This is a genomic window from Rhodanobacter terrae, from assembly GCF_042657005.1.
Classification (GTDB): Bacteria; Pseudomonadota; Gammaproteobacteria; order Xanthomonadales; family Rhodanobacteraceae; genus Rhodanobacter; species Rhodanobacter terrae.
On record NZ_JBHSNG010000008.1, the window covers coordinates 1 to 57,671 of the forward strand.

Below are 57,671 nucleotides of genomic sequence, written 5' to 3' on the forward strand. Positions count from 1 at the left end.
TAAATACCTTGGCCAGCGCCTGCTCACGAAACGCCAACGAATACGTTTGTTTGATCTTCAACTTACACCTCTGAGCTTCTTGATTAAGAAATTTCAGAGGCGACAACTAGTCTGACGCCGCGGGCTCCCATGACAAGCAGGTCGGCCCCCATGGCCTTCGCCTGTTCGTGGATCGCCCTTCCATCCCCTTGAGCCGCGTCGATCGATTGCCATTGCACCGGCAGATGCTGGCGTTCCAGCCATTCCCGCAATGGCAGGGAGGGACGATGCCTGCCGGCATCCGATATGTCCTCTCCATCCAGAACCGTAACTTTCTCCGCTTGGCGCAGCAGCGGCAGTGCCGTCTTGACCGCTCGTGCGGCCTCCACCGAGCCGTTCCATGCGATCGCCACCTTCTGCACGCCGGGATGGCTTGCCCAGGCCTCGGGCACCAGCAGCATGGGAATGCCTCCTTCGAACAGGGACCGGCTCAGTGGATTGAGGCCCCATAGTGGGAGGGTGTCGTTGGCGGAGAGACGACCGATCATCAGGTCGGACAAGCTGGCCTGTCGTGCGATGACACTTTGCCAATGGCCGCGAACGACTTCCCAGCTTCCATCAACACCGTGTCCTCGGCAGAGTTCGCGCCACCAGTCGCGCCGTCCGTTGGCATCGTGTTCCTCTTCATCGAGGGCGATCAAGGCATCGGGAAGCACCAGCGACGTCGTATCCAGCGCGACGATCTGAAGACCGGTGAGATGGGCGTCATGTTGGCGGGCCAAACCAAAGGCGAATCGAATCAGCGTTGAATCGATCTCGCGAGTGTCGATATTGACGGTGAATTCGAGCATATCCGAGCGCCTCAAGTTCGTACCGTACGCCAATGATCATTAGCCCTCCGCGACCTGCTGGCCGACTTGACCTGAATCAATCGGAACGTCTTTTGACGCCAAGGTGTCTTGCTGGCCGATGCAACCATGCGTATGAGTGACGCGCTGCATGGCCATCTCAAAGCATTCGTCGCAATGTATTGTCGCGAAGAAGAAAGTGATGCCATAGCGAGGCCGCAATATGCGCGCCGATCACCCAGTAGAAGATTTCCCCGAGCGTCTCGTGAATCTCGCCTATGGATTCGCCTGCGGCATGATCGGGACCGACCAGAGCAGGAAGGCTCCAACCTGCCCATGGCAGGCTGACAAGGTCGCCCGCGTAGTTGACCTGAAGTATGCCGAGTATGGGTTGTGCTACCAGGAAAGCATACAAAGCCAGATGCAGCACGCGAGCGGCGATGATGACGATGGTCTTCGGCGCAGGAACGATGGGAGGCGCCGTGGTGGCGAGTCGGGAAAGAATACGGGGTATCAGCAGTGCCAACACCGCGAGCCCCGCCAGATAGTGCCCTTGCATCATCAGTGACGGTGGCGCTCCCTTGGGGCCTTCATCGTCGCCGAGATCGACGGATAAATATGCTGCCACGATGGCCAGAACAGTCAGCCAGTGCATCCAGCGAATGGTTGCGCTGTAGCGGGTCGCGTTCTGATTCATGCGCATTCACCTCAAGGTTCTATGGCTTGGGTCGCGGAGTCGTTGTCACACTCGGCGGCAGAATCGGTAGCGTGACAATGGGCTGGTCGCCGGTCAGCGCGCCCAGGAAGACTTCGATTTTTCGGGCCTCGTCGTCGGTCAGCTTGGCGCCAAGCTGGCTGCTGCCCATGATCGCAATCGCCTGCCGCAGATCCCAGACTTTGCCGGTATGGAAATAAGGGGCGGTAAGGGTAATGTTGCGCAAGGATGGCACCCGAAATACATACTCGTCGCTGACAGTCTTCGTTACGGCGAAACGCCCCTTGTCGCCTGGTGGAAGAATATCGGCACCAGGACGCTCGACGACCCCGAACGGGGCGTACATGCCGCCGCCGATGTTGACGCCTTTGTGGCAGGCGACGCAGCCCTTGTTGATGAACAACGCCAAGCCCTCCTTCTGAGTGGCATCGAGCGCCTTGTCGTTACCGGTGAGGTAGCGATCGAACGGAGCATGAGGCGTGATCAATGTCGCCTCGAATACCGCAATGGCCTTGCGAACATTGTCGAGCGTGATCGGGTCGGATTCACCGGGATAGGCTTTGGCAAATGCACCTGCATAACCTGGAATGCCTTTGAGCTGCTCAACGACATGCGTTTCGGTGGTGCCCATTTCGACCGGGTTGACCAGCGGCCCTCCGGCCTGTTGTTCGAGATCCTTCGCCCTGCCATCCCAGAACTGGGCGACATCGAACACGGCGTTGTAGACGGTTGGTGCATTGCGCCCGCCGTGCTGCCAACGATGACCCAGTGAAGTCTCCTGCAGATCGACGCCACCCATGCCGATCATGTGGCAGGAGTTGCAGCTGATGGAATGGCTTTCGGAGAGCCGCGGCTCGAAGTAGAGCATCTTGCCAAGCGCCACCTTGGCCGGTGTGGCAGGATTGCCCGGCAGCGGTGGTGCACTGATGGGTATCGGCTTGAACAACCCCTGGGTCACTTGGACCACCATGGCGTGAAAGCGAAAATCCATTCGCAGGAATCGTCCGGCATCGACATCGGCAGCCTCATCTTGTCCCACGCCAAAAAGACCGGAGCCGATCTGATCGTCGCCGGCGGCTATGGTCACTCCAGGCTTCTTGAATGGATTTTGGGTGGCGTCACCCGGGAGTTGCTAGCCACAACCTCGATACCGCTGCTTTTGTCGAACTAGGCCTAGCCTCAAGTAGACAATTTTAGCCAGCTTGCGGCAGCGGCCCGGGCAAGGTCAGATCGCCTTTTTGCACAATTCCCGCTTGAAAACCTGAGGGGCCGCGATTTTCCGGTGGGTGAGGCGATGCCGCCTCTTGCCTCGAACTTGTCCGATGCCGGCCGTGTCAGCGAGGGCCACCGTAGTGCCCGCACAGCGCAAAGCCCGGATCGGACAGCGACGGCGGCGGCGTGAGGGTACCCCAGCGCGAAGGCGCCGAACCCATCACCAGTTTCAACGTGCCGCCATCGGCGATCTGGCCGTGACGGAACCAGGCGGTGTCCAGCGGCTTGCCGTTGAGCGTGGCCGACTGCACGTAGCGGTTGAGACGGTCGGGGCGGAAATTCTCGGCGACGATGCTGAAGGTCTTGCCATTGCCCAGCTGCATGTCGACCTGCGGGAACGAGGGCGTTCCGATCAGATATACATCCTGACCCGCATTCGGATAGAAGCCCATCGACTGGAAGGCGTACCAGCTCGACATGGCGCCCGAATCGTCGTTGCCGGGGATGCCGGCGCGCGTGTCGAGAAAGAACTTCTCCAGATGATCGATGATGCGATCGGCGGTGCGATCGGGGCGGCCGGCCCACAGGTAGAGATCGGGAATGAGGAAGCCCGGCTCGTTGGTGATGTCGAAGTGAGAACGGTCGAAGAACACGTCCAGGCGCTTCACGAACGCCTCGTTGCCGCCGGCCATGTCGATCAGCCGACGCACGTCCTGTGGCGCGTACAGCGAATACGTCCACAGATCGCCTTCGTAGAAGAAATCCGGCCAGGTGCCGCGCTTGACCAGATACGGCGCGCCCCAGCTGCCGTCGGCGTTGCGCGGACGCAGAAAACCCTTGACGCCTTCCTGCTCCAGCGAGGCATCCCAGAGGTTGGCCCAGTTGCCGGCCTGGCCGATGTAGCGCTTCGCTTCCTGCGCATGACCTAGCCCGCACGCCAGTTCGGCGATGGTGAAGTCGTCATACGCATACTCGACGGTGCGCGAGCCGGCGCGTTCGGTAGGCTGGGCGATGTAGCCCAGCGTGTTGTAGGTATCCAGGCCGCCGCGGCCATGCTTGCGCGGATCGGCCGGCGGCACCTGGGCGTCCTTGAGCATCGCCTGCAGGCCGGTGGCGTAGTCGATGCCGGTCAGGCCTTTGACGTAGGCATCGGCCACCAGCACGTCGGCATTGCTGCCGCCCTGGGTGCGGCCATTGTCGTTGCCCACGCGGGCGTCGGGCATGTAATCCGCGTGGCGATACGTGTCGATCAGCGAACGCACCATGTCGCGCTGGCGGTCGGGCGCGATCAGGGCGAGCAGCGGACCGTTGCTGCGGAAGATGTCCCAGATCGCCTGGAAGTCGTCGTAATACGGCTGGTCCGACGACCACTTCGGATTCTCGCCGGTGTGGTCGGACGGCGTCAGCATGGTGTGGTACAGCGCGGTATAGAACTTGCGCCGCTCGACCTCGTTGGCGCCATGGATCTCGATCTTCGACAGCGCCCGGTTCCACTGCGCCACCGCCGCCTGATGCGCGGCCGCGAAATTCCAGCCGGGAATTTCCTGCTCGGCATTCCGGCGCGCCCGCGCCACGCTGATGAAGGAGATGCCGACCTTGACCTGGATCGCCTGGCCGGCCTCGACCCGGTAGTCCAGCGAGGCGCCGAGGTCCTGGTCGGCATCGATGCGAGCATGGGGGGTTTTGCCGAGCCGACGACCCTGCCAGGTCTGCGCGCCGGCAGCGGGCGTGTCGGTCGCCAGATAGAAATACACGCGGTATTCGCCGCCTTCGTTCCAGCCACCGATGTAGCGGCCCACGCCTTCGATCTCGTGGCTGGACACCACCTTGACGTCGCCGCCGAGGAAGCGCTGATCTTCCGGGCCGGTACCTGTGTTGATGGCGTGCTGGATGTCTACCGTGACATGTGCGTCGCCCGCATCGGTGAAGGTGTAGCGCTGCATGCCGGCGCGCCGGCTGGCGGTCAGCTCGGCCCGGGTGCGATAGCGGCTCAGGTAGGTCGAGTAATAGCCGACACTGGCCTCCTCGTCGCTGCGCGGCGAGTGAATGTCGGCGGGCTGCAGCGCGCCCGTGACCGGGGCCACCAGGATGTTGCCGTACTTGCCCGCCCCGCCACTCAGATGCAGATGGCTGAAACCCACCACCTCGCCCGTGCTGTGGTAGCCGGACTTGATCAGCTTGCCGTCGAAGGTGCGCACATCCGGGCCGAGCTTGACCATGCCGAACGGCACCGTGGCGCCCAGGAAGACTTCGCCGTCCCAGTCCACTCCGATGAAGGGATCCACATCCTTCGCATGATCGGCCGCGCTCACCGAAGTGGCGATGGCAAGCAGACCGGCGCAGCCGAGCCGCATGCCCCAGTGGCAAATCCCGCGAGACGGAGGGTTGGCGAACCACGTCATCTCGAATGATCCTTGTCGGCGTGCAGTTGAAAACAATCAATGATTGCCGCCGCCGCGGTCCGTTACGGCGCCGCCTCGCCGGCGTGCGGATCGGCGGGCTCGACCACCGCAATGCCGCCCCCCGATGCGGCAGCCGTCAAGGATGGGTATCTTTTATCGGCTGCCACATCGCGGATTCCAAAGTGCTTTTCAAGCGGCCTTTTTCGCCGCCGTCTTTTTGCCGACTCGCTTGGCGGCCTTCTTGACGGCCTTCTTGACGGCTTTCTTCGCGGGGCTCGCACTCTTGGCCGGTGCCGCGGGCCTGGCGGAACCGTCGATCAGCAGGCTTTCCGCGGTGACGCCGCGACGCCGGAGAGCCTTCGCAAACCAGGCCGGCTGGCGTCCGCGCCCGGACCAGGTCTGGGATGGATCGGAAGGGTCGCGGTACTTCGGAGCCACCGAACCCGTCTTGGCTTTCTTGCCCGCTGCCTTCTTGCCGCGCGACGGGTAGATGTCATCCAGGCCGAGGCTGCTGCTGGCCAGCAAGGCCTCGATTTTCTGTTTGACGGACTGGACATGAGCGGCGCGTGCTTCGTGCATCTGCGCGTTCGCGTTCTCGATGAGTGCTTGAAGTTCTTTTGGGGAAAGGGTCTTGAGATCGATGGCCATCAGGGGTACCTAGGGTTGGGTTTTACGGGCCCATTCTAAAGCATTGAGCCTATGAGACTACCCACCCCGCAAAAGCGTAGCCGGGCGACTTGAATCTACCTGGTGCGGCAATCCCTATTTGGAGACGGCTTATGCATCCAATAAAGATCATGACCCTCACGATAATGGCGTCGACGGTGGTCGCCCATGCAGCCGCCCAGACGAGCATCAGATCCCGTGCGTCCGCGCACATTTTCAGCCCCGGCGTGATTTCCGGCCCCGACGGAGACATGGCACCAGGTTTCGCATCGGGAAGGAGCCGTTTGTACTTCACCCGGAGCTATCCGGATACCTCGGCCATCATGATCTCCGACAAAAAGGACGCATCCTGGTCGACACCTGTGGTGGCTCCGTTCTCCGGCCATTGGCGCGATCTCGAACTCGCCATCGCACCGAATGGCGCTTACGCCGTTTTCGCCTCCAATCGCCCGTATCCCGGGCAAACGGATTCATTGCAGGCCACCTATTTCGGTCGGCCTCAAAGTGGCGGCAATCTCTGGAAAAATGGATTTGGAGTCCGGGAACTCCGCACCCCGCCCGCTTCCACCGTCAGTCAATGATGGAAATTCGGTTTGGACGCCTTCGATATCCCGGAACAATAATTTGTATTTCATGAAGACCGATCCCGTCGGCGGACGCTTTCGCTTGCACGTCGCCAGTTATGACGGAGTGAAATACCGGCATGTCGACGGGCTTCCCTTCAGCACGGGTGCTTTCAACGACGTCGACCCCTCGATCGACACGAATGAAAAGTTTCTGGTCTTCAGCTCGGATCGTGGAGCATCGGTGAACGGATCCAAACCGGGTCCCGAGCGACTTTTTATCGCCTTCAATCCCAGGAGTCCGGATGCGCTTGTCTGCGCCCTGGAGATTCCAGGCTGGACGAACAAGTCGGAGTCTCAGATTGAGTCGCGGCTCAGTCCCGACGAACGCACGCTCTATTTCTCGAGCCGCCATCTCGACGATTCTGCGCGGTCCACCAAGGCCGCATGGAACCATGGAAGTATCAACATCTGGATGATCCCGCTGCGCCCGAATCTATGGCGCGCAGCAAAGAGCGCAAGCGCCGCATGCAGGTCACACGCCTAGGGATGGTCTGAATAAGTCCACTGCGGTCTGGAGAAGAGTGCCCCTTGTGGGGGCGACTCCAGTCGCGATCACGTAGCAGCACGCTGCGCCGCCTGACTGTGCATCGAGCCGCTGCAACGCCGGGATGCTGCAGGCCGCTGCCGCGGCCATCGCGACTGAAGTCGCTCCCACGATGCAGGCCACGGCCGGTGTGTACCTTTCTCCGGAACGCAGGGACGTCGTTCCTTGGGGTTGGGGTGGTCTGAACAAGTCCGAATTTTCCAGCGCTTGTCACCGCAAATCATCAAGGTAAAAGGCTTCTGATTTTCGCGTCTGGACTAGTTCAGAGCATCCCTAGAAGCCCAGAACGAATGCCAACGCCGTAGCCGACGAGATCGACCAATATCTCGTTGATGCCGCCTCGGCGCGGGCCGAGGCGGCATCTCCTTTGGAGTAGAGGCTGACGCTTAGAAGCTGACGTTCAACGTCATCCTTGCGCCCTGATCGCTGGTGCCGCTGGCGAACTGGCCGAGGTAGCTGGCATCCACGCTGACGTTCTTGGCCAGCTTGAAGTCGATACCAAGGTCCGTCGCCACCGCATGCCGCGCTACCGGCATGCCGCTGACCGCGAAGCTGTTGCCGCCGGCCACGAAGCGCATCGTGGCGACCGGCGCCAGGTCGCCCCACGCCTGTTGGAAACCGAGGCTGGCGTGGGCGTGGATGCCGCTGGCGGCATCCAGCGTCAGCGTCTCGCGCAGGCCCAGCGTGGCGGTATTGACCGAGGCGCTGTTGCCGGCGACCGCCAGGGCGGCGTTACCGCCGCCTTCCTGCAAGGCATCGCTGTGCACGCGCACCCGCGCCACGTTCACGAATGGCTCCAGCTGCTGGCCCGGCGTCACATTGAACTGATAGCCGCCCTCGGCATAGACCTGCGCGGTCTGCGCATGGTGTTCGCTGCTCAGCCGATCGCTGTAGCTGCCGAAACCGACTGTCCGGTTGCTGTGCACGTCCTGCCACGAGTACGCCGCACCGCCGCGCAGCACGAACGCCCCGAGCGCGGTGCTGCCGTACAGGCCGACATGATCCCCGAGGACGTGGGCCGAGGAGCCCACGCTGTTCGACTGGATCGAGCTCTGGCCATGGCCGAGCACCGCACCGAGCCGGGCGTTGCCGCCCAGCGACAGGTCGGCGCCCACCAGCAGACCGCTGCCGTTGGCCTGCAGCAGCGCGGCATCGCCGTTATCGTCATGGCGCCCACCGTGGCCCCAGGCACTGGTCCACACACTGACGCCCTGGTCCGTCGTCCCTTCCGCACCGTCGTTCTGGCCGAGCAGGTGACGATTGATCGCATCGCGCACGTAGCGGCTGTCGTCGACCAGCGCGGTGCCGGTATTGGCATGGATCACGCCGGAGAGCTGGTCGAACGCGTGTTGTGCGGTGGAGGCATCGAGCAGGGTCAACGCGGAGTACATCGGGCTGACGAAACCGAAGCCGTTGGTCACGCTGGCCACGGCATGCTGGTTCGATGTCTGCGCCACGCTGGCGAAGTTGATGTCGTTGCGTTCCAGCGACAGATTCGCTGCATGGGCGGTATAGCTCAGCACCGGATCGAGGAACAGCAGGCTGGAACTGGCCGACGCAAACTGTCCGCTGACGCCCTGGGCGCCGGTGAGGATGGTGTAGTCGGTGCGCGGGGCCCAGTTGCCGGCCTGGCCCAGCACCACCGCGCTGCCGCCGAGGATGGTCACCTTGCCTCCCACCGCCAGCAGGCTGGCCCGGCCGGTGGGCGTGGCGTCGATGTTCAGCACGCTGTTCGCCGCCTGCGTGTAGTTGCCGTTGATCGTGAGCGTGCCGATCGAACCGCCCGGCCACACGGTGCCGCCGTTGACCACGTTACCGCCGATGGTGCCGTGGCCACGCAGCGTGCCGCTGGCAGCCACCTGCACGTTGCCGCCGAGGAAGGCCGAGGGCGTATTCGCGTCGCCCACTTCCAGCGTGCCGGCGCCGACCGTGGTGCTGCCGGTGAACGCGCTGTGTCCGTTCATCACCAGCAAGCCGTTGCCGCTCTTGGTCAGCGTACCGCTGCCGGCGATCGCGCCGGCAAACGTGCCCGCACTGTTCTGGTTGAACACCAGCGTGGCGTTGTCGGTGATGTTGCCCTGCAGACTGGTGGTGTCGCCTTGCAGCGTGCCGGCGTTGATCGTGGTGCCGCCGCTGTAAGTGTTGGCACCGGCGAGCGTGAGGGTGCCGCCGCTGTTCTGCACCAGCGCGCCGGCACCGGCGATCACGCCAGCGAAATTCACCGCGTCGCTGCGGTCGAACACCAGCGTGCCGTTGTCGGTGACGTTACCGACGATCGAGCCAGCAGTGCCGCCGTTGCCGATCTGCAAGGTACCGGCGCTGATCGCGGTACCACCGGTGTAGCTGTTGGTGCCAGTGAGAGTCAGCGTGCCGCTACCGTTCTGCACCAGCGCGCCGCTACCGGAGACCACGCCACCGAAGGTGGCCGCATCGCTGCGGTCGAACGCCAGCGTGCCGTTGTCGATCACATTGCCCACGATCGCACCGATGCTGCCGCCATTGCCGAGCTGCAGCGTGCCGGCGTGGATGGTGGTGTCTCCGGCATACGTGTTTGCGCCGGTGAGCGTGAGTGTGCCATTGCCGTTCTGCGCCAGCGCGCCGCTGCCGGAGACCACGCCAGCGAAGGTGACCGCATCGGCGCGATCGAACGCCAGCATGCCGTTATCGGCCACGTTGCCCACGATCGAACCCGCGGTGCCGCTGCTACCGATCTGCAACGTACCGGTATTGATGGTGGTCCCGCCGGTGCAGCTGTTGGCGCCAGTGAGGATCAAGGTGCCGCTGCCGTCCTTGCTCAGCGAGCCCGTGCCTGATACCGCCCCGGCAAACGTACCCACGCTGTTCTGGTTGAACACCAGCGTGGCGTTGTCGGTGATGTGGCCTTGCAGACTGGTGGTGTCGCCTTGCAGCGCGCCGGCGTTGATCGTGGTGCCGCCGCTGTAAGCGTTGGCGCCTGTAAGCGTGAGTGTGCCGCTGCCGTCCTTGCTCAGCGAACCCGCGCCGGATACCGCACCAGCGAACGTACCATCGCTGCCCTGGTTGAAATCCAGCGTGGCGTTGTCGGTGATGTTGCCCTGCAGACTGGTGGTGTCGCCTTGCAGCGTGCCGCCATTGATCGTGGTGCCGCCGCGGTAATTATTGGAGCCGGTGAGGATCAAGGTGCCGCTGCCGTCCTTGCTCAGCGAACCCGTACCGGATACCACGCCGGCGAACGTACCGTTGCTGCCCTGGTTGAAATCCAGCGTGGCGTTGTCGGTGATGTTGCCCTGCAGGCTGGAAGTATTCCCGCGCAAGGTGCCCGCGTTGGTGGTGGTGCCGCCGGTATAGCTGTTGGCACCAGTCAGTGTAAGTACGCCGCTGCCGTTCTGGCTCAGCGAGCCGGTGCCGGAGATGATGCCGGCCAGCATGCCGGCGCTGCTGAGGTCGGATACCAGGGCGCTGTTGTCGGTGATGTCGCCGGCGAGGCTGCCGGTGCTGCCGCCGTTGCCGATCTGCAAGGTGCCCGCGCTGATCACGGTATTCGCCGGCGCCAGATCGCTGTCCATGGTCCAGCTGCCAGTGCCCTGCTTGGTCAAGGTACCGGCGAAACTGGTGGTGCCGGTCACCGCAGCGGAATAGAGCTGGGTACCGGTGCCGTCGAGCGTCAGCGTCGAGCCGGTGTTGCTGCCGATGTCCAACGCGCCGGCGAGGGTGCTGCCGCCGATCAGCGTCACCGCATTGGCATCGCCCGAGTTGAGATACACGGAACCACTCAGCGTGCCGGCATTGGTCAGGTCGACCGCGCCGCTGCCGAACACCGATACGCTGGCGTCGGGGCCGCTGATGCTGGCGCCGGCGGCGTTCATGACCGTGCTGTTTCCAGCCAGGGCGATGCCGGTGCCGGTGCCCGTGATGCTGGCGCCGCCCTGATTGATGACCGTGCCGCCCTGATGCAGGACCACGCCGACACCGGTGCCGCTGCTGTTGGTCGTGCCGTTGATGCTGGCACCGCCCTGGTTGATCACCGTGCCGATCTGCGACATGCGCACGGCGACGTTGCCGCTGATGTTGGCGCCGCTGTCGTTGGTCAGCGTGCCGCCCTGGAGCATCAGCACGGCGTCGTTCAAGCTGCTGTGGATGCTGGCGCCGTTCTCGTTGGTCACCTGGCTCGGGCTGCCATCGGTGACCAGGGCGTAGTTGATGCCGCTGATGCTGCTGGTGCTGCCGGTATTGGTGACGGTGCCGCCGGTATGCAGCCACAGGCCGATGACGTCGCCCGCAATGCTGCCGCCATCGTGGTTGAGGACCGTCGCCATGCCGCCGGTGGCGTTCACGCCGATATCGCCCGGATTGGTGTGCGAGATGGTGCCGGCGTTGTCCAGCGTGGCGCCGTTGTTGACCGCGATCGGATTGGCCAGCGTGATACCGCTGTCCACTTTCAAGGCGGCGCCCTGGTTGGCGGTGTTGTCTACCGTCACGCTGTCGGTGCCCAGCGCCGAGTTGTTGGCCGCCTCCAGGGTGCCGCCATTGATCGTGGTACCGCCGCTGTACGTGTTGGCGCCGGAAAGTACCAGCGTGCCCAGGTCGGCTTTGATCAAGCCGTCGGTACCGGCGATGGCGTTCTCGATCGTGGCGGAATAGCCTGCGCCCGCCGTGCTGCCGTCACCCACGCGGACGACCGGTGCCGTGCCGTTGCCGCCGACCAGGGTCAGCGTGTCGCCGGTCAGCGTGTAGCCGTCGCTGGCGAACTGCACGCCGGTGGCGCTGACCGCGCCGGTGCTGCCGTCCACTGTCACCGTGCCCGGCGCACCGCCAAAGATGGCGAAGCCCGGCTGCGGCTGCATCACTGCCGAAACACTGCCGGCGGCGTCGGTCCAGCTCGGCGAGGTCGTCGTCCAGCTGCCGTTGCCGCCGCCCATCTGGGTGCTGCTGGCGAGACCGTTGCCGTTCCACAGGTTCAGCGTCATGCCCGTCGTGTTGAGCAGGTTGATCTGCTTGGCCGTGGTGAGGGTCTGGATCTGGTACTGGCCTGCAGGCGTGCTGCCCAGACTGATCCCGCCGTTGGTTTCGGTCAGCGTGCCGCCGTAGCTGAAGAGGTTGTACAGGCCCGGGCCGAAGCCGCCGGCATCGGCGACATTGAGTACGGCGCCGTCCAGTTCGAGGTTGCCGCCCACGGTGACACTGTCGCCGGTGCCAAAGGTCTGGAAGTCCGCACCCGGTGCGCCGAACTCGTAGTCGAGCACGCTGCCCTGGGCAAAGGTCGCGTTGCCGCCGATGGTCAGCGTGCCGATGCTGCCGCCCGGCGACAGATGCGCGCCGTTGGCGACATCCACATTGCCCCCGATGGTGCCATGGCCGCCCAGCGTGGCGCCGCTGTCGACGCCGACATCGCCGGCGATCGACGCGCCGAGATGCGTGCTGTCGCCGACCAGCAGCGTGCCGTCGGCCACCGTGGTGCCGCCTGTGTAGCTGTTGGTGCCATTCAACACCAGCAGGCCGCTGCCGGTCTGCGCTAGCGAGCCGCTGCCGCTGATGACGCCGGCGAAGCTCACCGCATCGCTGCGGTTGAAGGTCAGCGCGCCGTTGTCGATGACGTCGCCAGTGATGGAACCGCTGGTGCCGCCGTTGCCGACTTGCAACGTGCCGGCATTGATCGTGGTGCCACCGGTGTAGGTGTTGGCACCGGTGAGGGTCGTAGTGCCCGTGCCGATCTGGTTGAGCGAACCGGTGCCGCTGACCACTCCTGCGAAACTCACTGAATCGCTGCGGTCAAAAGTCAGCGCGCCGCCATCGACGACATCGCCGGCAATCGAACCGGCGGCACCGCCGTTACCGATCTGCAGCGTGCCCGCATCGATCGTCCATAACGCGCCGGTCGCCACCGTACCGGTGAGCGTCCAGGTGCTGGTGCCGGTTTTCTCGTACGTGTTGAAACCCTGATACCCGGCACCGCTGCCGAGCGCATCGACCGACCCGTTCAAGGTCGCGTCGGCGTTGCCACCGAGAACGAACGTATCGCCGCCGTTGGTCGTACCGCTGCTGCTGACCACGTTGCCGCGGAATGCATAACCGGCGTCGATCTCCAGCGTGTTGCCGCCACCGCTGAAATCGACCGCATCGGCCTGCACGCCATTGCCCATGCCGCCGGCGATACTGCCGGCGTTGATCACCGTGGAGCCGCCGGTCGATATCACGCCCGCGCCACCGGCGCCATTCGTGCTGCCGTTGCCACCGTTGCCACCGGCAATGCTGCCGGTATTGGTCAGCTGTAGCGCCGAACCCGTGACGCCTGCGCCACCGGCCCCGCCCGCGCCGGCCACACCGTTGCTGCCAAAGCTGCCTCTCTGGCTGTAGCCGCCGAGGTAGCTATATCCGCCAATACCACCCGTGCCGCCCATGCCACCGGCACCGCCGGCGCCACCGTGGATGCTGCCGCTGTTGCTCAGCGTCAACGCAGTGCCCGTAACGCCCGCGCCGCCAGTGCCACCATCGCCGCCGTTGCCGCCGTCGCTGCCGGCACCGCCATGCGCATAATAGGAACTGCCGCCGTTGCCACCGTTGCCGCCATTGCCACCCTGAGCACCGGCGCCACCGATAACGGAGCCTGTGTTGGTCAGCGTGAAGGCCGAGCCACTGACGCCTGCCGCACCGCTACCGCCCAGCCCGCCGCTGGCGGCAGCGAAGGTGTCGCCGCCATTGCCAAGGTAATCGTAGCCACCCGATCCGCTGTTGCCGCCATTGCCGCCAGCCCCACCCGCACCACCCGCGATGCCGCCGTTATTGGTGAGCGTGAAGCCCGATCCGTACACACCAGCGCCGCCACCGGCACCCGAACCGGCGGCACCCGCCGCACCACCGTGCGGGTTGTTGCAGCAGCTCGACCCACCATCACCGCCATTGCCGCCACTGCCGCCGGCGCCGCCCAACCCACCGCCGACCTGGCTGTTGTTGATGACCGTGAAACCACTGCCGCTGGCGACTATGCCGCCGCCGGTGCCATTGCTCCCAGCCGTGCCATCGCCGCCCCCGGTGTTGTAACCGCCGTAGTTGCCGTTATTGCCGTTGCCGCCACTGCCACCGCCGGTGCCCGCGGCATTGACGTTCGCACCGGTACCGCCCACGGCCAGCGTCGTGCCCGTCGCCAGCGCGAAGCCGCCGCTGAAGGTGTTCGCGTCGCCCAGCAGATCGAGTTCGCCGCCATCGATCGACCACAGCCCACTGGCGCTGGTATTGGCGCCGGTCAGGCTCAGCAAGCCATCGCCCGATTTGCTCAGACTGCCGCTGCCTGCAACGGTCCCGCTCAACGCCAGGGTCGTACCGGCATCGGTGGCGATGCCGCCGCCGGAAGCGCCCAGCGTCAGGTTGCGTGAGGAAGTGAAGCTTGCCGAGGTCTCCAGCGTGCCGCCGTTCAAGGTGAGGCCGCCGCTGCTGTCGCCCAGATTATTGTCCGCGCTGACTGACAGCAAGCCCCCGCTGATCGTGGTGCCACCGGTGTAGGTGTTGGCGCCGGTGAGAGTCGTAGAGCCCGAACCGATCTGACTGAGCGAACCGGTGCCGCTGACCACGCCGCCGAAACTCACCGCGTCGCTGCGATCAAATGCCAACGCACCATTGTCGATGACATCACCTGTGATCGAGCCGGTGGTACCGCCATTGCCAAGCTGCAACGTGCCCACGTTGATCGTGGTGCCGCCGGTGTAGGTGTTGGCGCCGGTGAGGGTGAGCGTGCCGGTACCGTCGCCATCGAGCTCCAGCGTGCCCGGCGAGCCGCCGTCGGCGATCGTGCCGCTGAGGGTTTCCGTCTGGCCGCCGCTCAAGGTGACGATGGGATCGCCGTTGAGGGTGAAGCTGTTGCCGATGTCGAGGCCGCCGGCCACGAAGGCGAGGGTGGTGCCGGCCGCCATGTCGACGTTGCCGTAGCCCAGGGCGTTGCTGCTGCCCACGGCCAGCGTGCCGCCACCGATGACGGTGCCGCCCGTATAGAAATTGTCCGCGGTGAAGATGGTCGTACCCGCCAGCGCATCGACCGCGCCGTTGCCGGTGATCGTCGGCGCGAACGTGTAGCCGGTACTGGTGTGGTTGAACACCAGCGTGCCGGTGCCCGAACCAAATCGCACTTGGCCATTGCCACTGGTCAGCGTGCCAGGTGCGGCGGCCGCATCGCCGGCGGCCGCACCGATATTCAGCGTACCGGTCGAGCCGTCATTGCCGATCACGATGTCCGGCGCCGACACGGTTGCGCCATTGGCGACAGTCAACGTGCCGGTGGCGTTGTGCGTGCCGACGGTCAGCTGCGCGCCGGTCTCGACAATGGACGAACCCGCACCGGTTACCGTGACGACACCCGTGGACCCGGCACCATCGCCGATCGAAAGATATTGGCTGACGTTGACCATGCCGCCGGCAGACACGTTCAACGTGCCCATGCCTGACTGGCCCACATTCAAGAATCTCAGGGCATTTACCGTGGCGCCGCTCGTGACATCGAGCGTACCCGTATCCCCTGCATTGTTGCCGAGGTTCAACTCGGCGGCGCTAGTGACCGTTGCACCGTTGCTTACGTTCAGCGTGCCGGTACCGTTGTTGCCTACCAGGAATGGCGCGGCGCTCGTCGCGGTGATGCTCGAACCGCTGCCGTCGACGTTGAGCGTGCCGTTGTCGACGACCATGGCGGTATTCGCCACGCTGCCGCCGTTGGTGATCGCCAGCGTGCCGCCGTCGATGACGGTGCTGCCGCTGTAGGTGTTGGCGCCGGTGAGGGTCGTGGTGCCCGCGCCGATCTGGGCGAGCGAGCCGGTGCCGCTGATCGCGCCGCCGAAGCTCACCGCGTCGCTGCGGTCAAACGCGAGTGCGCCATTATCGATGACGTCACCCGTGATCGAACCGGCGGTGCCGTCGTTGCCGAGCTGCAGCGTGCCCGCGCCGATCGTCCACGACGTGCCGGTCGTCACCGCGCTGGTCAACGTCCAGGTACTGGTGCCGGTCTTCTCGTACGCGTTGAAGCCCTGATACTGCGCACCGCTGCCGAGCACGCCGACCGATCCGCTGAAGGTCGCGTCGACGCTGCCGCCGAGGGCGAACGTATCGCCGCCGTTGATCGTGCCGCTGCTGCTGATCACGTTGCCAGTGATCGCCGAACCGGCCTCAAGCGTCATCGTGTTGCCGCCGCCACCGAAATCCACGGCATCGGCCTGTGCGCCGCTGCCGCCGTTGGCAAGGCCACCGGCAATGGTGCCGGCATTGATCACCATGGCGTTGCCGGTCGCAACGATGCCCGCGCTGCCGGCACCTGCACTGCCGGCGATACCGCCGACGCCATTGGCGCCGTTGGTGGTCTGCGCGCCGACTCCCAACCCACCATTACCTCCGCTGGCAGCCGCACCGGCCACACCACCCGTGCCTCCGATAATGTTGGCCGTATTAGTCAGCGTGAAGCCGCTGCCGCTGATGCCCGCGCCGCCATTGCCGCCATTGCCGCCGTTGCCGCCGTCGCCGCCTTTGCCACCGGAGCTTTTCCACCCGAGTGCCTGGCCACCATTCCCGCCACTGGCGGCCGTGCCGCCGGCGCCGCCCGCGCCACCGGTGATGCTGGCGGTGTTGATCAGCGTGAAGCCGCTGCCGCCGACGCCCACGGCACCATTGCCGCCGCTACCGCCATTGCCTCCATTGCCGCCCACGCCGCCTTGGGTGTATCGGCTGCCGGGCGTGGTGGCATGGCCATTGCCACCATCGCCGCCACTGCCGCCATTGCTGCCGGCACCGCCGACAAGGCTGCCGCCGTTGGTCAATGCAAAGCCGACACCGCTGACACCCGCGCCGCCGACACCACCGGCACCGCCAGCTGCGCCATTGCCACCGTCGCCGCCTCGGTTGTAGTAGCCCGAACCCGGGCTGCCACCCGCGCCGCCAGCGCCGCCGATGCCACCCAGACCACCCGTGGCGCCGGCGAGACTGCCGGTATTAGTCAGTGCAAAGCCGCTGCCGCTGACGCCTGCGCCGCCGGCGCCACCGGTGCCGCCGGCAGCGCCGGTGCCGCCGGCGCCGCCGTTGGAGATGTAGAAGCCCGAAGGAGGATCGCCACCACCGGCACCCCCGGCACCTCCGGCACCTCCGATACCGCCCACACCACCGGAAACGTTGCCGTTGTCGGTCATCGTGAAGCCTGTGCCGGTGACGGCTGAGGAACCATCGTTGCCGGCGATGCCGGAGGAACCGTTGCCTCCAGTGCTGAAAAGTCCGTCGTACCCGCCACCAGCCCCGGTGCCGCCGTTGCCACCGTTGCCGCCACCGGCGCCCGTGGCATTGACGCTTGCGCCCGTGCCGCCCACAACCAGCGTCGTGCCCGTCGCCAGAGTGAAGCCGCCGCTGAAGGTGCTCGCGTTGCCCAGCAAGTCCAGCTCGCCGCCATTGACCGACCACAACCCGCCGGTGCTGGCATTGGCGCCCGTCAGGGTCAGCGTGCCGCCACCCGACTTGCTCAGGCCGCCGCTACCGGCAACCGTTCCGCTCCACGTCAGGTTCGTGCCGGTATCGGTGGCGATGCCGCCGCCGGAAACGCCCAATGTCAGACTGCGCGAGGAGGTGAAGCTCGCTGTGGTTTCCAGCGCACCACCGTCCAGAGTCAAGGTTCCGGAATTGGCGCCAAGGCTGACGTCAGCCGAAATTGCTATGGTTCCCGCGCCGATGGTCCAGGGCGTGGCTGCTGCGGTCGTGCCAGTCAGCGTCCAGGTGCTGGGGCCGGTCTTGAGATAGCTATCGAAGCCGCCGCCGACGGCAACGCTGGCGACATCGAAGCTGGCGTCCGTGCTGCCCGCCAGGGCCAGGACGTTGCCGTTGCCGCTGGTGGAATGCAGACTGCCAGCGAAGCTGTAGCCGCTCTCAAGCTCAAGCGTGTTGTTGCTGCCGGTGATGTCCACGGCGTAGTTGCGGTTGTTGCCGGCACCATCCAGGCCGCCGCTGATGTTGCCGCCCACGATCAGGGTGTTGTTGTTGCCCGAGATGCCGACGCCCACGCCACCGGCCCCAACCATCGAACCCGTGCCTCCGTTGCCGCCGGCGATGCTGCCCGTGGTGTTCACAGAATTGCTGTCGCCAGTGACACTGATTCCCGCACCGCCGCTGCCGCCATTGCCGCGTACACCACCAAACCCACTGATGCTAGCGCTGCCGCCGCTGCCGCCAACAACGTTGCCGCTATTGGTGGCCTGATTGCCGGAGCCACTGAGACCAAGACCCATGCCGCCGCCACCGCCACCGCCGGTATTGGCACTGTATGCCCCGTCGCCGCCATTGCCACCGGCGGTGGTTCCCGCGTTGACGAACGAGGCATTGTTGATTCCAAAGCTCACGCCACCCGCGCCGCCGCCGCCGCCGCCGCCCGCGACGTATGCGCTGCCGCTGCCAGCGCCGCCGCCATAGGCGACACCATTGCCACCCGCTCCGCCAACGACAGCGACGCCGCTGCCGATGTCGAGGGTGCCTGTGGCCACCAGTCCGGGATCTCCGCCGCCACCGCCACTAGATGTGGTGCCGGCGCTACCACCGCCGCCGTAGACACCACCACCACCGCCGCCGCCGCCCACGTATGAGGTCCAGCTGCCGCCAGAGCCCCCTGCGCCGCCGTTCCCTCCGAATGCACCTCCGACACCTGGAGTGACTGCGCTGCCGCCCGTTCCGCTATCCGCCGTAACCGGACCGCCGCCCGCGCCGTTGTTTCCGGTTCCTCCATTCGAACTGGTCGAACCAGTGCACGAAGCGCTGATCGTCCCCGATGTCGTGGCGCAGCTTTGCGCCCAGGTCGGCAACGCGACGGTCCCCAACGCCAGACCCAGCGCGGCAACCAGCGCGCGCACGCGCAGGCTTGCGGCCGGTGATGCGGCTACGCCACCGACAACCACGCCACCCGGCGCGCTCGTCAGTTCCGAAACCACTTGCGGCACACCCAACGTGCGGTTGAAAACGATGCGGTAGATACGGTTCATTGGTGTGGCCCCTGAGTGGTAGCGTGGCGATGCAAGCCCGCCTGAAAATGGCGTAAGTGGTCGCCGGACCAGGTCGAGCCGGGTCCGGTAAGAAGTGACTGGAAAGAGGGATACGGCGACGCGTCGCCGAACGGATGCGGTTAGATGACCCGCACCCCGCGCAGGTTGAGTGCGGAGTCGCGCCAGAAGGCGTCGTTCTCGAAACGGCGAAACACATCCGGCGGCAATACGCTGCGGCGTTCGCGCACCTCGATCTTCCTGCGCACGGTGTGCAGCCCCGGCGTGCCTGCGCGCAGGTCGAACTCGTCGGCGTTGTAGCTGACGTTGTCGAAGTCGTGCGCAAACGCCGGCTCGCCGATGAAGTCGTAGACCGCCTTCAGCGCACCGGCGGGATCGCTCACCAGCGTCTCGTACTGCAGCAGCATCAGGTTCGCGGTGTCTTCGCCGTAATACGCTTCCTTCAGTGCGTTGTAGGCGAAGCCGACCATGCCGTCGCCGTTGGCGAGCCCCTCGCTGCGCGAGTAGACCGTGCCGCCGGGCTGGTAGTTGAAGATGGACGACGGCTGGAAGGTGTTGCGGCGGACCAGCTGCTCGATGCTGTCGATGATCCACGGCATATGGCGCACGCAGGCGATCACCTTGGCCTCGGGAAAAAGCTCCTTCAGGATGCGCAGCTTGCTGCACCAGAGGCGGTTGGTATCGAACAGCACCCCGGCCGTGAATTCCGGTCCGTAGTAGTCGTCGAAAAGGCCTCCCAGAATCCGGCGACGCTGCGCGTCGGAGATGAACACCGAATACTCGTTGCGACCGCTCATCTCGCCCTGCAGCGTGTTGAACAAGCCGCCGACGGGGCCGCTCATGCCCGCGTGGAAACGGGTGTTCTGGCGCAGGAGCCCTGCCAGCAAGGTAGAACCGGATCTCGGCAAACCCGAGATGAAGTGAATATTGCGCAAGCCGTTCCTCCAACCGTATTTCGATGGAAAGCAAACAAAGCAAAGGGCGCGTCGGACCTGCGTGCGGAGAGCGATTTGCAACGCACTCGTCCACGCACAAAGCCCGACGTTTTCCATGACCGAGACAGCCCGACCGTCACTCGCTAGCAAATGCGAGGTTTATTGTCAGCGACATACATCACAGTTATCGAATGCTAAGCGGAGGGCGCGGGAAGCGACATGTCTGTGCGTCGCATTCTCGGTACGCAGATGCCGGAATCACGCCGTCCGGACGAACGCGGCCTCAGTCGAGTTCGGTCAGGCTATGGGCCCAGCGTCGTGTCATGAAGTCGATCGACGGGTCCTGCGCGCCTCGGATGCTGGCCGCGCGGTAAGCACCCGGCGCTGTGCCGAAGGCCTGCTTGAACAGGCGGCCGGCGTGGCTCTCGCCGGAGAAGCCCGACAAGGGCGCCAGGTCGGCCAGCGATTGGCTGTCGCATGCCCGGTCGTCCAGCCGTTCGCGCAGCTGCTGCAGCCGGCGCAGCTGGATGAAGCGGTTCACGCCGCCCTGGGCCTCGAACAGGCGATACAGGCTGGCGCGCGAGATGCCGATTGCCGTAACGATGTCCTGCACCGACAAGTCGCGGGCACCGAGACGCGCCTCGATCGCGCGCTGGGCCGCTTCGCGGCGCACATATTCCAGCCGGTAAAAGTCGGACCGCGCGCCTGTGCCGCCCGGGTTGATCGCTATCGAGAGCAGGTCCACCAGCGTGCGCGTGACGGCGGGCTGGGCGCCAGGCGGCAGACGAGACGCCTGTTCGACCAGCGCACGCAGCAACGCGCCCAGCAGCGCTCCGTCCCGCGCCCGGATCCGAACACCATGCAGACCATCGAGGCTGCCGGCAGCCGCCCGCACAGCGTCTCGCGCCAGGCTGACCGTAATGAGGCGCACGGAACGAGCGCCGCTTTCCATGGCTTCGCAGGTATCGAGCAGCAAGGTCTCCCCCGGAGCGACCGGCACCGCCGCGCCATGGGGACCGCCAACCAGTTCACCACTGACCACCTGATGCAGCACGAAATGATCGAACCCGTCCCCCGCCACCCGCTCCCGGCGACGATGGCGGACGCCGCCGTACTCCCTGTCGAACAGCAGCATCCGGTCCATCCGCCAGCTGCGGACGCGGGCAAAAAACGGGTCCGCCGTGCGCTCCACGTCCGTACCCATGGCGTAGAGATCGCAGTACCGCGCGAAGGCATCGTCCGGATCGTATGCTGCGCTGTCGAACGCGAACATCTCGCTCACCCGGCAGCCTCCACCACCGCGTCGCGCCAGCCCGCGCGCGCCAGCAACGCCGACACGATGCCGAAGGCCGCCGCGCCCGCACACACCATGTACAACGCAGTGGACAGGCCACGGCCGCCCATGCCGATGCCGTCGCTGACCAGTCCCGCGAAGAATGGCCCCAGCCCCACGCCCAGCACGGTAATGAAGGCGAGAAACAGGCGCAGTCCGGCATCGCGCAAAGGCACGGGCAGTATCGATGGCAGCCCTGCCAGCGCGGCCACGGCCGCGACGTCGCCGACTAGGTAGGTGAGTGTCAGGAAACCGCAGGCCGTCGTTGCCGACGACGCCCGCAATACCGCCCAGAGCAAGGGAACGGCAAGCAACAGCGCGCCCGCCACGACGGCCATCGGCGTCACTCTTTTCCCGCGCCTATCGACCAGGATACCGGCGATCAGATGGCCCAGTGGCGCGGTGACCAGCAGCGCGGCGCCGAATGCGAGCGCCGCGGTGGCGGGCACCAGCCCTTCCTCGCGATGCAGCACCGAAGGCGCCCATGCGCCGATGGTCTGCACGATCAACACACTGGCTCCAGCGCCGCAAAAGTACGCGCACACCAGCCCGGGGCGCCGCCGAAACGCGGCCACTATCTGCCCGGGGACCGCCACGGGAGGCGGCGCCGCCGGCGACCACTCGGCGCGGCGCAGCAGCATGGCCATGAGAATGAGGTTCGGCGCGGCCATGAGCAGGAACAGCAGACGCCAGTGCGCATGGCCCAAAGCAGGCACCCACCGCGCGAGCAGAGCCAGCGCCGCACCGCCTCCAAGGAGAGCCACGCTGCGCCCGACCACCGCTGCCGCCGTGAACACGGCCATCGAACGGGCTCGCCACCGCGGCGCCGAGCCTTCCACGATCAAGCCCAGCGCCAGCGGCACGAAGGCCGCCTGTCCCAGCCCCACCAGCGCGCGGGCGGCGACCAGCACGCCGAATGATTGTCCCAGTGCGAAAGCCGCCATGCCGAGCACCCATAGGGCGACACAGCCCGCCAGCAGGCGAAAACGATGCCGCGAGCTCGCCAATGGCCAGCTCGCAAGCATGCCGACGACATAGAGCAGAACGAAGGCCGGACCATCCAGCAGCCCCAGCTGGGCGTCCGAGAGGCCTAGATCGGCTTTCAGCAAGGGCGCCGCCACGGCAGGCAGATTGCGGTCAGCGAAAGCCGCACAATGACCAAGGGCGAGCAGGCAGATGAGCGAAACGGAGATATTCCCCGAGGTTGAACGAACGTTGGGCAACGGCATTTTTCTCGGACCGAAGATGAGAGAACGGATCGAGTTCGCGATGATTCCTGCCCCAGGTACTCCGCCTGTGCGGCGACAAGCTAAGCAATGGCCGTGCCATGCGGGTGTTCAATTGTGACTGGTGTCACACTTTGGCTCGCCGACGGGGGTGGCGGAAGGCGCCGAATTGTGATGCCGTGCGAGGTCACCTTGTGACCTCGCGACTGACGTGATGCGTGCCCGTGTCGACGTGACCGCACATGTATATCCGTCTCCCATGGACACTTTGAATAACCACGATTTGTAGGAGCGCACCTTGTGCGCGAAACTCCTCGTCACCGCAGCGCACCGTGCTTTCGCGCACAGGGTGCGCTCCTACCAAGTGCCAGAAGCGGGTTATTCGAGATTCCCCCATGCACCTCGATGTGCCGATGGCTTGTAGTCACCTCTCAGCATTGTGGGTACGCCTACGTCGGCTTCGCTCAAAAAACGAAAATCCGGCTGGCGGATTTGTGTATTTCCAAGCCATGCACTGCGTGCGAGGCTCGATGCTCTCGGGGTGATCGAGGGACAGAAAGTGAAGCGTCTCCTGCTTGGCCTGATCGGCGGGCTGGTCTTTTCCCTAGCTCAGGCCTCCGTGACCGTCAAGGAAGTCAGCTACCGCGGCGACGACAGCGGCCCGGTGCCTTCGCGGACGCAGTACCGCAACCCGGTGCTGGCCGGCTTTTATCCCGACCCTTCGGCGATCCGGGTCGGCGACGACTTCTACCTGGTCAATTCCTCGTTCGGCTATTTTCCCGGACTGCCGATCTTCCACAGCCGCGACCTGGTGAGCTGGACGCAGATCGGCAACGCGATCGACCGTCCCGGCCAGATCGACTATGGCCACCACGAGTTGACACGCGGCCTGTTCGACGCCTCGATCAGCCATCACGGCGATACGTTCTACATCACCAATACCTGCTTCTATTGCGATGGCGGGAATTACGTCATCACGGCGAAGCATCCGGCCGGCCCGTGGTCCAACCCGGTCTGGCTGGGCATCGAAGGCATCGACGCCCTCGCTGTTCTTCGATGACGACGGCACGGCCTGGCTGGTCAACAACGGTTTGCCGCAGGGCAAGCTGCGCTACGAGGGGCACCGTGCGATCTGGATCCAGCAGTTCGACGTGTCCACGATGAAGCTGGTCGGCCCGCGCAAGGTGATCGTCGACGGCGGCGCGAATCCCGCGGCCAGGCCGGAGTACATCGAAGGCCCGCATCTGTTCCGGCGCGACGGTCATTACTACCTGACCGCAGCCGAGGGCGGTACCGGCGAGCAACATGCGGAGATGGTCTTTCGCAGCCGCACCGTCACCGGCCCTTACGTGCCGTGGGCCGGCAACCCGACACTCACCCTGCGCGACCTTCCCGCCGACCACGCCCATCCGGTGACGTCGACGGGCACGCGCAGTTGGTCGAGCTGAAAGACGGTTCCTGGTGGGCGGTGTTCCTGGCGACCAGTCCTTATCGCGGGAATCAGTACAACCTGGGCCGCGAAACCTTCCTGCTGCCGGTGACATGGCGCGACGGCTGGCCGGTGATCCTCGCGCGCGGCGAACGCGTGCCGCTGGTGGAACAGCGCCCTGCCTTGCCGCGCGATCCGCAGGCAACACCGATGAGCGGCGCTTTCCGCTGGAGCGAACGCTTCCGCGCGCCGAGGTTGCCGATGCCGTGGATGACGATCGACGTTCCGCGCCGGTCCTGGTATGCCACCGGCAGCGGCGGGCTTCGCATCGAGCCGTCGGCGACGCCGCTGGGCAGTTACGAGTCGGGCCAGCCCGCCTACATCGCCCACCGGCTGCAGCACCACAAGGCCATGATCAGCATGCGGCTGGACGGACACCAGCTGGCTCCCGGCGAACAAGCGGGACTCGCCTTGCTGCAGAACGAAACGCACTTCTATGCCGCCGGCCTGACACGCGACCCAGCGGGCAGTTCGCTGGTGCTCTACCGGCGCAACGGAAAGGACGATCCGCCCGCCGGCGTTGCGCTGCGCCGTGTCGCGCTCGGCTTCCGTCTCCATCCGTTTCCGGTTGGGCGGCCCGCGCCTCGACGTCTTCTACGCTGTCGGCGCGAACGAATGGCGCCCTCTGCTGCGGGGGCTGGATGCCGGTCTGCTGAGCACCGCCAGCGCGGGCGGCTTCACCGGAGTGACGTTCGGTCCTTATGCTTATCGGCCGAATCCGGCCGACTGACACCTCGATCGCCTGGCCTCAGAGCTTGGCGGGATCGATCACCACGTGCTTGATACGCAGCCGCTTCCATGTGTAGACGATATGAACCCGTCCATCGCGGCTCTGGATGACCGCCGGATAGGAGAACTCGGCGGCGGGCGTGTCTTCCAGGGTCAGCACTTTCGTCCAGTGTTCGCCATCGCGGGAGACGGCGACGGCGAGCGTGCCGCGCCCGTCCCACCAGTCCTTGCCGGACCGCGTGGGGTTGTAGACCAGCAGCGCGCGATGGTCGGCCAGCATCACCGCGTCGATGCCGGAATTCGGATTCGGCAGCGAGAGCAGCTTCAGCGCCGACCACGTGCGTCCGCCATCGCCGGAGCGCGTCGTGAAGAGGCGGTTCTGCCGGGTGCGGCCGATCGCCTGCAGGCTGCCATCGCTCCACGCGAGCAGGCTGGGCTGGATCGCCTCGATCGCATCGGGGTTCGCGATCGGCGCACTCCATGTCCAGGTGCGGCCGTCATCGGTGGAGCGCTCGAAGTGAATGCGCCAGCGACCCAGCTCGGTGCTGGAGGGGCTGACGATGCTGCCGTCGGCCAGTTGCACCGGCTTGTCCTTGATCGGACCGAGCACGCCGCGGGGGAGCCGCTGCGCCGCCGACCAGTGCATGCCATCGTCGTGCGACGTCTTCAGCATGCCCCACCAGTGCGCCGGATCGGGACCGACCTTGTAGAACAGCATCAGCAGGCCGCCACGTGGATGGAACAGCACGGGATTCCAGCAGGGCTGGTGCGACCCGTCCGGCTGTACTCCGTCGGCGACTTCGGCCGGCGCGGCCCAATGCCCGCCCCGCTGTCGCGCCAGCCAGATGCCCACGCCAGGATCGCGCTCCTGCCTGCCGCCGAACCAGGCGACCACGAGTCCCGACGGCGTATCGACAACCGTCGATGCGTGGCTTTGCATGGTCGGCGGCGAAGCGCTGACGAACTCGCTGAGGACGATGGCCTTCGCGTTCGCCGTCGCTGCCATGCAGGAATGCGCGGGCAGCAGAAAACCGAGGCAACCGACGATCCGCACTGCCTTTCGAATATCGATTTTTACGGTTGACATGCGCGCTAATTGCAACCTCTAATGGCCAAATCCATATGGACGTTTTTACGTCCATACAAAGAAACCACGACACGGAGAACATGATGCCGATCACTCGCCGCTTTCTGCGCCAGGCTGCCGTCGCCTGCGCCGCACTGTGGATCGGCACGGCGTCGGCACAGAACTTCGCCGATGTGAAGCCGTCGCCGCAGCAAACGCACTGGCAGGACCTCGAGTTCGGCGTCATCGTGCATTTCGGCACCAATACCTTCCTCGATCGCGAATGGGGCGACGGCACCGCCAGTCCCAGGGTGTTCAATCCCGACCATGTCGACCCCGACCAGTGGGCACGCGCGGCCAAGTCCGCCGGCGCCCGCTACCTGGTGCTGGTGGCCAAGCATCACGACGGTTTCGCGCTGTGGCCGACCGATGAGAGCGACTATTCGGTGAAGGCCAGTCCGTGGATGCACGGCAAGGGCGATCTGGTGCGGATGACGGAGCAGGCGGTGCGCAGGCAAGGCATGGAATTCGGCATCTACCTGTCGCCGTGGGATCGCCACGAACCGAAGTACGCCGACGCCAAGGCCTACGACAAGTTCTACATCGCGCAGTTGAACGAACTGGTCCAGCACTACGGGCCGCTGGTCGAATGGTGGCTCGACGGCGCCGGCAGCGCCGGCCATCTCTACGACTTCAGGAAATACGTCGAGGAGCTGCGCACCTACCAGCCCAACACGCTGATCTTTGCCGACGTGTCGCTGTTCGGCTACGGCGACATCCGCTGGGTCGGTCAGGAGGATGGCCACATCCGCGGCGAGAACTGGAACACGATCGATCGCCACGGCGAACTGCGCTGGCGCCCGGTGGAGGTGGACACGCCGCTGCACAAGTTGCAGTGGTTCTGGCATCCGGACAGCGACAAGACGCTGAAGAGCATCGATGAGCTGGTCGACATCTGGGAGAACAGCGTCGGCCTCGGCGGCCAGCTGATGCTGGGCATCGCGCCGAACCGCCACGGCCTGCTGCCCGACGCCGACGTCGCCCGGCTGAAAGCCTTCGGCGCGGCGCTGCAGGCGCGCTACGGCGTGGACAAGGACCTGGCCCGCCAGCACACCTCCACCGGCGCCAACGTCGCCGCCGCGCTGGACGGCGACCGCGACACCTTCTGGTCGGCGCCGGGCGACTCGCATCAGGCGACGCTCGAAGTCGATTTCGCGCAGCCGGTGACGATAGACCACGCGCTCACCATGGAGTGGTTGAACGCAGGCCAGCAGGTGCAGAAATACGCGATCGAGGCATGGACGAACAGCGGCTGGACCACCGTGGCCGGGGCCGAAGCGATCGGCCACATGAAGATCGACCGCTTCGCGCCGGTGACCACGAGCAAGGTGCGCCTGCGCATTCTTTCCAGCGTCGGCCCCGCGCGCATCCGCGAATTCCAGCTGTTCCACGTCGGCCGCTGATCCGGCGAAATCCCCTGCAAGAGCGACTGTAAGAGCGACTTCAGCCGCGATGGCCGCGCCTGCGGCCCGCGCCATGGCGATGCGGATGTCCGATGAACGACGTGCATGGCGGCGCACTGCGTGCGCATCGCGACTGAAGTCGCTCCCACATGATTCATGGCACATGATTCATGGGCGATCCCCGTCAGCCGCGCAGCAGCTCGGGATGACGGTGATGCAGGTCGATGATGAGTTCGCCGAACAGCGTGTTGGCCCAGGCGAACCAGGGGCGCGTGAAGTGCGAAGGGTCGTCCTGGTCGAACGCTTCGTGCATGAAGCCGGTGCCGGCATCGGTGTCGCGCAGCCATGCCAGGCACTGGCGGATCTCGGCGGGGTCGTCGCTGGTCAGCGCACGCATCATGATGGCCATCGGCCAGATCATGCGCAGGCCTTCGTGCGGGCCGCCGATGCCTTCGGCCGCGGTGCCCTTGAAGAAGTATGGATTGCGCTTGCTCCATGCCAGCGCGCGGGTACGTCGGTATAGCGGATCCGCGCGTTCGCAGCAGCCCAGGTAGGCCAGGCTCAGCAGTCCCGGCGCATTGGCGTCGTCCATGAAAAGCTGGTTGCCGAAGCCGTCGATTTCGTAGGCCCACACCTCGCCGCCGTCGGCATCGCGCATGCGGCCATCGCGCTGCACCGCCTGCTCCACTTCGCTCGCCAGCGCTTCGCACTCGGCGGCGAAATTCCCGTCGCGATGAAGGGCGCGGCTCATCTGCGCCAGCTGGCGCAGCACGACCACGGCGAACAGGTTGGCCGGCACGAACAGCGGATACAGACAGGCGTCGTCGGAGGGACGGAACATCGAGTGGATCATGCCGTTCGGCCGGGTCGGATTGCCGTAGCCGCCGAGGAACTGGCTCTCGGTGGGAACCGGCGAAGGACGCTGAAAATGGTATGGCCCCGGCCCGTGCTTGCGCTGCTGCTCGCGGAAGGTTTCGAGCACGCGCAGCATGGCCGCGCGCCAGTCGTCGTCGAACGGCTCGGTGTCGCCGGTGGCCTGCCAGTAACCGTGGGCCAGGCGGATCGGATAGCACAGCGAATCGATCTCCCATTTGCGTTCGCCCACGCCAGGCTTCATGTCGGTCTGGTCGTGCCGCGCCCAGCGCAGCGGCGGGGCATGCGGATCGGGCATGAAGGCGTTGGCATAGGGATCGAGCCGGATGCAGCTGGCCTGACGGCGGATCAGGCCGCGGAACAGCCGCCGCAGCGCGGGATCGTTCCTGGCCAGCGGCAGGTAGGGATGCACCTGCGCCGACGAGTCGCGCAGCCACATGGCATCGATGTCGCCGGTGATGATGAAAGTGTCCGGCTTGCCGTCGCGGGTGCCCAGCTCGACCGTGGTGTCCAGCGTGTTCGGGTAGCAGTTCTCGAACATCCACGCCAGCTTCGGATCGCCGATCGCCGCCTTCACCGCCGCCAGCTGGCGCTCCACGGCCTCGCTGACGAACTTGCGCCGGCCCGGCAACGGCCGCTTGCCGGGGAACTGCGAACGCGCGCCCGCGATGGCGCTGCCAGGCAGGACGCCGGCGAAGGCACCTGAGACGGCAGCGGTGCCGATCAATTTCAGAATGTCGCGACGGGTGGGCATGGTGTCGGTCTCCTGCAGCGTTCGTCTTCAGCGCGGCAGCGCGGCGCGGCCGACGACGGTGAATGTGGCGGTGACTCCCTCGGTGGTGCCGGGCTGGCCGCCGCCGATGAACAGACGATACCGCCCTGCTTCGACCGCACGAAGGCCGGCGGCATCGACCAGGCTGAGCTGGCGCGGCGACAACTCGAAACGGACCCGGCGGCTTTCGCCGGCAGCGAGGTGCACGCGGCGGAAACCGACCAGGGCATGCCGCGGTGCCAGCGGTGCCGCCGGCGGATCCAGATACACCTGCACCACTTCGTCGCCGGCGCGCTGGCCGGTATTGCGCACATCGACACTGACCGTCAGCGGCTGGCCCGCCTGCAGGGAATGTCGATCAGCCGGTGTTGTCGTGGGAGCGGCTGCGGCCGCGACGGAGATGCGACGGCATGATTCCTCCTCGCGAGAGGCCTTGTCGCGACTGAAGTCGCTCCCACACTCCCGCGGGCGTTGCGCCGAAGTCGGTTTTTCCCGCGATGCCGGCATGGACAGTTCCAGTCCGCCATACGCGAAGCGCGTATAGCTCAGCCCGTAGCCGAACGGATACAGCGGTGTGCCGGAGAAATAGCGATAGGTGCGCTCCTTCATCGCATAGCTGACGTAGGGCGGCAGGTCCTTGGTCGAACGGTAGAACGTCACCGGCAGGCGACCGCCCGGGTTGTAGTCGCCCGCCAACGTCTGCGCGATGGCGCGGCCACCTTGTTCGCCCGGATACCAGGCGGCGAGGATCGCATCGGCGTGCTGCTGCGCCCAGTTCAATGCCACCGCGCTGCCCGACATCAGCACCACCACCAGCGGCTTGCCGCTGGCGGCGACGTCTTCGAGCAAGGCGCGTTGCGGCGCCGGCAACGCGATGTCGGTGCGGTCGCCGCCGTCGAAGCCCGGCACGTCGATCTGCAACTCCTCGCCCTCGACATCCGGCGACAAGCCGACGAAGGCGATCACCGCATCGGCGCGCCGCACCGCCGCCTCTGCCCGGGCCAGCTGTGCCGCGGGCGGTGCCAGCCATTGCAGGCGCACGCCCTGATCCTGTCCGCTGTGCACCAGTTCCAGCCGGATCGCACGTGGACGCGTGTCGGCGAAGTGCAAGGTCGCCTCGACATGCGTGCCGTCGCCATCGTCGACGGCCACCGGCTTGCCGTCCACGTACAGGCGCACCGGATCGTGCCCGGCACAATCGAAGCAGCGGTCGACATGCACCACCAAGGTGTAGTCGCCGGCGCCGGGAGGAACCAGCTCGCCGTTCCAACGCACCGCGTAACGGTCTGCGCGCAACCCCTGAACCGGCGCGACATGGTCCCAGTCGAAATCGATCGTGCGATCGGTGCGGGTGATGCGCGGCTTTCCGCTGAAATCGAGCGTGTCGTAATAATCGCCCTTCAGTCCGATATCGGCGCCGGTGCGCAACGCGCTCTCGGGAACCGCCACCGGCACGCCGTCGGCGATCGGCGTGCCTTGCGCATAGCTCACATGGTCGGCGCCGAAACGCTGGCGCAGTCCCTGCAGCGGGGTGACCGGCGCTCGGGCGGTGCCGTGATAGTTCGCTTCAAGCGTTTCCACGGTGTCGGCGTTCGGACCGATCACCGCCAGCCGCAACCCGGCGCGCAGCGGCAGGGTCGCGTGCGCATTCTTCAGCAGCACCATCGACTGCAGCGCAGCCTGCAGCGCCAGCTGACGATGCGCCTCGCTGTCGACCCGGTCCGGACCGATGTCCGCATACCGGCCGCCCCTCTTCGCGCCCAGCTCGCCCAGACGGTAACGGGCGGCGAACAGCCGCACGAGCGCGGTGTCCAGCACCGGCTCTTTCACGTAGCCCTTGCGCACGGCCTCGAGCAGGTCGGCATAGGCGTAACCGCAATCCAGGTCGGTGCCCGCGCGGAGCGCGGCGGCGGACGACTGCGCGTTGTCCGGCTTGAAGTAATGAAACCTGGTCATGTCGTCGACGGCATCGCAGTCGGACACGACATAGCCGGCGAAATCCCAGTCGCCGCGCAACCGCGTGGCGAGCAGCCAGCGGTCGGCGCACACCGGCGTGCCGTGCAATGCGTTGTAGGCGCACATCACCGAGCCGGCCTGGCCCTCGGTGATCGCGGCGCGGAACGCGGGCAGATACGTGGCTTCCAGATCATGCGGCGAGACATCCACGTCGAACCCGTGGCGGCCCGGCTCCGGCCCGCTGTGCACGGCCAGATGCTTGGGCGTGGCAATGGCTAGCGGATGCAGCGGATCGTCGCCTTGGACACCGCGGATGAAGCCGACCGCGAGCCGGCCGGTCAGGTACGGATCCTCGCCGTACGTTTCCTGTCCTCTGCCCCAGCGCGGATCGCGGAAGATGTTGATGTTCGGCGACCAGATCGTGAGCCCTTGATACCTCGCGTGATCGCGGCCGGCGCCGACGGCGTTGAATTTCGCGCGGGCCTCGATGGAAACCGTGCGGCCGACCTGCTGCAGCAAGTCGGGATTCCAGCTGGCCGCCAGCCCGATCGCCTGCGGGAACACGGTGGCGTAACCATTGCGGGCGATGCCGTGCAGGCCTTCGCTCCACCACTCATACGCCGGTATGCCGAGCCGGGGGATCGCCGGTGCGGCGCTCTGCAGCTGCGCGACTTTTTCCGGCAGCGTCATCTTCGCCACCAGCGCTGCGGCGCGCGCGTGATCGTCAGACGGTGCAGCCGCATGGACGCCGATAGCGGCCACGCTGGCCATGCCAAGCACGAATTTGCGGAAAAACCCGCCGCGCCATGTCGCGCCCACGGCGGGCACCGACCTCATCGCGCCGCACCCGCCATGACATCGGCCAGGTTCTGCACGGCCAGCGCCCGTCGCAGCGCATCGAGCCCGGCCTTGCTGTGCACGACCAGGGCGACGCTCTGGCCGGGCAGGATATCGAACGCGTTGTCCGAGACGTCCGCATCGAGGTCGCCGAAAGACACCCACACGTCGCGCGCCAACGCGGCGGCCGTCAAGGTCAGCCGATAGCCGCCGGTGGTAGTTTCCCACTGCGTGCGGATCTGCGGCGACGGCAGCTGCAGGTTCTTCGCTTCATCGAAGAACACCAGGTTGCGCGATACGGTGTTGCTGCCATCGAGCAGTTCGAACACGGCGAAGCTCGCACGCGGATCGGCTCCCGCAAGCAGCTGGGCATCGGTGTAGCTCGCCACCTTGGTGCTGGCCAGCGGCGCCACGCTGATCTCCGCGGACCGCTCGCGCAGCACCTTGCCGGCGAAGTCCATCACCCGCAGGCGCCAATGCGCGGCCAGCGGCGTGGTGCGATCGGACACCAGCGAGACGTCGGTGCTGCCGTGATGCCGCAGCGCGGCGATCAGCAGCGGCGCATAGAAACGGCGCGCATGGAACTGCAGCGCTTTCCAGCGGCCGTAATAGTCGATGCTGGACCAGGAGGCGCCGGGCCACACGTCGTTCAACTGCCAGTACAGCGAGCCCATCGCCTGCGGCCGCGCGGCGCGCAGGTGCTCGGCGGCCAGCTGGATGCCCTCGGCCTGCACTACCTGGCTGAGGTAGACGAACGAGGGGAAATCCTTCGGCTCGCCGAACTCGCGGCGGATGTACAGCAGCAGGCGCTTGTTGCCGTTGCCGCTGTCGTATTTCTGGTGCGCGCGCATCACCGGCGATTCCGGCTGCAGATCGCCCGCGTCGGCGAACGCGCGGATGGTGCGCATCTCCGGGAACGACTGCAGGCCGTACTCGGACTGGAAGCGCGGCGTGATGTCGAGGTATTCGGTGATCGGCTTGGCCTCGCCCGACCACACGTTCCAGTAGTGGTAGTCGCCGTCGTCCAGCACGTTGGCCGCGCCGTCGTAATCGGTGCTGGGCGAACTGGCCCAGTACGGCACGTCGCTGTCGTAACGCGTGACCACGTTGCGCAGCACATTGCTAAACAGGTTGACCATGCCGGTCACCACACGCTCCTGCTCGTCCGGGCCGATCGCCTTCTTGAACGCCTGGCGATCGGGCCACGACTCCCAGCCGGTCTGCACTTCGTTGTTGCCTGCCCACAGCACGATGCTGGGATGATCGCGCAAGCGCTTGACCTGCTCGATCGCCTCCTGCCGCACGTTTTCACGGTAGGCCACGTCGTACGGCGGGATCGCGCCGCCGAACATGAAGTCCTGCCAGATCATCAGGCCGAGCCGGTCGGCCATTTCGTAGAACTTGTCCGACTCGTAATAGCCGCCACCCCACATGCGCAGCATGTTCATGTTGGCGTCGCGGGCGGATTCGAGCACCTGGTGCATCTGCGCATCGCTCACCCGCGTGGGGAAGCTGTCGAACGGAATCAGGTTGGCGCCCTTGGCGAAAACCGGGATGCCATTGACGACGAACTCGAAACTCTTGCCCCACGCATCCTTCTGCCGCCGCAGCTCGACGGTGCGCAGGCCGGTGGCGTGTTCGGCGCGGTATTGCTCGCCCCCACCATCGGTCCGGGTGTCGCGGATGCTGGCCTTGAAGGTGTACATGTCCGGCGCGCCGTAGCCGGTCGGATACCACAACTTCGGATCGACGATGCGCAGCGGCAAGCCGATCGTATTGCTGCCCGGATCGACCGTGACCTCGCGCTCGACGCGGGCGACCGGCTTGCCGTCCGGTCCGATCACCTCGACGCCGACATGCAGCGGCCGGCTGACGTCGGCCTCGATCTCGAACTGCGCCTCGACCTGCGCGGCCTGCCGGCTGACATGGGTCTGCGCGACGTGGAAGTCGGCCACACGCAGCGCATCCCAGCTGTCCAGGTGCACGCTCTGCCAGATGCCTTCGGTGACGATGCGCGGACCCCAGTCCCAGCCGTACTGGTAGTTGGCCTTGCGCACATAGCCGGCGGTCTGCTTGCCCTTGGGCTCGTCGCCGAAGGCCGAATCGAATTCGCCCGGCAACGCGTACGGCTGCTTCAGCAGCCACGGCTGCAATCGCTTGATCGGCGAATACAACCGCACCTCCAGCGTGTTGCGGCCAGCGTGCAGCTGCGATTTCACCGGCACCCGCCAGCGCCGGAACATGTTGTCGGCCGCGAGCAGCTTGCGGCCGTTGAGGTAGACGTCGGCGAAGGTATCCAGGCCGTCCAGCACCAGATCGACATGCCCGCGCGCCAAGGTGGCGCGATCCACCTCGAAGGTCGTGCGGTACTCCCAGTCGGACAGGCCGACCCACTGGATCGCCGCCTCGTTGTCGCGCCGGAACGGATCGGCGACCAGCTTCGCCGCCAGCAAGTCGGTCTGCACCGTGCCGGGCACCGAGGCAGGCAGCCAGCCGGCCGCTTGCGGATGGGCCTTGGCCTGGCTGTCGCCGGGCGCGAGCCGGAACTGCCAGCCACCGTCCAGCCGCTGCACCGTCAATGGCGCCGCCAACGCCAGCGCCGGCATCGACAAGGCGAACAAGACAGCGACAGCCCGACACGCCGTCCGTAGAAATGGTCGTGGGAGCGACTTCAGTCGCGATGGCCGCGACAGCGGCCTGCCCCGAGCTACCGCGGCTCGATCGATACCGGCACCGCAGCGCACTGCGTGCGCTTCGCGACTGAAGTCGCTCCCACAGATATCACTCATTTCCCATCCTCCTTGGATACCGGCCTGACTGTAGGAGCGACCTCGGTCGCGATGGCCGCGCCAGCGGCCCGCACGGCGACAAGGCCACCGATCGATGCCGAACACCGCAGCGCACTGCGTGCGCTTCGCGACTGAAGTCGCTCCCACATCCGCTCCTGCCGATATCACTCATTTCCCATCCTCCTTGGATACCGGCCGGTGCCTGGCGGCCATGGCATGGTCCAGCAGTTGCACGGCTCCTATCGCGTACAGCGGCCCGCGGATCGGTGCGGTGAAACGCAGGCACAAGTCATGGTTGCCGGCATGCGGCGGCAGTGTGCCTTGCAGGTCGAAGCGCACACCGGGCGCGCCGCCCGCCGGCAGCGGCAGCCGCGCCAGCACGGTACCGTCGCACGTGTCCAGCCGCACTTCCAGTTCGCCTTGCGCTGAGTTTGCGGGATAGGCGACCACCTTGGCCTGGTCGTGGGCCAGTCCGTAGTTGCGGGCCAGCCGCGCCGCATCGACATGGATCGCCGCGACGCCATCGAGACGCGCCTGGGGATAGATCCAGCAGCTGTGGAACAGGTCGACGTTGTAGACCGGTGTGCCCGCACGATCGAGATCCGGCAGCAGCGGCACGCGCAAGCCGAGATCGCCGCCGGGGCAGGCATGCAGATCGCTGCTGCTGCGGGTCGACAGTGCAACGCGATCCAGCGTGCGCGTGCGCGCCGCGGCCAGCGGCGTGCCGTCGGCAGCGAACGCCAGCGCGCGTATCGTGGCCGGCAGCGTCACCTCGAACGGCGCGGCATACGCGGCAGACGCCATCGTCGGCGCGCTGCCGTCGACGGTGTAGCGGATGTCGCCGTAATGCGCCTGGTTGCCAAGGCTGACGCGAGCTTTGTTGGCGGCAAGTGCCGCGGCGGGCCCGCCCTCCAGCGTCGTCTCGACAGCGAATGCGCTGTCGGCGAAGGCGATGCCTTGCATGCGATAGCGCCGCAGCTGCGCGGGCAGGCGCGCGAGGAAATCCTGCCAGTCGTGCGACGCCTGAGGTGGCGACCACGCCCGCTCCGCGAGTGCATCGATGCGGGGGAAGATCGCGTGCTGCACATGCCAGCCCGAGGGCATGTATTCCGTCCACAACGCAGCTTCCAGGCCCAGCACGTGCCTGGCCTGCTCCGCATCGAGCGAAGCATCCACCGGCTCGAATGCATAGACCTTCGACAACGGCAGGATCGCCAGCCGTCCGCTGGGCTCGTCGGCGCTCGCGCTCTGCAGGTTGTCGAAGTACAGCGAGCCCGCAGGCGCGAGCACCACGTCGTGCCCGGCCTTGGCTGCGTCGATGGCGCCCTGGGTGCCGCGCCATGACATCACCGACGCGCTGGCAGGCAGGCCGCCTTCGAGAATCTCGTCCCAGCCGATCAGGCGCCGACCGTGCGCGGCGAGATAGCGGCCGATGCGATCGATGAACCAGCTCTGCAAGCCGTCCTCGTTCTTGATGCCGAGGGTGCGCATCTTCGCCTGCACCGCGGGCGAGGCCTTCCACTGATCCTTGATCGCCTCGTCGCCGCCGACATGGATGTAAGTGGAGGGGAACAGCGCCATGACTTCGTCGAGGACGTGCTCGATGAAAGCGAAGCTGGCGTCGTCCACGCCGTACAGGTATGGATTGACGCCCCAGTCTACGGAAACCGCGGGCCGCTCGTCGGTGACGCCGATCAGCCGGGGATACGCGGCCACGGCGGCCTGCGCGTGGCCGGGCATGTCCAGCTCCGGCACCACGGTGATGTGGCGGGCGGCGGCGTAGGCCACGATGTCGCGGATCTGCGCCTGGGTGTAGAAGCCGCCGTAGCGCTCGGGTTCGCCGCCACTGCCGGCGCCGGGCGGCGTACGCCAGGCACCGATCCGGGTCAGCTCCGGGTAGCGCCTGATCTCGATGCGCCAGCCCTGGTCGTCGGTGAGATGCCAGTGGAATACGTTGAGCTTGTGCTCGGCCATCGCATCGAGCAGCCGCTTGATGGTGGCGGGACTCTGGTAATGCCGCGCCACATCCAGCATCAGCCCGCGCCAGGCGAAGCGCGGCCAGTCGCGGATGGCCAGCGCCGGAACCCGGACCGCTCCGCGGGCGTTGTCCGGGGTCAGCAGCTGCCACAGCGTCATCGCGCCGTAGAACAGGCCGGCGTCGCTGCGCGCGCTGATGCGGATGCCCTGCGCGTCGACGTCCAGCGCATAACCCTCGGCCTGCTCGACCGCCGCGTGCGGATCCCGTTGCAGGCGGATGGCGTGGGCCGGCGCCGTGCCCTGCACGCGCACGGCCAGCGTGAGATGGCGCGTGCGATTCAACAGGTTGGCCAGCTCGTGCGCGGCGCGTGCCGCCGCGGCGTCGCCGGGCGATACCGAGATGACGGTGGCGGCGCTTACCTCGAAATGACCCGGCGCACGCTGGACTTGCGCCGGCATGGGAAGCAGCGGCAAAGCCGCGGCGGCGGCATCGCCGGCATGCGCCATCGAGCTGCAGATGCCGCCGGCCAGTGCGACGAACAGCAACACGCCCTGACGCAGGGCAACGCCGGCGGTCCTCGTGCGAAGCCCCATGCCCGACCTCATGGTCAGCGTTGCGCTGCGGGGAGCTCGTCCCAGACCTTCGGATCCTCGGCGCCCAGTACCCAGGAGCAGAAGCCTTCCAGGCCGTACTGCTTGGTCAGCGCGTAGCGGTCGCGGAAGCTGCGCGCGTCCGGCATGAACACCCACTCGCGCATGTCGTCGCGGTAGAAGTAATACCAGGACTCGTGCTCGACCGGATCCCACTGGACGCTTGCGCCCTGCTCCTTGGCCAGCGGAATGGATTCGTCGGCATCGATGTAGTCGGCGCTGATGTTGGAGGCCTCGGTGCCATCCGGTTTCACCGGATCGCCGGTGAACCAGTGATAGCCGTACAGCGCGATGCCCAGCGACAACTTTTCCTTCGGCACGACTTTCAGAGCGTACTGCAGATGCATGAGCGTCCACGGCATGCCGTCGACCGGTCCCGGCGTGGTCCAGCGCGTGTGCTGGTCATACGTCATCAGGCAGAGCAGGTCGGCGACCTTGCCCAGTGCCGCCAGGTCGTAGGCGCCGCGCCAGTACTGCCACATCCACTTGGAGAACTTGCCCTCGCCGGCGTGCCCCGGCGCGTTGGGAACTACTGCGATCGACAGTTTCAGGCCCTGCCTGTGCAGCGCTTCGGCAGTCTGTTTCGCCAGCAACGTGAAGGCGTCGCGATCGGTCCAGGAGACGTTCTCGAAATCGAACTGGAAGCCGCTGTAGCCATGCTCTTTCGCCTGCTGCAGCATCGAATCGATCATCTGGCGCTTGGCCGTCTCGTCGTGCAGCAGCGCGTGGAAGCCCTTGCGGCCGGCGGACATCGAGATGATCGGCATTACCGGCAGGCGATGCTGCTTCGCGATGTCGAGCACGTAGCGGTTCGGGCCGCCGTTGACCAGGCCCTGGTCGTCGACGCCGTACCAGGTCGGCACCAGCAAGCCGATCTTGTCGACATGGGCGACGAAGGAATTGACCGACTTCTGCGTGCTTATCAGGTAGAACAGAGCCGTCGGCTGCCTGGCGAAAACGGGGCCGCTGATCAGCATGGCGGCCAGCAACAGCCAGATGAATCGTTTCATGGGTATCCCCTGTAGGAGCCTGTTCATGGAGCGGGAGCGGACAGCTCGATGCGAAAGACATAAGCGTATTCACCCGCGGGCTGCGCCGGCAGGTCCAGGTGCAGGCCGTCGGCCTGCTGCCGCCAGCTGACCTGCCGCCCGTCGGCCAGCAGCTTGACCGCGCGCACGCGGTCGCCGGGCTTGATCGAATGGATCACCGCCTTGCCGTCCTGCGGCCAGCCCATCTCGATCGCATAGAGCACGCCAGGCTGGGTGGTGAAACGGAAGTCCTGCGCGGTATACGGCTTGGTCTTGGTGTCCTGGAAAGTGCCGCCGACCACCTGGGTCGGCCCCTCGCCGAAGACCCGCCACGGCCGGCTGCCGTAGATCGCCTCGCCGTTGGCTTTCAGCCAGCGTCCGATCGCCAGCAAGGTGTCGCGCTCGCTGTCGGGAATGCTGCCGTCGGCACGCGGCCCGATGTTGAGCATCAGGTTGCCGTTCTTGCTGACCACATCGGCCAGCAGATGGATGAGGGTTTGCGGCGACTTGTACGTGTCGTGCTCGATATATCCCCACGACGCGTTGCTGATCGAGGTGTCGGTCTGCCAATGGGTGGAATGGATCCCGGTGAGCTGGCCGCGTTCGATGTCCAGCGTGCCGGCCCCTTCGGGGAAGTCGCCGAGCTTGTAGTTGACCACCACGCCGCCACGCCGGGCGCCTTCGTTGTAGTAGTAGGCCAGCAGCTTCGGCAAGGTATTGCGGAACGTCGGGTGGCCGATCCACCAGTCGAAATAGATCAGGTCGGGATGGTAGTCGTCGACCAGCTCGGCGGTGCGCGCCAGCCAGTCGTCCAGCCAGGCCTGCGAGACGTAGGTCCAGTCCCCCGCCAGGTCCTGGTCGTCCTTGCCGGGAATGCGCTGCTCGGCCGGGCCATACAACCCCGCGTACTTCGGATCGTTGACGTCCGAATCGAAGCGGCGGCCGCCGTCGAAGAACCAGTCGTGTTCGGCGCGGTGCGAGGAGACGCCGAAGTGCATGCCCTGCGCGCGGATGGCCTTGGCGAGCAGGCCGATGATGTCCTTGTGCGGGCCCATCTTCGCGGCCGTCCACTCCGACAGGCGCGAGTCGTACATCGCGAAGCCGTCATGGTGTTCGGCCACCGGCACCACATAGCGCGCACCCGCCTGCCGAAACAGCGTGGCCCAGGCCTGCGCGTCGAAGTGCTCGGCCTTGAACATCGGGATGAAGTCCTTGTAGCCGAACTTCGACTGCGGTCCATAAGTGGCGATGTGATGCTTGTAGTCGGCGCTGCCCTGCTGGTACATGTTGCGCGAATACCATTCGCTGCCGGACGCGGGTACCGAGTACACGCCCCAATGGATGAAGATGCCGAACTTCGCATCGTCGTACCAGGCCGGCGAACGGTATTGCCGCAGCGACGCCCAGTCGGCGCGAAACGGTCCCTTGTCCATGTCCCGGGCCACCTTGGCCAGGATCGCCTGCCGAGCGGGCGCGAATTTCGCGGTGGCCTTTTGCCAGAGCAGATCCGCGTCGCGGGGCGACAGCGTGCCCGCGGTAGGCGCCGTGGGCGACGTCGAGGCGGCATGTCCCATCGGGATCGCGGCGAGCAGAGCGCACAACATCAGCGAGCATTTCATGGGTGGGGCTTCTCCGGACCGGTGCTGGCAGGTGACGGCGCGGCGCCCGGGACGGCTGCCCGCGACGAAGGAAGGTGGACACGTTGCGTTGCAATCATTGCGCATCCACTTGACAGGCGGTGCGGCCGTGCCGGCAGCGGCATGGCGGGCATTCTGCACCGGCGAATCCGGAAAAAACCACCGACCGCGGAGGGGGAGGGAGGGCTTCCCGCCCGCGGCCGGTGTCCCACACGCGTCAAAGCTTGAAGTTCAGCCCCACCGAAAAGGTCCGCCCGTTCTTGTACATGCCGATCGGCGCGTACTTCACGTCGTTGTACCAGTAGTAGGTGGAATCGAGCAGGTTGGTCGCGCTCAGCGTCACGCCCATCCAGTCGTTGACCTGGTAGCTGGCGCTGATGTCGAGCTCCTTGTACTGGTCGGAGAACACCTGGGAGTCGAGCCGCCCGACCTGGGTGAAATACGGCGAGCGCCAGCTGTAATTGACGCGCACCATGTACGGGCCGTGCTCGTAGTACGGGATGATGTTGAGCGTGTTCTTGGACAGGAACGGCATGTTCAGCCCGGTGCTGGCGTCGGCATGGGCGTAGGTGTAGTTGGTCTGCAGGCCGAAGCCGTAGCCGAGATCCTGCTGGTACATCAGCGAGATGCCGCGCACCTTGGCGTTGGAGACATTCACCGGCGAGGTGATCGTGTACAGGTTGGTCTGGCCTGTGGTCGGATCGAAGAACGTGCGCTCGTCGGTGGTGTTGACGATGTAGTTGCCGATCTTGCGGTAGAACAGCTCGGTGGCCAGCAGGCTGGACGGCGCGAAATACCACTCGCCGGCCAGGTCGAAGTTGGTCGACGAATACGGCTTCAGGTCGGGGTTGCCCGCGCCGCCGGTGAAGTTGCCGCCCGTGCTGCTGAGCGACACGGACCCGGCCAGATCCGAATAGCGCGGCCGCGCGATCACCTTGGCCATGCCGAAGCGGACGACCTTGTCGTCGTCGATGTTGTAGGCGATGTTGAAGCTTGGCAGGGGCTTGTAATAACGGCTCTTGCTTTGCGCGAGGTAGTAGGCGCTTCCGCTGGTGGACTGGTAGTAGGTCGACTTGTCGGTCGTGTCCACATAGCGGACGCCGAAATTGCCGTGCAAGCCGAAGTCGGAGGCGTAGTTGAACTGCACGAAGAGGTCGCGCGTCAGCTCCTTCACCTTGAAGATCGACGGGTAGTTGACGTTGTACGGACCCTGCGGCTGGGCGTTGAGGTAGCTCTGCACCGCGCCGAGGTTGGCGGTCGGCCAGTTGACCAGGTCGCCGCTGGCATTGAGGCCGTCGTACAAGCCGCCGGGCGTGGTGCCGGGGTCGAAGCCGGTGAGCGAAATCGCGCCGGTGGTGTTGATGCGGTTGCCGCGCGAGAACTGGCTGTTGTCGTGATCGATGTACTTGCCGCCCATCTGCACCTGGTTGATCGGACCCCACTCCAGATCGCGGCTGGCGTCGAACTGCGCGTATTTCTCGTTGTCCTTGGTCGTCTCGTAGTAGATGCCGCCGGCCTGGTACTGGCCACCGATGCTCGAGTCGCCGGGCACCGAACCGGCCGGTGCGGCGGGCAGGCCCCAGTTGCCGGCCGAACCATTGTCGTAGTTGACCCCGGTGTTCTTGCCGTCGTACGAGAAGTTGTAGCCGCCGGACTGCAGCAGATACTTCATAAGGTACTCGGGATCCTTGCCGCCCCGCGCTGAGGTGTAGCCGACCTGGCTGGTGAGCACCCATTTGTCGCCGTTGTAGTCGTGGCGCAGGTTGAGGCTCTTGGTGGTGACCTTGGACATGCGGTAGTTGGCGTCCAGCTCCGCATAAGGTTGACCATTGCCGGTAGCGGACGACACCGTGGCCTGGGTGATGTAGCCGTTGTTCTGGGTCAGGTCGGTGATCTTGCCCAGATCGCCGCAGCCCGGGCACACGTAGCGCGACTCGCTGTAGTTGTTGTACTTGCCCTTGACGTAGATGCCGGTGAGGTTGAACTCGTTCTTGTCGTCAGGCCGCCATTCGAGGGCGGACTGGATGCCGTCGCGCTGCCGCGTCTGCTGGAAGTAGGAGCTGTTGATTCCTACCGGCACCTTGTCGGTGGCGATATTGCCGCTGCCGGTCACGTTGGCGGTGGCAGGAACCGAATTGCCCGTGTTGATAGAACCGTCGCTGTTGTAATTGACGCCATGGGTGTAGCCGAAGAACTCGATACCCGCGCGCGACAGGTTTTCCTTGTCGTGGGTCAGCGCGGTGAGGAAGCCGAAGCTGCTGTCGCTGTTCTTCCAGCTCCACAGCACCGAGCCGCGCGGGTTGCCGTCCTTGGAGCGGTCGTTGTAGTTGTAGCCCAGCGAGCCGCGCAGCGTGTTCGCCGGCAGGTCCAGCGGCTTGCGGGTATGGATGATCACCGTGCCGCCGATGCTGCCCTCGTCGATGCGCGCTTCGGGCGACTTGTAGACTTCCATGTTGCCGATGATTTCCGGCGACAGCAGCGTGTAGTTGAAGGTGCGGCCGCTGGTGTCGGTGGGATTGCCGCCCCAGTCCCCCGAGGCGATGGTCTGGCCGTTGATCAGCACGCGGTTGAGCGCCGGATCGGTGCCGTTGATGCTGACCTTCTCGCCCTCGCCGAACTGGCGGTCCACCGAGATGCCGGGCAGGTGCGCCAGCGACTCGGCCGCGTTGGTGTCCGGAAACTTGCCGATGTCCTCGGCGCTGATGGCGTCGACGATGGCGTTGGCGTTGCGCTTGATGTCCATCGCCTTCTGCAGGCTTTCGCGATAGCCGGTCACCGTCACCGTCTGCAGGTTCTGCGCCTGTTTTTCCTGAGCACGCTGCTGCGGCGTCTTGGTCTTGGCGGTAGCGTCGGCGGCCGGCGCAGCGGCCGTCGACGCGGAAGTGGTGTCCTGAGCGTATGCGGCCGCAGCCAGCCCCCACAGGATGCTCGCGCACAGAAATGTCTTGCTGATCTTCATTGGATTTTCCCCGACCCCGATTCGTTGGTCATCGCGAGCCATCCCTTTTGGAGGGCTCGCATGCGGCACTCTCACTTGCTTGCTGGTGGAACTGCAGCGCCGGCAAGGGCGCAGGCCCTGCGCTCGGCGCACCCTCGGCGCGGACATTCAGATACCAGCTGGCGGCACCGATCACGCCGAGCTGGCCGTGGTCCACCACCCGAATGGGGACCTTGTTGAGGAACGGGCGCATCACGCCCTTGTCGAGGAAGCGCTCGACCAGCGGGCTGCGCCGCATGAAATCGACGATCTGCGACAGGAAGCCGCCAGCCAGATAGACGCCGCCCTTGGCGCCGTAGAGCATGGCCAGGTCGCCCGCGAACGATCCCAGCCAGCCGCAGAACATCGCGAGTGCCTCGCTCGCCATGTCGTTGCTGCCGGCGAGCGCGGCGGCGGTGATGGCAGGCGGTTCGTCGAGGACCGGATAGCGATCGCGTACCGCACACAGCGCCGTATAGAGCCGGTGCAGACCTGGGCCGGACAGCACCACCTCATATGAGGTGTGGCTGTCGGGCAACGCCATCTGCTCGAGCACTTGCTGCTCCAGGCCCACGCGCGCCGCCAACTGGATCTGGCCGGCCTCGGTCGGCAGCACCCGGGGCGGATCGCCGGGAAGCCAGACGGCGGCGCCCAGGCCCGTGCCCGGACCGATGATCGCGACGGGGCCGGTCTCCGGGTCCGTCGTCAGCGGAACCGCCTTGAGCGTTGCCGTGTTGCTGGCATCGAGGTGCGCCGTGGCGTACGCCAGCGCTTCGAAGTCGTTGAGAAAGCGGATGCCGTCGAATCCCAGGATCTCGGCCATCGCCGCAGGCATGACCGGCCACGCCAGATTCTTGTTGACCACCACGCCCGCATGCACGTAGCCGGCGCAGGCCAGCACCAGTTCGCGCGGCTGCACATCGAGCTCGGCGCAGAAGCAGCGAACGATGTCGGTCAGATGAGGATGGTCCGCGCAGCGGTAGGTGCGATAGGCGAGCAGCTCCGGTGCGCCACGTTCGCGGCGCGGCGAGACCAGCCCCAGCCGCGCATGCGAGCCACCGACGTCGGCAGCGACGAAAGGCTGCGGTCGGGCGCCGCCGCGCGCGAACGTCCCGGTGTCCGCCATCGCTGCGGCCACAGACCGCCGCGAGGCTCGCGCCACCCTTGCCGAAGTGGCGGTCATGCGCCGCGGCCCCAGCGTGAAACGCGCTGGGACGGGTCCCTGATACCGCTGTTCTGTCGCATCGGGAGTTGCATGTTCGCACCACGAATGCTTGTTGCCGGGTTGCTGCAGGTTCGCCCATCTGTTCACTGGCGAAATGAAGATTTATATATATCTTTAGATCGTGACAAGCTGCACTGCAACATAATTGTCGTATGACCGCCAACAAACTCACATATAAACCTGAGTTTTATCTATACACAAAGACGCAAATACGCGATCATGAACACGCCGCGCTGAGCCGGTGAGGCCCACGCTCCGCTGACGCAGTACTCGAAGGCATCAGGAGTGCTCAATGACCGCATCCGCTAGAACAGAAGATCCGGGCAAGGCCGCAACCGGCCTGCGCGGACGCCCGCTTTCGCGGCTGTCCTTCGGCGGTGCGCCGATCGGCAATCTCTACGAGTCGGTCGATGACACCATGGCCGCCGCCGCGGTCATGCACGCGTGGCAGCAAGGCATCCGGCATTTCGACACCGCGCCCTACTACGGCTACGGGCTCAGCGAGAGCCGGCTGGGCGCCACGCTGCAGGGGCTTGACCGCGACAGTTACACCTTGTCGACCAAGGTCGGCCGACGCATCGAAGCGGACGCGGGACGCTCGGATCATGCCGACGGCTTTGTCGTCGACGGCCGGCGCGCCTGCTTCGACTACAGCCGCGATGGCGTCATGCGTTCGCTGGAAGCCAGCCTCAAGCGTCTGCGCACCGACCATGTCGAGCTGCTGCTGCTGCACGACATCGGCGCCCTGACCCACGGCGCGCATCATCCACAAGTGTTTCGCCAGGCGCTGGACGAAGCGCTGCCGACCATGGCCGAGTTGCGCGCCCAAGGGGTGTGCGGCGCGATCGGCATCGGCGTCAACGAGGAGGCGATCTGCCTGGAGCTGATGCCGCGCTTTCCGCTGGACGCGATCATGCTGGCCGGCCGCTATACGCTGTTCGAGCAGCAGCACAGCCAGGGAGTGATGGCGATGGCGATGGTGCAAGACGTGGCGATTCTGGCCGCGGGACCTTACAACTCCGGCCTGCTCGGCGGCGCGACCACACCCGGGCATTTCTACAATTACGCGCCCGCCGACGATGCGGTGCTCGAAAGGGCCCGCCGCTTCTACGAGGTCTGTGCGCAGGCCGGCAGCGAGGTCGGCGCGGCCGCCTTGCAGTTCCCGCTGGCGCATCCGGCGGTGGCGAGCGTGGTTTGCGGCCTGCGCTCGGCAGCCGAGGTCGACAGCGCGGTGACGCGGCTGCAAGCCGGCGTCCCGGCCGCGACCTGGAGCGCGTTGCGCGCGGCCGGCCTGTTGCTCGACGGCGCGCCCACGCCGTGATCGTCGTCGACGCCCACCAGCATTACTGGCAGCCGGCGCGCGGCGACTACGGCTGGCTGGCGCAGGCCCCGGCGGCGCTGCAACGATCATTCCTGCCGGCCGACCTGCGCCTGCAGCGCGAGGCCGCCGGCGTGCAGTTCAGCGTGTTGGTGCAGGCCGCGCCCAGCGAAGCGGAGACACGTTACCTGTTCGGGCTGGCGCGGCAGGATCCGGCCGTGGTCGGCGTGGTGGGCTGGGTCGACCTGGAAGCCGCGGATGCCTGCGCACGAATCGAGTCGCTGAAGCGCGATGGCGATGGCCTGCTTTGCGGGCTGCGGCCGATGGTGCAGGACGTCGTCGATCCGGACTGGCTTTCGCGTGCAGCGCTCGATCGCGCGTTCGACTGCATGCAGGACCTGGAGCTGGCGTTCGACGCCCTGGTCACGCCATTGCAGTTGCCGGCGCTGTGCCGGCGGCTGGCCCGGCATCCGCAACTTCACAGCGTGCTCGACCACGCAGGCAAGCCGCCGATCGCCCACGGAGACGACGGCCAGTGGCTGGAGTGGATCGACGAACTGGCGCAGCAGCCGCAGCTTCACTGCAAGCTGTCCGGACTGCTCACGCTGCTCGATCCGGGCATGCACGAGGACGCCATCGGCCCCTGCGTCAAACATCTTTTCGACCGCTTCGGTGCATCGCGGCTGCTGTGGGGCAGCGACTGGCCGGTGCTCACCACGCACGCTGACTATAGCCACTGGCTGCGCCTGGCCCAGACGCTGACCCAGCGTTACGCACCGGGCCGCCAGGCCGATGTCTTCGGCGCCAACGCCATGCGTTTCTACGCGCTGGACGCCTCCATTCTTTCGTGACTACCGCAGGACCTGTCCATGACTTCTCATCGCATCACTCACTTCCTCGCGCATTTCTCCGCCGTGCCGGCCGGAGCTCTCGCATGAGCGGCCGGCTGTCCGGCAAGCACGCGCTGCTCACGGCCGCGGGCGCCGGCATCGGCCGCGCTACCGCCCTGGCCTTCGCCCAGGCCGGCGCGAGCGTGCTGGCCACCGACATCGATGGAGACGCGCTCGCCAGCCTGGCGGCGGAGCATCCGTCGATCACCACCCAGGTACTGGACGTGACCGACCCCGCCGCCATCGCCGCGCTGGTCGGCACCGCGGGGTCGATCGACGTGCTGTTCAACTGCGCCGGCTACGTGCATGCGGGCACCATCCTGGAGACCGACGAAGCCAGCTGGAAGCGATCGTTCTCGATCAACGTCGACAGCATGTTCCACCTCTGCAAGGCGGTACTGCCAGGCATGCTCGAGCGCGGCGGCGGCAGCATCGTCAACATGTCTTCGGTGGCGTCCAGCATCAAAGGCGTGCCCAACCGCTTCGCCTACAGCGCGACCAAGGCCGCGGTCATCGGCCTGACCCGGTCGATCGCCGCCGACTTCGTGGCTCGCGGCGTGCGTTGCAACGCGATCTGTCCGGGCACCGTGAAAACCCCTTCGCTGGAGCAGCGCGTGCGCGCGCTCGGCGGCGATCAGGAGGCCGCGTGGCGCAGCTTCACCGACCGCCAGCCGATGGGCCGGCTGGGCCGGCCGGAAGAAATCGCCGCGCTGGCGTTGTACCTCGCTTCGGACGAGGCCTCGTTCACCACCGGCACCATCCACGTCGTGGATGGCGGCTGGTCCAACTGACCGGAACACACTCATGAAACTCGCCCGCTACGGCAACCCCGGCCAGGAAAAGCCCGGCATCCTCGACGCCGACGGCCAGCTGCGTGACCTTTCCGCGATCGTTGCCGACATCACCGCCGACGTCCTCACCCGCGACGGGCTGTGCCGGCTGGCCGCGATCGACCCCGCCACGCTGCCGCTGGTCCCCGGCACGCCGCGTTACGGTGCGCCGGTCGCGCGGGTCGGCAAGATGCTCTGCGTGGGTTTGAACTACGCCGAGCATGCCGCCGAAACGAATACGCCCCTGCCGGAACAGCCGGTACTCTTCATGAAGGCCACCAGCGCGATCGTGGGCGCCAACGACGACTTGATGATTCCCCGCGGCTCGGTGAAGACCGACTGGGAGGTCGAGCTCGGCATCGTCATCGGCGACGTCGCACGCGATGTTTCCATCGACGAGGCGCTGGCCCATGTGGCCGGTTATGCGGTGATCAACGATGTCTCCGAACGCGAGTTCCAGCTCGAACACGGCGGCCAGTGGGTGAAGGGCAAGAGCTGCGACAGCTTCGGCCCGATCGGTCCGTGGCTGGTCACCGCCGACGAGATCCCCGACCCGCAGAAGCTGTCGCTGTGGCTCGAGGTCAACGGCCACCGCTACCAGAACGGCAACACCCGGACGATGGCGTTCGGGGTGGCCCACCTGGTGAGCTACATCAGCCGCTACATGACCTTGCTGCCGGGCGACGTGATCAGCTCGGGCACGCCTGCCGGGGTCGGCCTCGGCCAGCATCCGCCCACGTATCTGCGCGCCGGCGATGTCGTCGAGCTCGGTATCGAGGGCCTGGGGCGTCAACGCCAGCAGGTGGTCGCCCATCCCGCCGACGCAGTCCGCTCCTGAACGCGTATCTCCTTTCTTTCGCCACCAATCCTTCCGGCATTCTGGAGGCCGGACACCCATGGTAAAAATTACCGCGCTGGAAACGCACGATGTCCGCTTTCCGACCTCGCGTGCGCTGGATGGATCGGACGCGATGAATCCGGATCCGGACTATTCGGCCGCCTACGTGGTGCTGCGCACCGACAGCCCGGATGGGCTGTGCGGCCATGGCCTGGTGTTCACCATCGGCCGCGGCAACGACGTCCAGACTGCAGCATTGGCCGCGCTGGCTCCGATGGTGGTCGGGCAATCGGTCGAGGCGATGATCGCCGATCTGGGCAGCTTTGCCCGGCGGCTCACCGGCGACTCGCAGCTGCGCTGGCTGGGACCGGAAAAAGGCGTGATGCACATGGCCATCGGCGCGGTCATCAACGCTGCCTGGGACATGGCGGCACGCCATGCGGGCAAGCCGCTGTGGCGATTCATCGCCGACATGACGCCGCAGCAAATCGTTTCCCAGATCGATTTCCGCTATCTCACCGACGCGCTCACCCCGGACCAGGCGCTGCAGATCCTGCGCGCCGCCGAGCCGGGCAAGGCCGAGCGCATCGAGCGCCTGCTCGCCGAAGGCTATCCGGCCTATACGACGTCGCCCGGATGGCTGGGCTATTCGGACGACAAGCTGCAGCGGCTCGCCCGCGAAGCCGTCGAGGAAGGCTTTCGCACGATCAAGCTCAAGGTCGGCCTCAGCCTCGATGACGACATCCGGCGTTGCCGCCTGGTTCGCGCCGCGGTCGGCCCGGATATCGCCGTCGCGATCGATGCGAACCAGCGCTGGGACGTGCAGCAGGCGATCGATTGGCTGTGGCCGTTGAAGGAGTTCGGCCTCGCCTGGATCGAGGAGCCGACCAGCCCCGACGACGTGCTGGGCCACGCGGCGATCCGTCGCGGCGTGGCACCGACTCCGGTCTCCACCGGCGAGCACACGCACAACCGGGTGATGTTCAAGCAGCTGTTCCAGGCGCAGGCGGTGGATCTGGTGCAGATCGACGCCGCCCGCGTGGGCGGCGTCAACGAGAATCTGGCGATTCTGCTGCTGGCGGCGAAGTTCGGCGTGAAAGTGTTCCCTCACGCCGGCGGAGTCGGCCTGTGCGAGCTGGTGCAGCATCTGGCGATGGCGGACTTCATCGCCATCACCGGCAAGAAGGAGGACCGCGCCATCGAATTCGTCGATCACCTGCACGAGCATTTCATCGATCCGGTAACGATCCGTGCGGGCCGCTACCTGGCGCCGACCCGGCCGGGTTTCTCGGCGGAAATGCATGCGCGCTCGATCGCCGAATACACCTTTCCCGGCGGTATCGTATGGCGCGATCTTCCCGCGGCCGAAAGCGCCTGACGACATGAGCGAACCCGTCACCAACATCATGGACCTGCGCGCGCTGGCACGGCGGCGTGTGCCGCGGGCGTTCTTCGAATATGCCGACCGCGGTTCGTACGACGAGTCCACGCTGCACGAGAACCGGGCCGCGCTGGCGCGGCTCCGGCTGCGCCAGCGCGTGATGATCGATGTCGACAACCGTTCGCTGGCGACCGAGATCGTGGGCCAGCCGGTCAGCATGCCGCTGGCGATCGCACCCACCGGATTGACCGGGCTGCAGCACGGCAGCGGCGAAATCCATGGCGCGCGCGCCGCTGCGCGTGCCGGCATTCCGTTCTGCCTGAGCACCATGTCGATCTGCTCGATCGAGCAGGTTCGCGCTGCCACCGACACGCCGTTCTGGTTCCAGGTCTACGTGATGCGCGACCGCGGCTTTACGCGCGAGCTGATCAGTCGCGCGCGCGAGGCAGGCTGCTCGGCGCTGATGCTCACCGCCGACCTGACCGTGCAGGGACAGCGTCATCGCGAAATCAAGAACGGCCTGGCGGTGCCGCCGAAGATCACCTTGCGCAATCTCTTCGACATCGCCAGCAAGCCGCGCTGGGCATGGAACGTGCTGCGCGCGCCGAGCCGCTCGTTCGGCAATCTGGAGGGCCGCATCGGCGGCGCCGACAGTCTGACCACGCTGGCGCAGTGGATCGCCAACCAGTTCGACCCGACGCTGAGCTGGCAGGATCTGGCATGGATCCGCGAGCTATGGCCCGGCAAGCTGATCGTCAAAGGCATCATGGATGCCGAGGACGCGCGCCTGGCCGCCGAGCACGGCGTGGATGCCATCGTGGTTTCCAACCACGGCGGCCGCCAGCTCGACGGCGCGCCCGCCACGATCGACGTATTGCCGCAGATCGTCGACGCGGTCGGCGGCCGGATCGAGGTGCTGTTCGACAGCGGCATCACCAGCGGGCAGGACTTGCTCAAGGCGCTTGCCCTGGGCGCGCGCGCCGGCCTGATCGGCAAGGCGTTTCTGTATGGGCTGGGCGCCATGGGCGAGGCCGGCGTGACCCAGGCGATCGAGATCATCCGTCGCGAATTGAGCGTGACGATGGCGCTGACCGGGCAGCGCGACGCGCGCTGCATCTCGCCGGATATTCTTCTGCGCTGAGTGGTTCCCCCAAGGAGCGAAGTCCTGCGGCCCAACAAATGCCGCGGCTCCTTTGTCGCAACAACTTCCTTGTGGGAGCGACTTCAGTCGCGATGGCCGCGGCAGCGGCCTGTATCGCGGCGCAGCTGCTCATTCACAACTGGACGGCGCAGCGCACTGCGTGCGCTTCGCGACTGAAGTCGCTCCCACAAATGAGTCGCGATCAGTCCGCCGGTCGACCGCCACACTCGGCCAGGTTGAAGATGCGCGTCATCGGCACCCACTTCTGTCCCGGCGCGGCCCATGGCAGCGGCTGCTGGAAGGTATCCATCAGCGCCTCCCAGACCTGCACGCGTTCGTTGGCGGCGTCGGCCGCCGCCTTGCTTGCCGCGTCGTAGCCCGCACCGGTTTCCATGGCCATGACCAGGCGATTGCCGGTGCGGAAGATCTCCATCGACTCGATGCCGGCCGCGCGTATCGAAGCGACGACTTCGGGCCAGATGGATGTCGCCTTGTGCCAGCGCTCGTATTCGGCGATGGCTTGCGGGTCGTCGCGCAGGTCGAGGGCGAAATAGAACCGGGCCATTTCAGTGCTCCATCGGCCGCGCGCCGGCCCAGTGGCGGCTGGCGAACAGCAAGACCATGACAAAACAGCCGGCCGGCACCAGCATCGCGTGCGCGATGCCGGCGACATCCGAGGTCGCGCCCATCGCCGCGGTCAGCACGGCGCCACCGATGATGGCCATCACCAGCACCGCGGAACCGAACTTGCGTTCGGCATCGTCACGGCCTTCGACGCCCAGCGCGAAGATGGTGGGATACATCACCGACATGAAGAAACTGCACGCCACCAGCGCATAGATCCCGACCTGGCCGGGCACGAACACCGCCGCCAGCGCCAGAACGATGTTGATCGTCGCGAAGGTCGCGAGCAGGCGCGCCGGCTGCAGGTATTTCATCAGCGCCGCGCCGGCGAACCGGCCGACCATGAAACACACCAGCGACGCGGTGAGGAAGTTGGCCGCGCTTCTCGCCGGAGTACCCGGCACGGTGGCCTGCACGTAGCGGATCAGGTAGCTCCAGACGCCCACCTGCGCGCCGACGTAGAAGAACTGCGCCGCCACTGCCGCCATGAAGCGGCCGCTGCGCAGCAGCCGCCCCAGCGTGCCGTGACGGGCAGCCGCGTGCTCCTGCGGCGCGACGCTGGTATCGGGGAAACGGGTCAGCAGGATGATCACGGCCCAGCCGATCACCACCAGGCCGATCACCAGGTAAGGCCACTGCACGGCAGCGGCCTCCTGCAACAGATAAGCATGCCGTTGCGCGAGACTCATCGCCGCCTGCTGTTCCGGCGTGTGTTCGATCCCCGAAAAGATGAAGAGCTGGCCGATCAGCACGCCGGAGATCGAGCCCAGCGGGTTGAAGGCCTGCGCCAGGTTGAGCCGGGCCGCCGCCGTTTCCGCCGGACCGAGCAAGGTCACCAGCGGGTTGGCCGAGGTTTCCAGGAAGGCCAGGCCGCTGGCGATCACGAACAGCGCGAACAGAAAGATGCCGTACGTCGCCGAGGCCGCCGCCGGCCAGAACAGCAACGCGCCGATGCCGTACAGCGTCAGGCCGAAGACGATGGCGCCCTTGTAGCCGAACCGCCGCATGAAGATGCCGGCCGGAATCGCCACCAGGAAATAGCCGAGATAGAACGCGCTCTGGACCAGGCCGGCCTGGAGGTCGGAAAGCGTGAATGCCTTCTTGAACTGCGCGATGAGCACGTCGTTGAGGTTGTTCGCCACACCCCAGAGAAAGAACAGGCTGACGACCAGGATCAACGGCAGCAACCGCGCGGATGCCGCGGCCGAGGGCCTCGCGTCGAGAGTGGCGGTGGTCGCCTGCGACATGTCTTGCTCCGGATTTGGCGTTGGCAAGGTGTATTCGTGCAAATATGAACTTATTATTCATTGGCATAACAAGGTGCAGCGCAACATCCTGTTCCGGCCGGCCGGACACTGCGTACACTCCGCAGGCCGTGGCGCACGCTGCCGTCGTTGCGGCAAACTCGATCCCGTCCCATCGCTGCGAACCCCATGCCCAAAGCCACTCCCAAGTATCGCGCCCCCGCCCTCGACAAGGGGCTGGACATCATCGAGCTGCTGGCCGCGGCGTCGGCACCGATCAGCATCAGCGAGATTTCCGAAGGCGTCGGCCGCTCGCGCGGCGAGATCTTTCGCATGCTGCAAGTCCTGGAAGAGCGCGACTACATCAGCCGCGGCGAGGGCGACAGCGGCTATTCGATCACGCCGCGCCTGTTCCGGCTGGGGATGGAACAGCCGCCGGTGAAGAGCGCGGTGGAGACGGCCTTGCCGATCATGCACCGGCTGGCCGACCAGGTGGATCAGGCCTGCCACCTGGTAGTGCCGTCGCGCGAACAGATCGTGGTCATCGCCCGGGTCGATCCGCCCGGCGATGTCGGCCTGGTGGTGCGGGTCGGCCATCGCCGGCCGCTGTCGCAATCGGCATCGGGCCATGTGCTGCTCGCCTGGCAAAACGACGAAATCCGCGAGCGCTGGCTGGACGTGATGGCCGAGTACGAGCCCAAGCTGGATCGCCGCAAGCTGCTGAAAGAGGTGCAGCTGATCCGCAGCCGCGGCTATGCCAGCAACGTCAGCAGCGAGGTCGACGGGGTTACCGATCTCTCCGCCCCGATCCTGGAACACGACCACGCCGTGTGCGCGTTGACGGTGCCCTTCATCGAGCGCCGCTCTTCGTCGACCGGCATCGAGGCCGCGCGGAAATATCTGCAACAGGCGGCGGCCGATATTTCGGACGCGCTGCAATACGGCAGTCCTGCGCGCTCCGGCTCCGCGTAGCACGCGGCGCGCGGACGGTTACGGAACGGCGGTATCGGCACGGAAGTTCCTGGCTGTCCCCAATCCTCGCAGGCGATGAATCACGTTTAGATGTTGCGCCGCTCCGCTGAGCGGCTACCGCCGCGGCACGCGCACCGATACGCCGCGGATTCGCCGATGCGAAGTCGCTCAGCCGGCGACATCGAACTGCAGTGAACTGAAGGCGCCCGCGCGGGTGAGTGCGGTTATCGTATGTTTGCCGGGTTGCGCCAGCGTCAGTGTCATCGGCGCCGCGTTTTCGCTGGTGCCTTGCAGTCGTCCGTCGAGCAGCCATTGCACGGTGCCTTGTGCGCCCAGCGCCTGCAGGGTGACGCGTAGCGGCTGGTCGCTGTGCGGTGCGCGACGCAGGCTGGCGCCGTTGCTGAGGCCGGCGATGCGGATCGGGCTGGCGACGTCGAGCGAGTCGGCGGCACAACCCGGCGCGAGTGGCGGCAGCGCCGAACTGGCGCGGTCGTCCACGCTCAGCCATGGTGTGGCGAGTGCGGGCCAGCGTGCGATCTGCAGCGTGCGCTCGTGGCTGGCGTGGCAGGCACCGCTGAGGCGCCCGCCCCTTCCGTCGACGCGCAAGGTGACCAGGCCGGCGGTCCACGCGCCCAGGTCACGCTCGGCGAACGTGGGCGGCAGCGCGCCGTCGAGTACCCATGCCGTGCGGTGCTGACGGCACTGTGCCGGCGCGGTGGCGTCGGCCGCGCCGCCGAGCGGCCAGCAGATGTCGACCGCGCGCACGCTGGCCGGCTGCGCCGCATGCGGTCGGCCGCCCCGTTGCGGCAGCATGTCGACGATCTGGAACAGCAGCGGCAGCGCAGTCACCGCGCCGTACTGGCCGGGTGATGGCGTGCCGTCCGGACGGCCGATCCACACGCCGACGGTCCAGCGGTCGATGACGCCGAGCGCCCAGGCGTCGCGGTAGCCGTAGCTGGTGCCGGTCTTCCATGCCACCGAATTGTGGCGGTTGATGGCGCCGGCCAGCGGCGCGCCTTCGACGTCGGCCGGATTGCTGGCCATGATGTCGCGGATGATCCATGCCGCGCCCGGCGACATCAGGCGGCGTGGCTGCGCCGGTTGCTGCTGTGTGTAGCGCGGCGCGCCGGCGATGCCGCCGTTGGCGAACGCGGTGTACGCGCCGACCAGGTTTTCCAGCCGCGTGGCGGCGCCGCCGAGGATGATGGCGAGGTTCGGCTTCGCACCGTCCGGCAGGCCCAGGTCGATGCCGCCGTTGGCCAGCCGTGCCATGAAGCGGGCCGGGCCGACCCGATCGAGCACGTCCACCGCCGGCACGTTGAGCGAACGCTGCAGCGCTTCGGCCGCACTGACCGGGCCGCTGAACGCCTCGTCGAAATTGCCTGGCTTGTAGCCGCCGAAATCCTGCGGCGCGTCGACCAGCAGGCTCTGCGAAGTGATCAGCCCGTCGTCCAGCGCGAGACCGTACAGGAACGGCTTCAGCGTCGAGCCGGGCGAACGCGGCGCGCGCACCATGTCGACGTGACCCAGTCTGACCGGATCGGCGAACTCGGCGGTGCCGACATAGATGCGCGCCTCCAGCGTGGCGTTGTCGACCACCAGTACGGCCGCCGAAGTGCGCGCGGGCAATCGCGACAGGTACGCGGTGACCCTGTCCTCCGCGGCGCGCTGCAGGTCGGCATCGATGGTGCTGACGAGGCGCCGCGCCAGCGGCTGTTGCTGGTGCAGGCGCTCGGCCAACAGCGCGGCGGACAACGGCGCGCGCAGCGAACGCGCGACCACCGGCTCGACCGCCGCGTCGCGCACCTGTGCGGCGCTCCACACGCCAAGATCGCGCATGCGCTTGAGCACCTTGTCGCGAGCGGCGCGAGCGGCTTCGGGGTGGCGATCCGGACGCAGCCGGCTGGGCGACTGCGGCAACACCGCCAGCAGCGCGGCTTCGGCGCGCGAGAGCTGGCTGGCCGGTTTCCCCAGGTACGCCCACGAAGCCGCCTCGACACCTTCGATCGGGCCTCCGAAGGGTGCGTGGTTGAGATACAGATCCAGGATTTGCGCCTTGCTCAGATGCGCCTCGAGCTGCAGCGCACGGAAGATCTGCACGAGCTTTCCGCCGAACGTGTGCGGACGCAACCAGCCAGAGCCGGGCTCGATGATCTGCGCCACCTGCATGGTCAGGGTCGAGCCGCCCGACACGATATGCCCGTGCCGCAGTCCGCCGGCGAGGCCGCGCATCAACGCATACGGATTGACACCGGGATGCCGGTAGAACCGGCGGTCCTCGTAGTGCAGCAGCGCCGCGAGATACAGCGGCGAAACCCGCTTCGCGGTGGTCGGATAACGCCACACGCCATCGCTGTCGGCGAATGCGCGCAGCGGCGTGCCGTCACGCGCCAGCACCACCGTGCTGCCGGTATCGGGCGCAGGCAGATGCAGCGGAAACAGACGATCGAGCAGCAACGCGGTCAACAGCAGTGCGGGCGGGACGACGCCCAGCACACGCAGCCAGCGCATCGCGCGGGCGCTTCTGGGCCAAACCGGCGCCGGTCGATCGGTATTGCTCATGCTGTACGCCGTAGTCCCCTCTGTGCGTGTGTGTAGGAGCCCGCTGGCGGGCGATGCTCTTGTTTTGATTTTTCCTATCCAATCATCAGAGCGAGAGCATCGCCCGCTAGCGAGCTCCCACCGGGGCGGGCGGCTCAGGGCTCGACCACGGTGATCTGCGCGGGCACCGGCTTGCCGATACCGCGCACGGCCGGGCGATACATGTCCTCCACCAGCGGCGGCGGCACGGTGTAGACACCGGGCGTGACCGCGCGCACCAGGTAGAACACGTGGGTCGCGTCGCCGCGCTGCAGCTTCAGGGCAGCGGCATAGCGGTCGTCGCGGTATTCCTCGTGCACGATGTCGGCGGAGCCGCTGTGCTGGGCGAGGTTGATGCCATCGATCACCACGCCTTCCCACTGTCCGGCGCTGCCGAGGTTGAGGTTTTCCACTTCGAGCCCGCCGGGCAACAGATCGGTGACCATCGCGTCGGGAATGTTGATGCGCGCCTCGATGCTCAGCTCGACGATCAGCGTGTCGCCTTCCTTGAGCGTGTCGCCGGTCCACGGTTTGCCGTCGGTGGTGAAGTAACTGCGCCGCACGTCGATCTGGCTTGGATCGGCTGCCGGCGCCTTCTGCGGAATGCCGGCCACATCGAGCGTGGCGAACACCGTGGCGCCGCCGGTGGGTTGCACGGTGACGCCGCCGGCGAGCTCGGCCACGCTCAGCTCGCGGGTCCACATGCGTTTGCCCGCCGGCGCCTGCTCGGTCTTGCCGCCCGCGCTTACCGATGCCGCCAGCGGCGCATCCGCGGCTGCATCGAACGCGCGGGCGACGCGGGCGATCGCCACCTGCTCCTGCGTGCTCAGATACGACCACGACCAGTGGTAGTACGGGATCTTCTGCTGCATCTCGTGCTCGCGCACGCTGGCGTTGCGCGCCCAGTCGATCAGCTTGGCGTCGTACTCGGGCTTGCTCATGCCGTAGCTGTGGGTCAGCGCGACCATCACCGCGAGATCGCGCAGATCCGAGCCGTAGTCGCCGACATACCATGGGCGCTCCTTGCTCCACGCGAAGGCTTCGGCGATCGCCTTCTGCGCGCGCTCATTGTCGCCCATCAACTTCAGCGCGATGCCCAGGTGCACCAGCGGCAACGGTGCCACCAGCTTGCTGCGGTCGTTGTCGAAGATCGCCCTCAGCGTGCCCAGCGGCGCGCGGTCGACCCGCGCCAGCACGAAGCCGGAGTAGGCCTCGTCGGCGATCCGCAGGTGATCGTGCTGCTCATAGTCGTAGTACGCATGACCGCCGGCGAGCAGATCGTCGCTGAGCCGCTGCAGCGATTTCTGCAGCACGTCCTGCGGCACCGCGAAGCCGGCGTCGCGCGCGTCGAGCATGAAGTCGACCACGTACGGCGTCATGAACGTCTCGATCGGGCTGGTGCCGCCCCAGAAACTGAAATGGCCGTTGCTGGCCTGGAACGAGGCGATCCGCGCCAGTGCGCCGTCCACCGCGCCCTTGCGCACGTTGTCGGCCGTCGGCGGCACGCCGAGCGCCTTGGCCGTCTGGCCGTCCAGAATCAGCGCGGCATAGCCCTTGCTGGTGGTCTGCTCGATGCAGCCGTATGGATACTTCAGCAGGTCACGCAGCGCCGAGTTGTACGGCAACGGCGGCAGCGTGCTGAGGGTGAGCTGGGCACGCACAGTGGCCGGCAACAGGCCGGCGGCCGCAGCGGTATCCAGATGCACCGGCTTGCCGCCCTCGATCGCCATCGGCACGGTTTTCACCTGCTCCGGCCACGCCGGCCGCACGGCAAATTCAAAGTGGCGGTCGACTTGGTAATCGTTGAGTTCGGCATGGATGTCGACCTTCGCCACCGCGGCACCGGCGCCGGCGGTGACCGGCATGCTCAGCGTCTTGCCGGCGCCGTCCTTCAGCGCCACGCTTTGCGTCGCGTTGTCG

The 57,671-nt window shown here is 66.3% G+C and carries 33 protein-coding genes and 1 pseudogene (1 of these 34 running past the window's edge); 12 read left to right on the forward strand and 22 right to left on the reverse strand.

The features are described 5' to 3' along the window. Nucleotides 1-83 precede the first annotated feature (83 nt). The 3 genes from ACFPPB_RS09460 to ACFPPB_RS09470 form a co-directional block, all read right to left on the reverse strand. Nucleotides 84-830, reverse strand: a complete 747-nt coding sequence (locus tag ACFPPB_RS09460; protein ID WP_377326517.1) for a hypothetical protein — start codon at nucleotides 828-830, stop codon at nucleotides 84-86. A 157-nt stretch (nucleotides 831-987) separates the two neighbouring features. After that, nucleotides 988-1,524, reverse strand: a complete 537-nt coding sequence (locus ACFPPB_RS09465; RefSeq protein ID WP_377326518.1) for a cytochrome b — start codon at nucleotides 1,522-1,524, stop codon at nucleotides 988-990. Between the two features lie 19 nt (nucleotides 1,525-1,543). Further along, nucleotides 1,544-2,629, reverse strand: coding sequence for a cytochrome-c peroxidase (locus ACFPPB_RS09470; RefSeq protein WP_377326519.1), 1,086 nt, complete (start codon nucleotides 2,627-2,629; stop codon nucleotides 1,544-1,546). Here ACFPPB_RS09470 and ACFPPB_RS09475 point away from each other — a divergent pair. Next, on the forward strand, nucleotides 2,573-2,713 hold the full coding sequence (locus ACFPPB_RS09475) for a universal stress protein (RefSeq protein ID WP_377326520.1): 141 nt from the start codon (nucleotides 2,573-2,575) through the stop codon (nucleotides 2,711-2,713). The two genes, ACFPPB_RS09470 and ACFPPB_RS09475, sit on opposite strands and share 57 nt — an antisense overlap. Before the next feature lie 163 nt (nucleotides 2,714-2,876). Here ACFPPB_RS09475 and ACFPPB_RS09480 read toward each other — a convergent pair whose 3' ends face one another. Then, nucleotides 2,877-5,156 (reverse strand): GH92 family glycosyl hydrolase, encoded by a 2,280-nt coding sequence (locus ACFPPB_RS09480; protein WP_377326521.1) that lies wholly within the window; start codon nucleotides 5,154-5,156, stop codon nucleotides 2,877-2,879. 189 nt (nucleotides 5,157-5,345) lie between these two features. Beyond that, complete coding sequence (locus ACFPPB_RS09485) at nucleotides 5,346-5,804, reverse strand: H-NS histone family protein (protein WP_377326522.1); 459 nt, start codon at nucleotides 5,802-5,804, stop codon at nucleotides 5,346-5,348. Nucleotides 5,805-5,935: 131 nt separating this feature from the next. On the opposite strand from ACFPPB_RS09485, the gene ACFPPB_RS09490 reads away from it, so the two are divergent. Together ACFPPB_RS09490 and ACFPPB_RS09495 are read left to right on the forward strand one after the other, a co-directional pair. Further along, nucleotides 5,936-6,403 carry a hypothetical protein gene (locus ACFPPB_RS09490; protein WP_377326523.1) on the forward strand — a complete coding sequence of 156 codons (468 nt, stop codon included), beginning with the start codon at nucleotides 5,936-5,938 and terminating at the stop codon, nucleotides 6,401-6,403. A 52-nt stretch (nucleotides 6,404-6,455) separates the two neighbouring features. After that, a complete protein-coding gene (locus tag ACFPPB_RS09495) occupies nucleotides 6,456-6,932 on the forward strand; it encodes a hypothetical protein (RefSeq protein ID WP_377326524.1) in 477 nt (158 codons plus the stop codon). Between the two features lie 446 nt (nucleotides 6,933-7,378). Here the strand turns inward: ACFPPB_RS09495 and ACFPPB_RS09500 are convergent, their stop codons facing one another. The 4 genes from ACFPPB_RS09500 to ACFPPB_RS09515 all read right to left on the reverse strand — a co-directional run bounded on the left by ACFPPB_RS09500 (nucleotide 7,379) and on the right by ACFPPB_RS09515 (nucleotide 22,467). Beyond that, the gene (locus tag ACFPPB_RS09500; protein WP_377326525.1) at nucleotides 7,379-18,952 is read right to left on the reverse strand and encodes an autotransporter-associated beta strand repeat-containing protein; all 11,574 of its coding nucleotides are present in this window, start codon (nucleotides 18,950-18,952) and stop codon (nucleotides 7,379-7,381) included. Nucleotides 18,953-19,092: 140 nt separating this feature from the next. Continuing rightward, nucleotides 19,093-19,905, reverse strand: coding sequence for a sulfotransferase family protein (locus ACFPPB_RS09505; protein ID WP_377326526.1), 813 nt, complete (start codon nucleotides 19,903-19,905; stop codon nucleotides 19,093-19,095). Nucleotides 19,906-20,188: 283 nt separating this feature from the next. Then, a complete protein-coding gene (locus tag ACFPPB_RS09510) occupies nucleotides 20,189-21,178 on the reverse strand; it encodes a helix-turn-helix domain-containing protein (protein WP_377326527.1) in 990 nt (329 codons plus the stop codon). Nucleotides 21,179-21,183: 5 nt separating this feature from the next. Then, on the reverse strand, nucleotides 21,184-22,467 hold the full coding sequence (locus ACFPPB_RS09515; protein WP_377326528.1) for an MFS transporter: 1,284 nt from the start codon (nucleotides 22,465-22,467) through the stop codon (nucleotides 21,184-21,186). Between the two features lie 568 nt (nucleotides 22,468-23,035). On the opposite strand from ACFPPB_RS09515, the pseudogene ACFPPB_RS09520 reads away from it, so the two are divergent. Next, nucleotides 23,036-24,683 (forward strand): annotated as a pseudogene (locus ACFPPB_RS09520) (glycoside hydrolase family 43 protein). 18 nt (nucleotides 24,684-24,701) lie between these two features. Here ACFPPB_RS09520 and ACFPPB_RS09525 read toward each other — a convergent pair. Continuing rightward, nucleotides 24,702-25,688 carry a sialidase family protein gene (locus ACFPPB_RS09525; protein WP_377326529.1) on the reverse strand — a complete coding sequence of 329 codons (987 nt, stop codon included), beginning with the start codon at nucleotides 25,686-25,688 and terminating at the stop codon, nucleotides 24,702-24,704. Nucleotides 25,689-25,849: 161 nt separating this feature from the next. Between ACFPPB_RS09525 and ACFPPB_RS09530 the strand changes: the two genes are divergently transcribed. Next, on the forward strand, nucleotides 25,850-27,211 hold the full coding sequence (locus tag ACFPPB_RS09530) for an alpha-L-fucosidase (RefSeq protein WP_377326530.1): 1,362 nt from the start codon (nucleotides 25,850-25,852) through the stop codon (nucleotides 27,209-27,211). A 184-nt stretch (nucleotides 27,212-27,395) separates the two neighbouring features. Here the strand turns inward: ACFPPB_RS09530 and ACFPPB_RS09535 are convergent, their stop codons facing one another. From ACFPPB_RS09535 to ACFPPB_RS09570, 8 genes are all read right to left on the reverse strand, one after another. Further along, a complete protein-coding gene (locus ACFPPB_RS09535) occupies nucleotides 27,396-28,838 on the reverse strand; it encodes a glycoside hydrolase family 125 protein (protein ID WP_377326531.1) in 1,443 nt (480 codons plus the stop codon). Nucleotides 28,839-28,865: 27 nt separating this feature from the next. Next, nucleotides 28,866-31,583 (reverse strand): glycoside hydrolase family 3 protein, encoded by a 2,718-nt coding sequence (locus tag ACFPPB_RS09540; RefSeq protein ID WP_377326618.1) that lies wholly within the window; start codon nucleotides 31,581-31,583, stop codon nucleotides 28,866-28,868. Nucleotides 31,584-31,645: 62 nt separating this feature from the next. Then, nucleotides 31,646-34,342: a beta-mannosidase gene (locus tag ACFPPB_RS09545; RefSeq protein ID WP_377326619.1), complete on the reverse strand. Its 2,697-nt coding sequence runs from the start codon at nucleotides 34,340-34,342 to the stop codon at nucleotides 31,646-31,648. Nucleotides 34,343-34,606: 264 nt separating this feature from the next. Further along, nucleotides 34,607-37,009, reverse strand: coding sequence for a family 20 glycosylhydrolase (locus tag ACFPPB_RS09550; protein WP_377326532.1), 2,403 nt, complete (start codon nucleotides 37,007-37,009; stop codon nucleotides 34,607-34,609). A gap of 14 nt (nucleotides 37,010-37,023) precedes the next feature. Beyond that, nucleotides 37,024-38,076: a glycosyl hydrolase family 18 protein gene (locus tag ACFPPB_RS09555; protein ID WP_377326533.1), complete on the reverse strand. Its 1,053-nt coding sequence runs from the start codon at nucleotides 38,074-38,076 to the stop codon at nucleotides 37,024-37,026. A 23-nt stretch (nucleotides 38,077-38,099) separates the two neighbouring features. Continuing rightward, the gene (locus tag ACFPPB_RS09560) at nucleotides 38,100-39,713 is read right to left on the reverse strand and encodes an alpha-L-fucosidase (protein ID WP_377326534.1); all 1,614 of its coding nucleotides are present in this window, start codon (nucleotides 39,711-39,713) and stop codon (nucleotides 38,100-38,102) included. A gap of 235 nt (nucleotides 39,714-39,948) precedes the next feature. After that, nucleotides 39,949-42,690 (reverse strand): TonB-dependent receptor, encoded by a 2,742-nt coding sequence (locus tag ACFPPB_RS09565; RefSeq protein ID WP_377326535.1) that lies wholly within the window; start codon nucleotides 42,688-42,690, stop codon nucleotides 39,949-39,951. Between the two features lie 28 nt (nucleotides 42,691-42,718). Continuing rightward, on the reverse strand, nucleotides 42,719-43,891 hold the full coding sequence (locus ACFPPB_RS09570; RefSeq protein ID WP_377326536.1) for a glucokinase: 1,173 nt from the start codon (nucleotides 43,889-43,891) through the stop codon (nucleotides 42,719-42,721). 334 nt (nucleotides 43,892-44,225) lie between these two features. Here ACFPPB_RS09570 and ACFPPB_RS09575 point away from each other — a divergent pair, with 334 nt between their 5' ends. From ACFPPB_RS09575 to ACFPPB_RS09600, 6 genes are all read left to right on the forward strand, one after another. After that, nucleotides 44,226-45,254: an aldo/keto reductase gene (locus ACFPPB_RS09575; RefSeq protein WP_377326537.1), complete on the forward strand. Its 1,029-nt coding sequence runs from the start codon at nucleotides 44,226-44,228 to the stop codon at nucleotides 45,252-45,254. Continuing rightward, nucleotides 45,251-46,102 (forward strand): amidohydrolase family protein, encoded by an 852-nt coding sequence (locus ACFPPB_RS09580; RefSeq protein ID WP_377326538.1) that lies wholly within the window; start codon nucleotides 45,251-45,253, stop codon nucleotides 46,100-46,102. The genes ACFPPB_RS09575 and ACFPPB_RS09580 overlap by 4 nt, the downstream gene beginning before the upstream one ends. An 83-nt stretch (nucleotides 46,103-46,185) precedes the next feature. Further along, nucleotides 46,186-46,932: an SDR family oxidoreductase gene (locus ACFPPB_RS09585; protein ID WP_377326539.1), complete on the forward strand. Its 747-nt coding sequence runs from the start codon at nucleotides 46,186-46,188 to the stop codon at nucleotides 46,930-46,932. 13 nt (nucleotides 46,933-46,945) lie between these two features. Continuing rightward, nucleotides 46,946-47,809 carry a fumarylacetoacetate hydrolase family protein gene (locus tag ACFPPB_RS09590; RefSeq protein ID WP_377326540.1) on the forward strand — a complete coding sequence of 288 codons (864 nt, stop codon included), beginning with the start codon at nucleotides 46,946-46,948 and terminating at the stop codon, nucleotides 47,807-47,809. A gap of 58 nt (nucleotides 47,810-47,867) precedes the next feature. Further along, a complete protein-coding gene (locus ACFPPB_RS09595; RefSeq protein ID WP_377326541.1) occupies nucleotides 47,868-49,187 on the forward strand; it encodes an L-fuconate dehydratase in 1,320 nt (439 codons plus the stop codon). A 4-nt stretch (nucleotides 49,188-49,191) separates the two neighbouring features. Continuing rightward, nucleotides 49,192-50,331, forward strand: a complete 1,140-nt coding sequence (locus ACFPPB_RS09600; protein ID WP_377326542.1) for an alpha-hydroxy acid oxidase — start codon at nucleotides 49,192-49,194, stop codon at nucleotides 50,329-50,331. A gap of 202 nt (nucleotides 50,332-50,533) precedes the next feature. Here the strand turns inward: ACFPPB_RS09600 and ACFPPB_RS09605 are convergent, their stop codons facing one another. Together ACFPPB_RS09605 and fucP are read right to left on the reverse strand one after the other, a co-directional pair. After that, nucleotides 50,534-50,896 (reverse strand): L-rhamnose mutarotase, encoded by a 363-nt coding sequence (locus ACFPPB_RS09605; protein WP_377326543.1) that lies wholly within the window; start codon nucleotides 50,894-50,896, stop codon nucleotides 50,534-50,536. Between the two features lies 1 nt (nucleotide 50,897). Then, nucleotides 50,898-52,202: an L-fucose:H+ symporter permease gene (gene fucP, locus ACFPPB_RS09610; RefSeq protein WP_377326544.1), complete on the reverse strand. Its 1,305-nt coding sequence runs from the start codon at nucleotides 52,200-52,202 to the stop codon at nucleotides 50,898-50,900. A gap of 186 nt (nucleotides 52,203-52,388) precedes the next feature. On the opposite strand from fucP, the gene ACFPPB_RS09615 reads away from it, so the two are divergent. Further along, on the forward strand, nucleotides 52,389-53,171 hold the full coding sequence (locus tag ACFPPB_RS09615; RefSeq protein WP_377326545.1) for an IclR family transcriptional regulator: 783 nt from the start codon (nucleotides 52,389-52,391) through the stop codon (nucleotides 53,169-53,171). A gap of 168 nt (nucleotides 53,172-53,339) precedes the next feature. Here ACFPPB_RS09615 and pbpC read toward each other — a convergent pair whose 3' ends face one another. Then, nucleotides 53,340-55,733 carry a penicillin-binding protein 1C gene (pbpC, locus tag ACFPPB_RS09620; RefSeq protein ID WP_377326546.1) on the reverse strand — a complete coding sequence of 798 codons (2,394 nt, stop codon included), beginning with the start codon at nucleotides 55,731-55,733 and terminating at the stop codon, nucleotides 53,340-53,342. Between the two features lie 134 nt (nucleotides 55,734-55,867). Beyond that, nucleotides 55,868-57,671, reverse strand: partial view of an alpha-2-macroglobulin family protein gene (locus ACFPPB_RS09625; protein ID WP_377326547.1) — the 3' end only. 3,215 nt of this gene lie beyond the right edge of the window; 1,804 of the gene's 5,019 nt are visible here — the last part of the coding sequence; the start codon falls outside the window, past its right edge; it ends in the stop codon at nucleotides 55,868-55,870.

Bases quoted from the DNA above. Each gene is read 5' to 3' on its own strand.
- ACFPPB_RS09495 (WP_377326524.1), top strand. From the start codon at position 6,456: ATGAAGACCGATCCCGTCGGCGGACGCTTTCGCTTGCACGTCGCCAGT.
- ACFPPB_RS09595 (WP_377326541.1), top strand. From the start codon at position 47,868: ATGGTAAAAATTACCGCGCTGGAAACGCACGATGTCCGCTTTCCGACC.
- ACFPPB_RS09615 (WP_377326545.1), top strand. From the start codon at position 52,389: ATGCCCAAAGCCACTCCCAAGTATCGCGCCCCCGCCCTCGACAAGGGG.
- ACFPPB_RS09560 (WP_377326534.1), bottom strand. From the start codon at position 39,713: ATGAAATGCTCGCTGATGTTGTGCGCTCTGCTCGCCGCGATCCCGATG.
- ACFPPB_RS09515 (WP_377326528.1), bottom strand. From the start codon at position 22,467: ATGCCGTTGCCCAACGTTCGTTCAACCTCGGGGAATATCTCCGTTTCG.
- ACFPPB_RS09555 (WP_377326533.1), bottom strand. From the start codon at position 38,076: ATGAAACGATTCATCTGGCTGTTGCTGGCCGCCATGCTGATCAGCGGC.
- ACFPPB_RS09485 (WP_377326522.1), bottom strand. From the start codon at position 5,804: ATGGCCATCGATCTCAAGACCCTTTCCCCAAAAGAACTTCAAGCACTC.
- ACFPPB_RS09465 (WP_377326518.1), bottom strand. From the start codon at position 1,524: ATGAATCAGAACGCGACCCGCTACAGCGCAACCATTCGCTGGATGCAC.
- ACFPPB_RS09510 (WP_377326527.1), bottom strand. From the start codon at position 21,178: ATGTTCGCGTTCGACAGCGCAGCATACGATCCGGACGATGCCTTCGCG.
- ACFPPB_RS09490 (WP_377326523.1), top strand. From the start codon at position 5,936: ATGCATCCAATAAAGATCATGACCCTCACGATAATGGCGTCGACGGTG.
- ACFPPB_RS09585 (WP_377326539.1), top strand. From the start codon at position 46,186: ATGAGCGGCCGGCTGTCCGGCAAGCACGCGCTGCTCACGGCCGCGGGC.
- ACFPPB_RS09480 (WP_377326521.1), bottom strand. From the start codon at position 5,156: ATGACGTGGTTCGCCAACCCTCCGTCTCGCGGGATTTGCCACTGGGGC.
- ACFPPB_RS09605 (WP_377326543.1), bottom strand. From the start codon at position 50,896: ATGGCCCGGTTCTATTTCGCCCTCGACCTGCGCGACGACCCGCAAGCC.
- ACFPPB_RS09575 (WP_377326537.1), top strand. From the start codon at position 44,226: ATGACCGCATCCGCTAGAACAGAAGATCCGGGCAAGGCCGCAACCGGC.
- pbpC (WP_377326546.1), bottom strand. From the start codon at position 55,733: ATGAGCAATACCGATCGACCGGCGCCGGTTTGGCCCAGAAGCGCCCGC.
- ACFPPB_RS09540 (WP_377326618.1), bottom strand. From the start codon at position 31,583: ATGGCCAGCGTGGCCGCTATCGGCGTCCATGCGGCTGCACCGTCTGAC.
- ACFPPB_RS09500 (WP_377326525.1), bottom strand. From the start codon at position 18,952: ATGAACCGTATCTACCGCATCGTTTTCAACCGCACGTTGGGTGTGCCG.
- ACFPPB_RS09565 (WP_377326535.1), bottom strand. From the start codon at position 42,690: ATGAAGATCAGCAAGACATTTCTGTGCGCGAGCATCCTGTGGGGGCTG.
- fucP (WP_377326544.1), bottom strand. From the start codon at position 52,202: ATGTCGCAGGCGACCACCGCCACTCTCGACGCGAGGCCCTCGGCCGCG.
- ACFPPB_RS09600 (WP_377326542.1), top strand. From the start codon at position 49,192: ATGAGCGAACCCGTCACCAACATCATGGACCTGCGCGCGCTGGCACGG.
- ACFPPB_RS09535 (WP_377326531.1), bottom strand. From the start codon at position 28,838: ATGCCCACCCGTCGCGACATTCTGAAATTGATCGGCACCGCTGCCGTC.
- ACFPPB_RS09590 (WP_377326540.1), top strand. From the start codon at position 46,946: ATGAAACTCGCCCGCTACGGCAACCCCGGCCAGGAAAAGCCCGGCATC.
- ACFPPB_RS09550 (WP_377326532.1), bottom strand. From the start codon at position 37,009: ATGGGGCTTCGCACGAGGACCGCCGGCGTTGCCCTGCGTCAGGGCGTG.
- ACFPPB_RS09460 (WP_377326517.1), bottom strand. From the start codon at position 830: ATGCTCGAATTCACCGTCAATATCGACACTCGCGAGATCGATTCAACG.
- ACFPPB_RS09530 (WP_377326530.1), top strand. From the start codon at position 25,850: ATGATGCCGATCACTCGCCGCTTTCTGCGCCAGGCTGCCGTCGCCTGC.
- ACFPPB_RS09570 (WP_377326536.1), bottom strand. From the start codon at position 43,891: ATGACCGCCACTTCGGCAAGGGTGGCGCGAGCCTCGCGGCGGTCTGTG.
- ACFPPB_RS09525 (WP_377326529.1), bottom strand. From the start codon at position 25,688: ATGGCAGCGACGGCGAACGCGAAGGCCATCGTCCTCAGCGAGTTCGTC.